48 protein-coding genes and 1 pseudogene are annotated in these 51,715 nt (G+C 47.5%); 13 read left to right on the forward strand and 36 right to left on the reverse strand.

Features of this window, described 5'->3' with window-relative positions; genetic code table 11:
* Positions 1–176 precede the first annotated feature (176 nt).
* From QVP35_RS05630 to QVP35_RS05670, 9 genes are all read right to left on the reverse strand, one after another.
* The gene (locus QVP35_RS05630) at positions 177–1,025 is read right to left on the reverse strand and encodes a MurR/RpiR family transcriptional regulator (RefSeq protein ID WP_006568990.1); all 849 of its coding nucleotides are present in this window, start codon (positions 1,023–1,025) and stop codon (positions 177–179) included.
* 13 nt (positions 1,026–1,038) lie between these two features.
* Positions 1,039–2,301, reverse strand: a complete 1,263-nt coding sequence (locus QVP35_RS05635) for a zinc-binding dehydrogenase (RefSeq protein ID WP_009290420.1) — start codon at positions 2,299–2,301, stop codon at positions 1,039–1,041.
* 23 nt (positions 2,302–2,324) lie between these two features.
* Complete coding sequence (locus QVP35_RS05640; RefSeq protein WP_006568992.1) at positions 2,325–3,167, reverse strand: PTS system mannose/fructose/sorbose family transporter subunit IID; 843 nt, start codon at positions 3,165–3,167, stop codon at positions 2,325–2,327.
* A gap of 20 nt (positions 3,168–3,187) precedes the next feature.
* Complete coding sequence (locus QVP35_RS05645) at positions 3,188–4,018, reverse strand: PTS mannose/fructose/sorbose transporter subunit IIC (protein ID WP_006568993.1); 831 nt, start codon at positions 4,016–4,018, stop codon at positions 3,188–3,190.
* A gap of 27 nt (positions 4,019–4,045) precedes the next feature.
* On the reverse strand, positions 4,046–4,519 hold the full coding sequence (locus tag QVP35_RS05650) for a mannose/fructose/sorbose PTS transporter subunit IIB (RefSeq protein ID WP_006568994.1): 474 nt from the start codon (positions 4,517–4,519) through the stop codon (positions 4,046–4,048).
* Complete coding sequence (locus QVP35_RS05655; protein WP_006568995.1) at positions 4,519–4,941, reverse strand: PTS sugar transporter subunit IIA; 423 nt, start codon at positions 4,939–4,941, stop codon at positions 4,519–4,521. The genes QVP35_RS05650 and QVP35_RS05655 overlap by 1 nt, the downstream gene beginning before the upstream one ends.
* A gap of 218 nt (positions 4,942–5,159) precedes the next feature.
* Positions 5,160–5,816 (reverse strand): CDC27 family protein, encoded by a 657-nt coding sequence (locus tag QVP35_RS05660; RefSeq protein ID WP_006568996.1) that lies wholly within the window; start codon positions 5,814–5,816, stop codon positions 5,160–5,162.
* 58 nt (positions 5,817–5,874) lie between these two features.
* Positions 5,875–7,212 (reverse strand): MATE family efflux transporter, encoded by a 1,338-nt coding sequence (locus QVP35_RS05665; RefSeq protein ID WP_009290419.1) that lies wholly within the window; start codon positions 7,210–7,212, stop codon positions 5,875–5,877.
* A 399-nt stretch (positions 7,213–7,611) separates the two neighbouring features.
* Positions 7,612–9,363, reverse strand: coding sequence for a S8 family peptidase (locus QVP35_RS05670; protein ID WP_009290418.1), 1,752 nt, complete (start codon positions 9,361–9,363; stop codon positions 7,612–7,614).
* Positions 9,364–9,518: 155 nt separating this feature from the next.
* On the opposite strand from QVP35_RS05670, the gene modA reads away from it, so the two are divergent.
* The 3 genes from modA to QVP35_RS05685 are packed head-to-tail and all read left to right on the forward strand — an operon-like array spanning position 9,519 to position 12,042.
* On the forward strand, positions 9,519–10,313 hold the full coding sequence (gene modA / locus QVP35_RS05675; protein ID WP_009290417.1) for a molybdate ABC transporter substrate-binding protein: 795 nt from the start codon (positions 9,519–9,521) through the stop codon (positions 10,311–10,313).
* Positions 10,313–10,996, forward strand: a complete 684-nt coding sequence (gene modB / locus QVP35_RS05680; protein WP_022260883.1) for a molybdate ABC transporter permease subunit — start codon at positions 10,313–10,315, stop codon at positions 10,994–10,996. The genes modA and modB overlap by 1 nt, the downstream gene beginning before the upstream one ends.
* On the forward strand, positions 10,993–12,042 hold the full coding sequence (locus QVP35_RS05685; protein WP_022260884.1) for a sulfate/molybdate ABC transporter ATP-binding protein: 1,050 nt from the start codon (positions 10,993–10,995) through the stop codon (positions 12,040–12,042). Before modB ends, QVP35_RS05685 begins: the two co-directional genes overlap by 4 nt.
* 48 nt (positions 12,043–12,090) lie before the next feature.
* On the opposite strand, the gene QVP35_RS05690 is transcribed toward QVP35_RS05685, so the two are convergent.
* From QVP35_RS05690 to QVP35_RS05715, 6 genes are all read right to left on the reverse strand, one after another.
* Positions 12,091–12,672: a nucleotidyltransferase family protein gene (locus QVP35_RS05690; RefSeq protein ID WP_022260885.1), complete on the reverse strand. Its 582-nt coding sequence runs from the start codon at positions 12,670–12,672 to the stop codon at positions 12,091–12,093.
* Between the two features lie 2 nt (positions 12,673–12,674).
* Entirely contained in the window at positions 12,675–13,661 is a 987-nt protein-coding gene (locus QVP35_RS05695) for an XdhC family protein (RefSeq protein ID WP_009290413.1), read from the reverse strand.
* Positions 13,662–13,672: 11 nt separating this feature from the next.
* Positions 13,673–14,548 (reverse strand): methionyl aminopeptidase, encoded by an 876-nt coding sequence (locus tag QVP35_RS05700; protein WP_009290412.1) that lies wholly within the window; start codon positions 14,546–14,548, stop codon positions 13,673–13,675.
* An 81-nt stretch (positions 14,549–14,629) separates the two neighbouring features.
* Positions 14,630–15,439 (reverse strand): ABC transporter permease subunit, encoded by an 810-nt coding sequence (locus tag QVP35_RS05705; protein WP_009290411.1) that lies wholly within the window; start codon positions 15,437–15,439, stop codon positions 14,630–14,632.
* Positions 15,432–16,322, reverse strand: coding sequence for an ABC transporter ATP-binding protein (locus tag QVP35_RS05710; RefSeq protein WP_009290410.1), 891 nt, complete (start codon positions 16,320–16,322; stop codon positions 15,432–15,434). The genes QVP35_RS05705 and QVP35_RS05710 overlap by 8 nt, the downstream gene beginning before the upstream one ends.
* Entirely contained in the window at positions 16,319–16,936 is a 618-nt protein-coding gene (locus QVP35_RS05715; protein ID WP_009290409.1) for a TetR/AcrR family transcriptional regulator, read from the reverse strand. The genes QVP35_RS05710 and QVP35_RS05715 overlap by 4 nt, the downstream gene beginning before the upstream one ends.
* Before the next feature lie 196 nt (positions 16,937–17,132).
* Between QVP35_RS05715 and QVP35_RS05720 the strand changes: the two genes are divergently transcribed.
* Positions 17,133–18,554 (forward strand): phospholipase D family protein, encoded by a 1,422-nt coding sequence (locus QVP35_RS05720; RefSeq protein ID WP_009290408.1) that lies wholly within the window; start codon positions 17,133–17,135, stop codon positions 18,552–18,554.
* Positions 18,555–18,576: 22 nt separating this feature from the next.
* Here the strand turns inward: QVP35_RS05720 and QVP35_RS05725 are convergent, their stop codons facing one another.
* The 8 genes from QVP35_RS05725 to QVP35_RS05760 form a co-directional block, all read right to left on the reverse strand.
* The gene (locus QVP35_RS05725) at positions 18,577–19,062 is read right to left on the reverse strand and encodes a threonine/serine exporter family protein (RefSeq protein ID WP_022260886.1); all 486 of its coding nucleotides are present in this window, start codon (positions 19,060–19,062) and stop codon (positions 18,577–18,579) included.
* Positions 19,059–19,817 carry a threonine/serine exporter family protein gene (locus QVP35_RS05730; RefSeq protein WP_009290406.1) on the reverse strand — a complete coding sequence of 253 codons (759 nt, stop codon included), beginning with the start codon at positions 19,815–19,817 and terminating at the stop codon, positions 19,059–19,061. The genes QVP35_RS05725 and QVP35_RS05730 overlap by 4 nt, the downstream gene beginning before the upstream one ends.
* A 10-nt stretch (positions 19,818–19,827) precedes the next feature.
* Positions 19,828–20,523, reverse strand: a complete 696-nt coding sequence (yqeC, locus tag QVP35_RS05735; RefSeq protein WP_009290405.1) for a selenium cofactor biosynthesis protein YqeC — start codon at positions 20,521–20,523, stop codon at positions 19,828–19,830.
* Positions 20,524–20,582: 59 nt separating this feature from the next.
* Positions 20,583–21,347, reverse strand: coding sequence for an ABC transporter permease (locus tag QVP35_RS05740; protein ID WP_009290404.1), 765 nt, complete (start codon positions 21,345–21,347; stop codon positions 20,583–20,585).
* Positions 21,344–22,261, reverse strand: a complete 918-nt coding sequence (locus tag QVP35_RS05745) for an ABC transporter ATP-binding protein (protein ID WP_006569020.1) — start codon at positions 22,259–22,261, stop codon at positions 21,344–21,346. The genes QVP35_RS05740 and QVP35_RS05745 overlap by 4 nt, the downstream gene beginning before the upstream one ends.
* Positions 22,258–22,461 carry a PLDc N-terminal domain-containing protein gene (locus QVP35_RS05750; RefSeq protein WP_009290401.1) on the reverse strand — a complete coding sequence of 68 codons (204 nt, stop codon included), beginning with the start codon at positions 22,459–22,461 and terminating at the stop codon, positions 22,258–22,260. Before QVP35_RS05750 ends, QVP35_RS05745 begins: the two co-directional genes overlap by 4 nt.
* A gap of 2 nt (positions 22,462–22,463) precedes the next feature.
* Positions 22,464–23,573: a helix-turn-helix domain-containing protein gene (locus tag QVP35_RS05755; protein WP_009290400.1), complete on the reverse strand. Its 1,110-nt coding sequence runs from the start codon at positions 23,571–23,573 to the stop codon at positions 22,464–22,466.
* Between the two features lie 120 nt (positions 23,574–23,693).
* Entirely contained in the window at positions 23,694–25,649 is a 1,956-nt protein-coding gene (locus QVP35_RS05760; protein ID WP_009290399.1) for an FUSC family protein, read from the reverse strand.
* A 92-nt stretch (positions 25,650–25,741) separates the two neighbouring features.
* On the opposite strand from QVP35_RS05760, the gene QVP35_RS05765 reads away from it, so the two are divergent.
* Positions 25,742–26,689, forward strand: a complete 948-nt coding sequence (locus QVP35_RS05765) for an L-lactate dehydrogenase (protein ID WP_009290398.1) — start codon at positions 25,742–25,744, stop codon at positions 26,687–26,689.
* A 135-nt stretch (positions 26,690–26,824) separates the two neighbouring features.
* Positions 26,825–28,675 carry a putative bifunctional diguanylate cyclase/phosphodiesterase gene (locus QVP35_RS05770; RefSeq protein WP_022260887.1) on the forward strand — a complete coding sequence of 617 codons (1,851 nt, stop codon included), beginning with the start codon at positions 26,825–26,827 and terminating at the stop codon, positions 28,673–28,675.
* Between the two features lie 72 nt (positions 28,676–28,747).
* On the opposite strand, the gene QVP35_RS05775 is transcribed toward QVP35_RS05770, so the two are convergent.
* From QVP35_RS05775 to ssnA, 12 genes are all read right to left on the reverse strand, one after another.
* Entirely contained in the window at positions 28,748–29,269 is a 522-nt protein-coding gene (locus QVP35_RS05775; RefSeq protein ID WP_006569026.1) for a nitroreductase, read from the reverse strand.
* A gap of 21 nt (positions 29,270–29,290) precedes the next feature.
* Complete coding sequence (locus QVP35_RS05780; RefSeq protein WP_009290396.1) at positions 29,291–30,157, reverse strand: DegV family protein; 867 nt, start codon at positions 30,155–30,157, stop codon at positions 29,291–29,293.
* Between the two features lie 83 nt (positions 30,158–30,240).
* Complete coding sequence (locus QVP35_RS05785; RefSeq protein ID WP_009290395.1) at positions 30,241–30,756, reverse strand: MogA/MoaB family molybdenum cofactor biosynthesis protein; 516 nt, start codon at positions 30,754–30,756, stop codon at positions 30,241–30,243.
* Positions 30,753–31,181 (reverse strand): MOSC domain-containing protein, encoded by a 429-nt coding sequence (locus QVP35_RS05790; RefSeq protein WP_022260889.1) that lies wholly within the window; start codon positions 31,179–31,181, stop codon positions 30,753–30,755. The genes QVP35_RS05785 and QVP35_RS05790 overlap by 4 nt, the downstream gene beginning before the upstream one ends.
* Positions 31,168–31,686, reverse strand: coding sequence for a cyclic pyranopterin monophosphate synthase MoaC (gene moaC / locus QVP35_RS05795; protein ID WP_006569030.1), 519 nt, complete (start codon positions 31,684–31,686; stop codon positions 31,168–31,170). Before moaC ends, QVP35_RS05790 begins: the two co-directional genes overlap by 14 nt.
* A 5-nt stretch (positions 31,687–31,691) precedes the next feature.
* Positions 31,692–32,711 carry a molybdopterin-binding protein gene (locus QVP35_RS05800; RefSeq protein WP_022260890.1) on the reverse strand — a complete coding sequence of 340 codons (1,020 nt, stop codon included), beginning with the start codon at positions 32,709–32,711 and terminating at the stop codon, positions 31,692–31,694.
* Between the two features lie 4 nt (positions 32,712–32,715).
* Positions 32,716–33,534 (reverse strand): selenium-dependent molybdenum cofactor biosynthesis protein YqeB, encoded by an 819-nt coding sequence (gene yqeB / locus QVP35_RS05805; protein ID WP_009290391.1) that lies wholly within the window; start codon positions 33,532–33,534, stop codon positions 32,716–32,718.
* Complete coding sequence (hydA, locus tag QVP35_RS05810; RefSeq protein ID WP_009290390.1) at positions 33,531–34,898, reverse strand: dihydropyrimidinase; 1,368 nt, start codon at positions 34,896–34,898, stop codon at positions 33,531–33,533. The genes yqeB and hydA overlap by 4 nt, the downstream gene beginning before the upstream one ends.
* A 25-nt stretch (positions 34,899–34,923) precedes the next feature.
* Positions 34,924–37,491, reverse strand: a complete 2,568-nt coding sequence (gene xdh, locus QVP35_RS05815) for a selenium-dependent xanthine dehydrogenase (protein WP_022260891.1) — start codon at positions 37,489–37,491, stop codon at positions 34,924–34,926.
* A 26-nt stretch (positions 37,492–37,517) separates the two neighbouring features.
* Positions 37,518–38,927: a uracil-xanthine permease family protein gene (locus QVP35_RS05820; RefSeq protein ID WP_022260892.1), complete on the reverse strand. Its 1,410-nt coding sequence runs from the start codon at positions 38,925–38,927 to the stop codon at positions 37,518–37,520.
* Between the two features lie 66 nt (positions 38,928–38,993).
* On the reverse strand, positions 38,994–41,993 hold the full coding sequence (gene ygfK, locus QVP35_RS05825) for a putative selenate reductase subunit YgfK (RefSeq protein WP_009290387.1): 3,000 nt from the start codon (positions 41,991–41,993) through the stop codon (positions 38,994–38,996).
* Between the two features lie 12 nt (positions 41,994–42,005).
* Entirely contained in the window at positions 42,006–43,340 is a 1,335-nt protein-coding gene (ssnA, locus tag QVP35_RS05830) for a putative aminohydrolase SsnA (protein WP_009290386.1), read from the reverse strand.
* Positions 43,341–43,547: 207 nt separating this feature from the next.
* Here ssnA and QVP35_RS05835 point away from each other — a divergent pair, with 207 nt between their 5' ends.
* The 5 genes from QVP35_RS05835 to arcC all read left to right on the forward strand — a co-directional run bounded on the left by QVP35_RS05835 (position 43,548) and on the right by arcC (position 48,988).
* Complete coding sequence (locus tag QVP35_RS05835) at positions 43,548–44,180, forward strand: helix-turn-helix transcriptional regulator (protein ID WP_006569038.1); 633 nt, start codon at positions 43,548–43,550, stop codon at positions 44,178–44,180.
* 17 nt (positions 44,181–44,197) lie between these two features.
* Positions 44,198–45,403, forward strand: coding sequence for a diaminopropionate ammonia-lyase (gene dpaL, locus QVP35_RS05840; RefSeq protein ID WP_022260893.1), 1,206 nt, complete (start codon positions 44,198–44,200; stop codon positions 45,401–45,403).
* A gap of 38 nt (positions 45,404–45,441) precedes the next feature.
* Positions 45,442–46,707, forward strand: coding sequence for a YgeY family selenium metabolism-linked hydrolase (locus tag QVP35_RS05845; RefSeq protein WP_006569040.1), 1,266 nt, complete (start codon positions 45,442–45,444; stop codon positions 46,705–46,707).
* Between the two features lie 55 nt (positions 46,708–46,762).
* Positions 46,763–47,956 (forward strand): knotted carbamoyltransferase YgeW, encoded by a 1,194-nt coding sequence (gene ygeW, locus QVP35_RS05850; protein WP_288187777.1) that lies wholly within the window; start codon positions 46,763–46,765, stop codon positions 47,954–47,956.
* A gap of 87 nt (positions 47,957–48,043) precedes the next feature.
* Positions 48,044–48,988 (forward strand): carbamate kinase, encoded by a 945-nt coding sequence (gene arcC, locus QVP35_RS05855; protein ID WP_009290381.1) that lies wholly within the window; start codon positions 48,044–48,046, stop codon positions 48,986–48,988.
* Between the two features lie 51 nt (positions 48,989–49,039).
* On the opposite strand, the gene QVP35_RS05860 is transcribed toward arcC, so the two are convergent.
* Positions 49,040–49,864: a MerR family transcriptional regulator gene (locus QVP35_RS05860; RefSeq protein WP_009290380.1), complete on the reverse strand. Its 825-nt coding sequence runs from the start codon at positions 49,862–49,864 to the stop codon at positions 49,040–49,042.
* Positions 49,865–50,657: 793 nt separating this feature from the next.
* On the opposite strand from QVP35_RS05860, the gene QVP35_RS05865 reads away from it, so the two are divergent.
* The gene (locus tag QVP35_RS05865; RefSeq protein WP_022260896.1) at positions 50,658–51,530 is read left to right on the forward strand and encodes a MerR family transcriptional regulator; all 873 of its coding nucleotides are present in this window, start codon (positions 50,658–50,660) and stop codon (positions 51,528–51,530) included.
* 53 nt (positions 51,531–51,583) lie between these two features.
* Positions 51,584–51,715: pseudogene (locus QVP35_RS16555) on the forward strand (tRNA (N6-threonylcarbamoyladenosine(37)-N6)-methyltransferase TrmO); the annotation flags it as partial.

Genomic DNA, 51,715 nt, shown 5'->3' on the forward strand with positions numbered 1-51,715 from the left:
CTTGCCTTCAAGGCCCAACCATGATTCGTTCATAAAAAATCCTCCAATTAAATGCTTGTTTTTCATACTACACTCTGTTTGCTCTGATGCGGTAAAAATACATCTATATGAAAAAAGTTTTTTATCACCCATTGGAGGAGGGATATTAAAATGAAACGAAAACTGTGATAAAAAACTTAAATCTTATCTTCCGCCACTGACTGTTCATGTTCAGTCAAGTTTTTGAAAGAATCCCACTTTGTTGAAAACAGCAGCAGGAAAAGGCTGTCGATCACTGCCATGGCAGCCATCCTTGTAAAACTGACCTGATCGTGGAAAACCTGCTCCCTTGTTGCGGTCACCAGCGTATAGTCACTTGCCTCCGCAAGGGGTGACTTGGCCTGGTTCGTGATAGCAACTACTTTCACTCCGTTTTCCTTGGCAATGTTGGCCATATTAAGCAGATGTCTGGAAGCTCCGGAGGCGGAAACGGCGATCATGACATCACCTTTTCTCATGGTCCTCGCATAGGCTTCCTGGGTTTCCCAGATGGTAGAGCCGACTGCCGGGATTCCGAGCTGATTGAACTTATAAGATCCGTCCAGTGCGATCGGAATCGTGTTCCCCATGGCAGTAAACTCTACTACCTTGGCATTCAGGATCAGGTCTATGATCTCCCTGAGCATCTTTCCGTCGATGCTGCTCAGAGTCTCTTTCAGTTCCTCCATCTTGCTGGCCATAATATTCATCAGTGACTGTTCGATATTGTCGATACTGATCTCATTAGAAAACTCATGGTCATCCTGTTCCCGCATTTCCTTCGCCATCTTGATCTTCAGATGGTGATAGCCGTTGCACCCGATTTTCTTACAGAACCGGACGATCGTAGCCTGGCTGGCCTCACATGCCGCAGCCAGCTCAGAAACTGACATCTCGATTGCCTTTTCCTGATGATTCATCAGATAATCCGCAACCTTCTTTTCGGCATCAAACAGACTGTCATATGCAGAAAATATCTGATTCCTTACCGTTGCTTCCTTTGCCATAAAACTCTCCCTTTCAAATCTCTGGAGCGTTTTCTAAAAAGTATGCTTCTGCTTCTGCGCTCCATAAGTGACCATGTTTTTCAAGAATCGGACCGAGTCCTTCTTTTAATTTATTGTCACTTATTTCGCTGAGCTTGTCAACTTCGGTCAGCGGAAACTTCCTGTGCGTATAGACGACTTTTTTCCCTCCCCCAAGGTTCGGAAGCTGCTTCGTTGTCTCAGCCACCTGGTCGAGTCCAAGCACATGGGTTGCGATCTTTGCCACATTCACAATCTTATGTTCGATCAGCTCGATCGACTGCTTCATATCATCCGTATTCCCTCCGCTTGTACCGATGAAATGTGTGGAATTATAATGTACATTGTAAAAATTCACAGGAGCCGTAAACCCGGTGTCGGCAGGTCCTGAGAAGAAGTTCAGGCATCCGTCGAAGGCCAGAAGCTTCTCTCCCTGGGTTACCATCTGCTCATTCGGCGCAAACACAAAGACATCATCAAATCCCCGTCCGTCTTCTGTTAATTCCCGCAGAGGGCCGCTGAAGTCTTCCATCTGTCCCGTATTGACGTAGACAAGTTTGATTCCCTGTTTTTCCGCCTCTTCTTCTGTATACAGCTTCCTCGCAAGATCCAGTTTAGATTCTGTTCTGCCGGTAACCGCCAGCAGTTTTGGTCTCTTCGGGCCGTGCAGCGCAAAGTCAATAGCCAGGAATCCCATGGGACCGGTAGCCCCTAAGATCGCCATATTTCCATTTTCTTTGACTCCCATGACATGTTCATAGCTGTACATCTTCTTGTGGTGGTACTGTGCGTTAAATGCTCCGACCACACAGGACAGCGGTTCCACCAGGGAGCCTTCAAAGAAGGACTCCCCGTTGTATTTCAAAAGAGAACCGTTTTCCATGATCTGATTCATCAGCACGATCTTTGTGGCGTCTCCCCCTGCATAAGGATAGGAATACCCCGGAGCAAAACCATTTTTCGTCCCGATGTTCGGCTGGATGACAAACTTGTCACCCGCCTGAAACTGATCTTTCCATTTTTCACCTACCGAAAGGATCACTCCGCAGAATTCATGCCCCAGGATGATCGGATTTTCATTGATGTCTTCCGGCACCTTTTTATGTTTTTCACCCTGTATCGCCGCCTTATAGCTGGACATGCAAAGGCTGTCTGTCACGACCTCAGCAAGAATCTCATCCTCTTTGATCGGAGGAAGTTCAAATTCTTCCAGTCTTATATCTTCCTGTCCGTACAGTCTTACTGCTTTTGTCTTCATTCTTCACTCCTCCCAGAGAATCTCTATGCTCCTAAAATTCCTAATCCATAACCGATGATGCCGACTGCAAATAAGATAAAGATGATCAGGATCGGACTGATATTCTTCTTTAACAGGCGGCAGACAACTAAGGTCAAAACAAGTCCCAGCAGTCCCGGCATAAGCTGGTCTAAAATGTTCTGCACGGTTGTGACCGTTGTCTTTCCGTTTGCGGTAACCTTAGATACAACAAGCGGAACGTTGATGGTCGTCCACTTTGAAACCAAAGCGCCCATGACGAACAGTCCTAAGATAGAAGCACACTCTGTAACTTTCTGAAGCATGTTTCCTGCCAGATTCTTTACAAGGTCCAGTCCCTTTTTGTAACCAAACTCCAAGCCAAAGTATAATGCGGCCAGACGAACTGCGTTAAAAAGTACAAAGAATAATAACGGTCCTAAAATGTTTCCTGTCAATGCCATGGATGCACCGATTGCTGCCGTGATCGGACGAAGGGTTCCCCAGAAGATCGGATCACCGACTCCGCACAGAGGTCCCATCAGACCGATTTTGATGCTTCCGATGGTTCCCTCATCGATGTCCGCGCCGTTTGCCTTTGTTTCCTCCAAGGCTGCTGTCACACCGAGTACCGGTCCGACGCAGGCCGGAGTTACGTTAAAGAAGGTCATATGGCGCTTTAACGCTTCTGACTGTTCCTTTTTTGTGTGATAAAGTCTCTTGATGGCCGGCACCATGTCGAATGCAAATCCGAGAGCATGAATACGCTCAAAGTTAAAAGATGCCTGCTGGAAGTTGCTCCTTAAAAACATACTGACACGGTCTTTTTTTGTTAAAGTATTTTCTGTGTTTTTGATTTCTTCACTCATATCTTGTTTCCTCCCTTTTCCTAATCTAATTCATCGTCTAAGTCGTCATCTAAATCCGCATCCATGGATGCCCCTCCTGCCGGAGCAGCCGCTGCCGGAACAGCTTTCGGCATATTAAATTTTGGATTTAACTGTATGTAAATAAGTCCGAATACGATACCCATGATACCAAACGCAACTAAGTTGAAGTCTGTGAATGCGGCAATGACGAATCCGAGGAAGAAAAACGGCATAAGATATTTTGCTCCCATCATGTTCAGCACCATTGCATAACCAACAACTACGATAAATCCTCCGGCTACGGAAAGCCCTGTTGTAATCACGTCAGGGATCATGTTCAGCATACTCTGAACCCCTGTCGGACTGACAACCATAGACACTAAAAGACATGGAATAGCAACACGAAGTGCCTGAACTGCCAGAGCGGTGATATGGCAGATGTCAATCATCTTAAAGTTTGCATCCTCCGCATATTTATCTGCCGCATGCTGGAAAAAGATTGTGACAGTTCTTGCCAGCACGGTCAGCACCTGTCCTGCAACTGCAACCGGAAGTGCGATGGCGATTCCTGCGGATACAGACTGATTTCCTACGATAACGAGAATGGTAGAAATAACACTGGCAAGTGCGGAGTCCGGAGACTGTGCCGCTCCAATGTTCATCCATCCGAGGGCGATCATCTCAAGAGTACCCCCAAGCATAACTCCGGTCTTTACATCACCGAGAATGATTCCCACCAGTGTACATGCGATCAGCGGTCTGTGTGTCTGAAAAGAATCCAGCACACTTCCCATTCCTACGATACAAGATACGATAAACAGCAATACAATTTGAATTCCTGATAATCCCATAATAGTTCCTCCCTTTTCTTTCCTCTATCAGATTTTTGTCATTAAGTCGATTTTATTGTCTGTGGCTACCGGACGGATTTCCAGCTCTACGCCTCTCTCATGCATTTTGCGGAAAGCATCCTTATCGCTTTCATCCACAGACACAGCTTTTGTAATTTGTTCTTTTCCTGTTTTGAAAGCCATTCCTCCGATGTTGACACTTGTGATCGGCACACCGCCTTCGATCATTCTTAATACATCCTGCGGACATGTAAATAATAAAAACACAGTATCATTTTCATATTTAGGATTGTTGTAAACACGAATTGCTTTGGCGATATCGACAACGCTGACTTTGATTCCCGGAGGCCCCACCTGTAAAAGCAGTGTCTTTCTGATATCGTCCTTTGCCACCTCGTCACTGCACACGATGATTCTTTCCGCATTCGCCTCTTTTGCCCAGACAGTTGCTACCTGTCCGTGAATCAGTCTGTCATCGATCCTGCATAAATTGATTTTCATTATAATTCATCCTCCTCTTCTTTTTCATTCTGCCGGTTTAATAAGTTTCTGCATGATTTTATGTAGGTGTCTTTTCCAAGCTTGTCATACACTTCCCATGGACGAATCTCTTCATATGTCTCTCTGATGCCAACCACATCAAGGAGCATCGGAAGGCTCAGTCCGGAAATCACATCTGTGTTTTCAGTCTGTGCTGCGATCTGAAATGCCGCATTATAGGGGCTTCCTCCGAACAAATCCACCAAAAACAGTACATCTTCTCCCTCTGTCATACAGTTCTGGTACTTTTGTTTCAGATCGTCGGCATTTTCGCCAGGAACAAAAGTAACGGCCTCCGCATTTTCAATTCCGCCGAAAACCATATTGGCTGAATTGACCACTTCCTGTGCCATCTGCCCGTGGGCAGCGATGATCAGTTTCATACATATCCTCCTTTAGAGTAACTTAGTTTTGCTTCATCACTTTTTGTGAAACTTTATTTTATGTTTATATTTTAACGATAAAATTTTATTTTGTCAATACTTTTATTTAAGAAACAAAACTTTATTTCATACAAACTTTATCCATGGAATTTGTCGTTTTTGCACAAAAAAAGAGCTCCGTTTACGGAACTCCATTTTTACACTGCTTTGAAGATCATCTATCTGGTCTCCAGAAATGTAGCCTCTTTTTTCCCTTTTTCATCGTCCGGATAGGCTTTTACATATTCTTTTGCATAACGGTATGCTGTTTTAAAGTCAAACTTTGCTTCATAAAGACTGATCCTTGCAAACATCAGATCTTTTTTCTTTGTGGTAAGATTCTGCTTCAACGCTTCACCGACAACAGAAAGCCCTTCATCGTACTTCTCCTGCTTTGCCAGAATACTATACTTGGCATAATAACTCTCTCCTTCTGATGGCAGAGAACGAATCCCTTCACTGCAGACCTCCAGTGCCTGTTCTTCCTGCCCCAATCCCATGTAACAAAGTGCTTTCCATTCATAGGCCCTTCCCTGCGGCTTTTTCTCTATGATCCGGTCATAGATACGGATGGCATCTTTATAACGCTTCAGCCGATAGAGCGATTCCGCCTGGTAAAACATCACATCATTTTTCTGGTTTGTCCACAGGATGGTCTTTTTACCTCCTGCTTTTTCAAATGCCTCATACGCTTTCTGGTATTCCCCTTTGGAGAGCATCTCGATTCCGTCATTCGCCGTAAGCTTCTGAGTCACATACTCATATCCGAGAAATCCCGCACCGCCGAGAACAATAACCAGGACCGCGATCAGGACTGCTTTTAATTTCTTATCCATGTCATATTCTCCTTTTCACTTCAAGTCATTTAGATTTTAACACAACACGTCCGAAAATTCACCTTTTATTACTGTATTTCCGGTATAAAAGGACTGCTGCCAGAGCCGCTGCCGCCTCTGCTGCCGGAAAAGAAACCCAAATTCCATTGACTCCCATCCGTGAAACCAGGAATAAAGAAAGAACCGGAATGATAAAAAACTGTCTCAGTGTAGACACGGCAAGAGACGCGCTCCCTTTTCCCAGCGCCTCAAAGACACCGGAAAATACGACTCCCACAGCAGAGAACAGGAAGCCAATACTGATGATCCTAAATGCCATGATTCCCATTTTAAGAAGCGTTCCTCCAGCGTGGAACAATCCCATAATCTGCACAGGAAAAACAACAAATAATATGGTTCCTGCGGCCATAATCCCACCGGTGACAAGAAGGCTGTCCCGAATCGTCTCTTTCACTCTGTCGTCTCTTCCTGCCCCGTAGTTAAAACTGATGATAGGCCTCATTCCCTGGATCAGACCGTTGGACGGCATATAGATAAATGTCTGTACTTTAAAATAAATGCCGAGTACTGCAATCCCCACTTCTGAAATTCCGGCCAGTATCCCATTCAGGATCGAGATCAATATAGACGGCAGAGACATGGTGATGGCGGACGGAACTGCTACCATATAAATCTTTTTGAGCAGTTCCCGGTCAAATGCAAAGCCGCGAAACCGGATGTGGACGGTATGTTCCTTCCGAAACAGGAGGAAAACAGCGAGGAGGCAGGCGCTCCACTGTCCGATCACTGTGGCGATTGCTGCTCCTGCTACTCCCATTTTAGGAAAGATACCAACCCCAAAAATAAAAAGAGGATCTAATATAATATTGATCAAGGCGCCCATCCCTTGCAGGATCATCGGCACTTTCATATTACCCATCGCCTGAAAAATCTTTTCTATTGCTACATGAACAAGTGAACCGGCAGACAACAGCACGACAATATATGTATACTGGCTGCTCAGGGAAAGGACTTCCGGGTCCTTTGTAAACATTCCAAGATACGCACGGATTCCCAGGAGGCCGGCAGCGATAAAAACCAGTGCATGAAGACCGGCCAGCACCAGTCCGTGGGCAGCTGCCTGATCTGCTTTTTTGGTATCCCCTGTTCCGTGACTCATGGCAATACAGGCATTTATGCCCACTCCCAGTCCTACACCGACGGATAAGATGAGGTTTTGCAGAGGATAAGCCAGTGAAATTGCAGTGATAGCGTTCACACCAAGCCTGGCTGCAAACATACTGTCTACGATATTGTAAAGCGACTGGATCATCATTGAGATCATAGGAGGCACGGCCATAGAAATCAGCAGAGGAAATACCTTTTTCGTACCCATTGGGTTTGCAATAGTATCCATAATTTCTCCTTTCCATGTAAAAAAGCTATATATTTTTCTGTTTGTGATCAGAAACAGAAAAATATATAGCTTTTTTACAGCAGGGACAGAATAGCATATAGTAAAAGAAGCTGTCAAGCATGAAACAACAAAACAGCTGAAAATTTTTCTCCGACTTTTTATCTGTGCCTGTGCATTCATGGGAAATTATACCCGGAACAGCTTTATCTTTTGTATGTGCTGCTATTTTAATTTTACTGCTCCGGGTATAATGCTCCACTTAGGAAGTATATTACATTTGGATTGATTTAACAAGAATCCGGCGAAATAAATTTTATGTTTGGTATAGACCCCCTGCATATATAAATTCCTTTTTTTCTTTTTTTAGTGTATCCTACATTTTTTTAAAATAAAAACATTTTATATCGGCAGACTGTCCCTCACACACAGCTTCCCATACCCCACCTGCGAATTTGAATACTCACTAAATCCCGGAAGTTCCCTTGCTCCCTTCTGCAGGTATGCCTTAATCTTCTCTCCGTATAAAAATGGATCATTCCCTCTCACAATCCCCCACTCCATTAAAAGTGCCGCGCTGCCCGTCACAAACGGCGTTGCCATGGAAGTTCCGCTCATTCTTGTATTTCCCCCGCCAGGACTTGCCCCCAGAATTCCCACGCCAGGAGCCACAATATCCGGTTTTTCCATACAGATATTCAAATCTCCCCTTCCGGAAAAAGATGCATAAGAATTATAAAATACATCGTAGGCTCCCACCGATATCACACTTCTTGCTGTAGAAGGAATCGTCAGTGTCAGATCCAGGCTGGGTTCTAAAAATCTGGTTCCCTCATTGGTTCCGGCGGATACAGGCAGCCACATGTAATAGTCCCCTCTGACAATCCTTCCCGGTTCCATCACAATGGTCCACTGACCGCTTTCGATCTCACTGCCCTGCGGCACAAAGGCAAAATAGATTTCCTGAAGCCTGTTATAAGGAGTCGGAGAACCATAATAGACATAAACCGTTGTCGTCCCAAACCGGTAGTCAGTCCTGCCCTCCTGGTCCTGGATCTCCCTTCGCTCTCCGGAGGGACTTTGAAGCCACAGTCTGAATTCATCCACATAATTTTTCCACAGCTGCAAATTCAGGCTCTGTTCATACGGCGCCACTGCAAAGATCACATCTTCCGGCTGCCTTAAACATCCCTGCCTGTGCCTGCCTGATGCTCCCTCGTTTCCTGTTCCAATGCAGACAGCGGTCTGCCACTGACCTGCCATCTGGCTGATATATGTTTCAAGCAGGGAATTTCCTCTGTGGTCTCCATAATTATTCCCATAACTTAAATTTACGCTGACCGGCTTTCCCTTTGCCTCAGCGTAACGGATCACGTACTCCAGAGCCGTCATCAGCTGTGTCGTTCTGGGAAACCCCTGTTCCGTCGCATTTCCAAGCTTCACCACAATCAGAGAGGATTTGTCTGCAACGCCCTGCCTTCCCGCACAGATGGAAGCCACATGGGTCCCGTGCCCGTTCGTATCTCTGCTTGGCACAATCTCCCTGCCCTCTGCCGCCGGTGCCTTCAGCGCACGGTTTATCTCTTCCTTTGTATATACACTCCCCTCATAAAAACCTTCCGGCGGATGCCCCGGAATCGTCTGATCCCATAAAGTTTCAATCACCGTATTCCCCTGGTCGTCAATGAAATCCGGATGAAAAATATCGATGCCCGTATCGATCACAGCCACATAGGTTCCATCGCCGTGGAGCCCCTTTTGTCCATCCCTTACCGACAGAATACAGGAGGCGGCAATCCCCGCCTGATCACTCAGCAGAAGATTTTTAGGCTTTTCCATATAAATAACCTGAGGAAGGTTTGAAAAAGCATCGATGGATTCCTCGGGCAGATAAGCTATGGCATATTCATTGCTCAAGGCTTCCAGCCTTCCTCCTTCCGGAACCGGAATCTGACTGATCTCACCGATATACCTGATAATCAATTCCCACAGATTCTGCTGCCTGTCATACCCCACATCCAAGTCTCTGCTCTTCTCCCGTTCTTCAGGAGTCAGACTCAGAGAAAGGTTCAGCTGATTTTCTATTTTTTCGTCCATATCAATCCCCGCAATTTCCCTGTTATTTGAATCTATGAACCCGGTCTCCTCACTCATTTATAGTTTTTACCTATGAATAGCCGAAAATTCACCGCAGCCTCTTCTTCCCAAAAGAAGTTTCAGTCTTTTATTTGCTTTTCAAATAAAACGGTTTTCCTTTTTCAGGTAAAGTAGAGATATAAAAATGAAATACAGGAGGATACACGATAATAATGAAAAAACAAATATTTGTCATGCTTACTGCCACAGTACTGGGCGCTGCTGTTCTGTCCGGATGCAGTTCCAAAGGCAAAAATGCAGCCGAAAAAAAAACTGTCACACTGACCATTTCCGCGGCCGCCAGTCTTACGGATGTGACAAAGGACATCGCCGAAAAATATAAAGAAAAGGAACCCAATGTGGAACTTCGCTTTTCCTACGGAAGTTCCGGAGCACTTCAGTCACAGATTGAAGAGGGGGCGGACGCAGACGTTTTCATGTCGGCTGCCCAAAAACAGATGGATGCTCTCTCAAAAAAGAATCTGATCAGTAAAAAATCCCGGACGGATCTGCTGGAAAACAAGCTTGTACTGATCGTACCAAAAGGCAGCCAGACATCTATTAAAACTTTTGAAGATCTGGCAGATTCAAGCGTAAAAAAAGTGGCGCTGGGTGAGCCAAAAGCAGTCCCTGTCGGACAATATTCAGAAGGAGTCTTTCAAAAACTCGGAATTTTGGATAAAATAAAGAAGAAAGCAAACTACGGGAGTGATGTACGTCAGGTCCTCACCTGGATAGAAAGCGGCGAAGTGGACTGCGGAGTCGTCTATATGACGGATGCGAAACTATCGAAAAAGGTCAAAGTAGTCTGTGGGGCTCCAAAGGAAGCTGCCTACCCTGTGATCTATCCGGTGGCCGTGTTAAAAGACAGCAGACATCAGAAAGAAGCCCAGAAGTTTGCAGATTACTTAAAAACTGATGAAATACTGAAGCTGTTTGAGTCTTACGGCTTCCAAAGGATAAAATAATGCTGGATCTCTCCCCACTGTGGATTTCTTTAAAAGTAGCCTTGCCGGCTACCATCTTTACCTTCGTTCTGGGAATCTGTGCTGCCCGGACTGTTGTAAAACTGAAGCACGGACAGGCTGTCCTCGACGGCCTGTTCACTCTGCCTTTAGTTCTGCCCCCAACCGTCGTAGGTTTTTTCCTGCTGCTGGCTTTCGGGAAAAACAGCCTGGTGGGACAGTTCTTTTCCCAGTTTGGGTTTTCCTTTATATTTTCCTGGCAGGGGGCGGTCATCGCCTCCACTGTCGTCTCATTTCCGCTGATGTACCGCACGGTCCGCGGCGCCTTTGAACAGATCAATCCGGAATATCTGTATGCCGCCAGGACTCTTGGAATGACAGAGAGAAAAATATTCCGAAAGATCATGCTTCCCCTGGCATGGCCGGGCATCCTTGCAGGGACAATTCTTTCCTTTGCGCGGGCTCTCGGCGAATTCGGGGCCACCATCATGATCGCAGGCAATATCCCCGGAAAAACCCAGACCATGTCCGTGGCTGTTTACACGGCTGTGCAGGCAGGTGACCGTGAGAGTGCCTTTCTATGGGTCATAATCATCGTCTGTTTCTCCTTTGTGATGATGCTCGCCTTGAATTTCTGGACATCTTTTCAAGTGCGCCTTATACGGCAGAAAGGAGCGGCAAAATGAGTCTTTATGTAGACATTGAAAAACATCTGCCTGAGTTTCATCTTAAGACTTCTTTTGAGGCAGGCAATGAAATGCTTTCCATCTTGGGAGCTTCGGGCTGCGGAAAAAGCCTGACCCTGAAATGCATTGCCGGAATCGAGACACCGGACCGGGGACGGATTGTTCTTAACGGCAGAGTTTTATTTGACTCCCAAAAACGGATCAATCTGCCCGCAAGGGACCGGAAGGTAGGATATCTGTTTCAAAATTATGCCTTATTCCCTCACATGACGGTGCGTGAAAATATAGCCTGCGGGCTTCCTTCCAGGGACAGGTCTTTTACGGACTCATGGATCGAAAAATTTTATTTGTCCGGCCTCGGAGACCATTATCCCTCCCAGCTTTCCGGCGGCCAGCAGCAGCGCACGGCCCTTGCAAGGATGCTGGCATCCGCTCCTTCCCTGATCATGCTGGATGAACCTTTTTCGGCTTTGGATGATTATCTGAAATGGCAGATGGAACAGGAACTGATGCACATCATACGGGACTTTCCCGGAACCGCCCTGTTCGTCTCCCACAACAGAGACGAAGTGTACCGGATGTCCGACCGGATCGCCGTCATGGGAAACGGACGGCTTAAGACCATACAGCGCAAAAAGGAATTGTTTCAAAATCCGGAATCTCTGGAAGCTGCACTTCTCACCGGATGCAAAAACATTTCACATGCAGAGTATATTGATGACCACACATTTTTTGCGTCCGACTGGAACATTGTCCTGACATCTTCCGTCCCTGTGCCAAAAGATATAAAATATGCCGGTTTCCGGGCCCATTACTTTTCCATCGAACCGGATGCAACTCTGCCCAACACGATGGAATGTACGGTCACGAATATCATTGAAGATACCTTCTCCATGATCCTTCTCTTTCGGGAAAAGCAGAATAAAAAGTCCGGAGACTGGACAGGACTGCGTTTTGAGCTTCCGAAAACGCTCTGGGACGGCCAGATAAAAAAAGATACAGTCTTTCTCAGGTTTCCGAAAGACAAGTTTCTTTTTATGAAATAAACAAAAGTGGATTTTACACGGCTTTCCATCCTGTGTAAAATCCACTTTTTAATTCTTCAGCTGATCCAATGTATCAATATCCCTCAGTTCCTGCCACCCGGCCTCAAATAAAAACACATCTTCCGGATGGCTCTTAACGACCTGCTTGCCTCCCCGGTCTCCCTGTATGGAGAGAAGTTCCTTCGTGTAACAGCTGTGAAACACACACGGGTTTTTCGGAACTCCATTTTCCGAAAGACAGCCGATTCCTTTTCCCGTCCGCAAAAAAGCAGACAAAAATCTCCTGACCGTCTCCTTCTTCAATTCCGGCTGATCGGCCGTAAAGAAAAGATAGTATGCATCCTTTCCGGGGTGAAGATTAGCTTCCAGCCCGATCTGAACCGAGGATGATATCCCCTGTTCGCTGTGCCGGTTCATCAGGCAGAGCGCACCGGTTTCTTTTGCATCCCGGTAAATTTCTTCATAGCGGGTCACCACTGTCACGTCCGCATCTTTCATTTCCCGGGCCAGCGAAAGCATCACATCCAGTGTGTGCCTGTACATAGGTTTACCGCCCATCTCATATAAAAGCTTGTTGGACCCAAAACGGCTGCCGAACCCCGCAGCCAGCAGGATCATGTGAATCTTCATCTCTATATCCTTTCAAACAAGATCCGGACATGCCCGCCGCAGATCATTCCAAGGTCAGAGGCATCTTTTGCTGAGAGGTCGTATTCCTTTACCTGCACGCCAGATACGTGCCCGACCTCCCTGCATGCGGTAAACTCTATACTGCCTCCCCCGATGCTTCCATAAGATGTCCCTCCTTCTCCAAGGAACATCTTGCTGCCTGTTCCTCTCGGGGAAGATCCGCTCTTTGAAAGTATCGTCAGCATGACTCCATGTTCTCCCCCAAGGACCGCATTTGCCACATCCATATCCGCAAAGCCGGTATAGCGGCGGTTCTTTTCTTTCACGATCTCTGCCATGATGCTCACGGCGATCTCCTCCGGAAGCTGTCCTCCAAGGGGCAGACCGATCGGCGAGTGCATAGACTCTACCTTCTCGGCAGAAAACCCTTCTTCCAGCAGGGCATCTTTTGTAATCTTTACTTTCGTGCGGCTGCCGATCATGCCGAAATACGCATGGGGATGGGATAAGACTCTTCTCGCACAGGCCCGGTCTCCCTGGTGTCCCCTGGTTACCGCCACATAAAATGTATTTTCATATCCGAATATTTCCTCCGGCAGGCAGTCAAAATCACAGCAGAGCAGACGGTCCGCCCACGGAAACCGGTCTCTCGTAACAAACTCTTCTCTGTCATCCACTACCGTTATGTCGAATCCAAGGATCTTTCCGATCTGGCAGACCGGCTGTGACACATGCCCTGCTCCTAAAATAACGAGCCTGGGGGCTTCCTGAAAGAGCTCTACAAAAATCTCACGTTTCCCGATCGAAACAACCTCTGTCTGCTCCACCCTCCTGAGTTCAGGAAGAATTTCCTTCCACAAAGGCTTTCCATGCATTTCATCCTGAGTGTAAATGCATTTCTCTCCTGCCGCAGACCCGGAGAGGATCGTAGCACAAAACACCTTCCCCCGTTCCTTCAGCATCTTAAACAACCATTCATATGCAGACAAACAGACACCTCCTAATAAGCCAGCACTTCATATCCCGTCTCTGTCACGAGTACCTGAATCTCCCACTGGGCGGACGGAAGGCCGTCTGCCGTGTAGACGCTCCAGTTATCTCCTCCGTCAGTGTAGACTTCATCGGTTCCCATATTAACCATAGGCTCAATGGTAAATACCATGCCCGGGACCAAAAGCATCTCCGTGCCCTTTTTCGTGACGTAGCTGACAAACGGCTCCTCGTGAAACTCCAGCCCGACACCGTGTCCTCCGATTTCCCGCACGACCGAATATCCATTCTTTACTGCGTGATCGTGGACCGCCTGGCCCATATCTCCCATGAAGCCCCACGGCTTCACCTGCGCAAGTCCTAGTTCCACACACTCCTTCGTCACATCCACAAGCTTCTTCTTTTCATCACTTACATTTCCGATGCAGAACATCCTCGATGAATCCGAGAAATATCCATTATAGATCGTTGACACATCCACATTGATAATATCTCCGTCTTTCAGCACAATATCCTCAGAGGGGATGCCATGGCAAACCTGCTCATTGATGGACGTACATACGCTTTTCGGAAAGCCTTCATATCCCAAAGGAGCAGGGATGCCTCCAAGTTCCTCCGTCTTTTCATGGACCAGACGGTCAATCTCCTCCGTGGTCATCCCTTCCCTGATATGTTCTGCCACATAGTCGAGGACTGCGGTATTGATCTTTCCGCTCTCCCGGATTCCTTCGATCTGTTCCCCGTTTTTGAGAATAAATCTCGGCGGCACAATATGTCCCTGCCGCGCGAATGTCTCTATTTTTTCGTCCGAAGCCATGTGGCAGGCTTTATATTTCTTATTGCTTCCGCACCAGCAGGCATCGTTTCTTCCCAGTTTTCCTAACATGTCAGTTCCTCTTTTCTAAAATTTGTTTTCTGTCCCCTATTATATCACTGGAATCCTTAAGTGTTAAGGAAATCTCTTTTATCAAAGGGGAAGATCTCTTTTTTGAAACCGGTATTTCCCCAGTTCAAAGAGCAGAATTCCGATCAAAAGCAGAATCCCCGACATGGCAACTGCCCTGCTCTCTCCCTTTAGAAGGGCATCCCCGTCAAATAAAGTAAAGACCGTGGCATATTTCAGATTTTCCAGCTTATCCCCCATATTTGAAAGCATCTGTATCAGATAAAAACCAAGAAAGACACCGACCCCGATGCCTGTGGACCTGCGGGTGTCATTGCAGATACAGGACATAAAGAAGAAAAATCCGCTGATGCATACATGGAGGCAGAGCAGTCCCGCATTTAATCTGAGGAATTCCGCGATTTCCAAGTCTCCCGGAAACATCATCTCAGAGCAGACAATGCCCAGCGCCGTGATATAGAAGATCATCAGGCATACGCTGGCTGTCAGGAAAAATCCCTGTGTGCGGATGACTTTTCTTCTGGAATGTGGCGAGGAGAGAATGGATGCCATAGAACCCCTGTCCACATATCCGGCCACCAGCTTATTGGCCGTAAACAGTTCATATATCATAGGCAGCACGAACATAAAAAAACCGTATAAATAGGTTTTTAAAAAACTCTGGAGGGTCGTCCCAGGATTTGTCATCCCTGCGGCGGACATGAGCCCCGGCATCGCCTTCTCAAACTCTGCCAGCATCTCCCCCAGACCGGGTTCAAACATGGAAACCATGACGCTGATATACATGGAGGCCACGGCTGCGATAATCAGGAACACTTTGCAGTTGGATTTTATTTCCCGTTTCAGGAGCGGCATGACAAATATATTATTCATGAGAATCACCTCCGTAAAAATGCAGGAACAAGTCTTCCAGGCTCTGCTTCTGTTCTGTCAGATTTAAGACCCGGTATTTCCCTAAACATCGGATAAACTCTGAGAGTTCTCCCCTGATGCCGACCGTGACCCGGTTTCCCTTGATCTGCCTTACCCCGTCTGTCTCCCTGGAAACTGCCTCTGCTTCCGCCTTTGAACCCAAAGTAACCGTAAAGATTTTCTGCTTGCTCTTTCCGAGTGTCCCCATGTCTTCCACGGCAACAATCTTTCCTTCTCTGATGATCGCCGTGCGGTCACAGGTCCTCTCCACTTCCTCAAACATATGGGAGGACATAAGGATCGTCGCTCCCCTCTTTTTTTCCTCCAGGATCAGTTCCACAAACTGGTTCTGCATCAGAGGGTCCAGCCCGCTCGTTGGTTCATCCAATATGTAGAGATCCGGAGAATCCATGAATGCACATACGATGCCGATCTTTTGTTTCATTCCCTTGGACATTTTTTTGATCCGGCCTCGCGGGTCCAGAGAAAACATATCCATGAGTTCCTGCATCCTGCCCTGATTCTTCATGCCTTTCAGGTCTGCGGCGAATTTAAGAAACTGCTTTCCCGTCATATCATCCATAAATGCGATCTCTCCCGGCAGATAGCCAAGAGATCTGTGAATATCCTTTGCTTTATGAAAACAGTCCATTCCATTGATCATACAGGTTCCGTGATCCGGAGTGGAAAATCCAAGAAGGTGACGGATCGCCGTAGTCTTTCCAGCACCGTTGGGGCCGAGGAATCCCATCACTTCTCCCTTTTTTACAGAAAATGAGACGTCAAAAATCCCCCTCTGGTTTCCATAATCCTTTGTCAGGTGTTTCATTTCAATCGTATTCATAGATACTCCTTTCGGTAGACGCTTCCCTTTATCCAGTCCATCCAGCGCTCATAATCTTCACAGATCCGGTCCAGTTCAAAATCATTTCTGCCCACCGCCTCCCTTAAATATCCGTCTCCCAGATAGTAAAGCAGCATAAATACGTCCTGCGGATCCACATTTTCTTTAAATTTTGAAAAGTCCACCTCTGGAAACCACCGCGGGAACATCTCCTCTAAAAAGGTCTTGTTTCTCTCTGAAAGCTCCTGCTTCACCGCCTCATTTTCTTCATATCTGGCCTTCAGAAGGAATCCGTGGATATACGGGTTATCCTTCATCAGTGCGGATTTTACACGTATTGACAGTTCAAACAGTTTAAAAAAGTCATGTTCTTCTTTAAAATTCATCTCCTCCATCTGCCGCACGATCAGGCCGATCAGGTGATCATACACATAAAGGTATAATGTTTTTTTATTCTTGAAATAGAAAAACAGCAGTCCTTTTGATATTCCGGCCAGTTCTGCCATCCTGTCCGTGGAGGCATACCTATATTCCTTCTCCGCAAATACCCGGACCGCCGAATAAATGATCTTTCTTTGTTTTTCTTCGGGCAGTTTCAAAAACTTTTCGTTCAAAACAGCCTCCTTCCATTGACTGTTCCGGTTCATGAGTTAGTTTGATTATATGACATTGACTCAAAAAAACAACCCCTGTATGTTCCAAAAATCAAGATCAGACTTCGGCTGTAAAGCTCAACTTTTTGAAATATTGTAAAACCATATCCGGTGCGTTACAATAGATGAAGAATATGCGAAAGAAAAAGGTGAACCTATGGCGAAGACAAAAAGAAAAACAGGCAGACGGATTCTGCTATTCATACTGATGATCCTTCTTTATGAGGCGGCTGGGGCATGCCTGCCCTTTGCATTCCAAAAGACAGTCAGCGATTCCTATAAAAAAACAGTCGATGTACCGGCGTTTTACGGTTCGGGCCCCGGCAGGGAGCGGGCCGGCATCGTCGAGACAAACAAAGGCGCTCTGGACACAAGACTTGCCATGTTCCGGGATGCAAAAAAGAGCATCATCATCTCTACCTTTGATATACGGGAAGGAAAGAGCACTGACGATATATTTGCGGCTCTCATCGATGCCGCCGACCGCGGAGTCAAAGTACAGATTTTAGTAGACGGACTCTACGGAATGCTGCACATGAACGGAAAAACAATATTTCAGGCCGCCGGAAGCCATCCAAACATAGAAATCCGTTTTTACAATGAGCCAAATTTTTTAAAGCCGTGGACAATCAACGGCCGGCTCCATGACAAGTATGTGATTGCGGACGGTTCCCTCCTCCTCATGGGCGGCCGGAACATGTTTGACTATTTTATTGGAGACGACAGCCGGGGAAGCATCGGCTATGACCGGGAAGTCCTTCTTTATTCCAAAAAACCGGAGCAAAAGAACGGAGCGATTCCCCAGGTCCTTTCTTATTTCAAAAAAGTATGGGATTCCTCAGACTGTAAAACAGTTTTAGAAGGAAATCCCCGGAAAGAAAAGACAAAGAGTGAGATCAAATATCTCTCCCGCCGCTATCAGTCCATCAAAAAGAAACTTCCTTTGAAGACGGACTGGATGAAACAGACCGTTCCGGTAAAAAAGGCTTCTTTTGTGACAAACCCGATCCACATCGGCAATAAGGAGCCTTATGTGTGGTATACGATGCAGCAGCTCATGCTGACTGCCAAAAAAGACGTCACGATCCAGACACCATATGCGGTTTTCTCTAAGGATATGTATCAGGGAATGGAGGAACTGACCGGGAAAGTCCCCAACGTAGAAATGCTGATCAACTCCACGGCCGTTGGCGATAACTTCATTGCCTCCTCCGACTATACAAGAAACCGGCCGAAAATCCTGAAAACAGGCCCCAGGGTCTTCGAGTTTTTCGGAGACCACTCCTGCCATGGAAAATCCATCGCCATCGACGACCGGCTGTCAGTGATCGGCTCCTATAATTTTGACATGAGAAGCACCTATCTGGACACTGAGACAATGCTCGTGCTGGACAGCCCCGAATTAAACAGAGAACTCAGAACACACATGGTCAAGTTAAAAGAACAGTCCCTAGAAATAAACAAAAAAGAACAGTATATCCCGAAACAGGGAGTGACCCAAAAAGAACCGGAAGGTTCAAAGAAACTCCTGTTTAAATTCAGTTCCCTGTTCATTCAGCTTTTCAGATACCTGGCATAACGAAAAACGGAAACAATCCTTCTCATTCAGGATTGTTTCCGTTTTTGTTTGTCTGTTTCTCCTTTTTGACCCGGCCCAATACAAGGCCATTGTACAATCGGTATACGGATGATACCATCATAATCCCGCCGGACACTGCCATGGCGATGATCAGAGTCCTCTGCCCATACATGGCAAACAGCCCCCAGTTTTTTGCAACCGCATAATTCATCGTATAGTAAAGCTGGCCTCCCGGCACGAGGGGAATGATTGCCCCGATCAAGAATATAGTAGCCGGACTCTTGGAAAGCCTGGCAAGTACCTCGGCATAAATGGTTGCCGCCATGGATGCGGCCAAATTCGGCAGAAATGTACTCGTAGTCATGGAAGCTAAGACCAAGTAAACCGTCCATGAGACGAAGCCTCCCAGTCCTGCAAAAAATAACTTTTTTCCTCTCATATTAAATAAAATAGAAAATCCGAGAGCTCCAATAAATGAAGAAAGTATTTGGACCGCCTGTGCAATCATAAGACACCTCCCCACAGAACAAGCGCAGTGAAGGAACCTGCCGCAAGAAATACCGCTGTCACCACCACTTCACAAAGCCGTATCATACCGGCCATCACATCTCCCCCTATAATATCCCGGATAGAATTGACAAAAGCCACCCCGGGCACAAGAAGCATTATATTTCCTATGATGATCGTGCCGTAATCTCTGGTAGCCCCCAGATGCGCCAGTATATACGCTATAGTGGCCACCATGAAAGCTGCAGCAAAATCAGAAAACATAATATTGGAATCCAGCTTCTGAAGAAAAGCCATCAGCCGCCAGACCGCCGCTCCGCAGACTGCCCCTATGATCCCTTCCACAAATCCGCCTCCGAAAAAGACTGCAAACGTCCCGGCAATCAGTGATGCGATCAGGCACTGCACCGGCAGGGTGTAAATGTGCTCCTGACGAATGTCTGAAAGCTTTTCCTCCAGATAAGCAATATCCGGCTTCTCCCTGCACACATATCTGGAAAGATCATTTAACCGGTCTAATTTATGAAAATCCGTCTTGTAATATTTAATTCTTTTCGTCTGGGTAAACACATCTCCGTCTTCCGTAGTCACAGTGACCACTATACTGGATGTGATCGTAAACGCCTCAACTTCCCTCGCCCCGTATGCAAGACAGATGCGCTCGATGGTATCTTCCACTCTGGAAACACCGGCTCCGCTTATCAGCATCATTTTTCCGAGATCCATTGCCTGGATCAATACCTGCTTTAAAAACATGTGAACTCCTCTAACGTAAAATGACCGAATATTGGCTGTCAAAACAAATACCTATACGGGCAGCCTGATCCATCCGCTCTTTTGTGTCACATTGGTTCAGCAGGATAAGAAGTTCCGCATCCGGGTATTGTTTTCTGAGCATTATAACATATTCCATACGGATCAGCTTCATAATATCCTCATAATTAAGAAAATCTTCACTAGATTTTTCGAGAATTTTACACGCACGCTCCGGCCGGTGGCACACATCCTTTATGGGGCGGCCGAGAGCACTCATCCCTGCCACGATCAGGATCTGGTCCGTTCCCTCCGGTATGACCGGTTCTGTTTCATTTCTGGCCTTTACCGGCATTTTTTTTGATCCGTCCGCCTCCACTATAGTCACGTCAGCAAAAGAGGAGGCTGCCTGAAAGACTTCTTTTGGCAGCCCCTTCATTTTTTCTCCGTCACGGAGTCCTGCTGTAACGGTCCGGCCCGGCTTCAGTTTCTGTATGATATCATCCGCATCTCCGGAAAGCACAGTCTCCTTTCCCGGCAATTCCATGTGAGTGGTCGTCGTCACCAGCACCTTTTTTCCCATCGCTTCCTGCTCTCTTGCGATCTTGAACACCGACGTCGTCTTTCCCCCTGCTCCCACTATGGAAAGGATGCCGCCCCGGATACCAAAGGCTTCAGACAGCGGCTCCTCTTTTCCTATCCTCTTCATCCTTAGTTTCTCCTAAGTTTTATTTTCTAACCTTCATTCTACAATATGATACCAAATTCTTAAAGCTGTTTTTTTCCAAAGGCAGCGCCCGATAAAACTAAGAGGATCAGCAGCAGCACTCCCGCCGCCAGAAAGTTCCCGGAAAAATCCGAAAGTCTGAGGGTCCCCGTAATCAATCCGTACGGCTCGGATACGAGACGTATCGGATTGAATTCCTGGATTTTCGGTACGATATTCAGCAGAAACATCACAGCGACCATTATTCCGGTAAATAAAAGACTCGAATAACTGCTCTTTGAAATCACACTTCCCAAAAGGTCAGAGGCCAGCAGCAGTACCCCGAACAGCCATACCCCCAGAAGCGCAGCCACCAGATGGTCTATGCCTTCCATTTTCCAGAAATAAACCGTATAGCCATAGGTTACTCCCGTACACACCGCATAGGACGCCGTCCACAAAAGGACTGCCACTGTAAACTTTGAGCAGAGCACCGCAGTCCGGGAAAGCCCCTTGGTGACCATCAAGACTAAAGTTCCTTTTTGAATCTCGCCTGCCATCATTCCGGAAAAGAGAATGGCTAAAACAGCAAGCCCCATCTGAGGCACATTTTTAAAAAACTGCATCCAGGAATCCGCAGCTGAGGGAGACGGAAGATCGATGCTGATGCCTCCGGGCATAAAACTTTTCACGAGCTCCGGGGTAATCTTTGCTATGACAGGGTTCAAAAAGCCAAACATCAGAAATATACATCCGAGGATCAGCAGTTTATAAGTGCAGATACTTTCCAGCAGCTCTTTTTTTGTAAACGCCCAGTACGCCCTCATGATATCACCTCCATAAATAAGTTTTCCAGGGTCGGCTTCTGCACTTCCATCTTCATTGGACATATATTGTGCTCTGTCATGCAGATCATAAGCTCTGTCTCCAAACGGGCCATATCTGATGTGTGAAAAATTAAAACTCCATTCTTTTTCTCAACCTCAAAAACATATCCCTTCTTCTGAAATTCAGATTCCAGCAGATTTTGTCCTTCCGGCGTGCCCGTCTCCAGACAGAGGCTGTCTTTCCTGCGCTGTGCCTTCAGTTCTTCAAGGCTTCCCGAAAGGACCAGTCTGCCGTCTTTGAGCACTGCCGCCCGGTCACAGATTCTCTCCACATCGGACAGCACATGGGTTGAAAATAACACTGTTGTTTTTTCCCTGACTTTTGAAAGGATATCAAGGATCTCCTTTCGTCCCAGAGGGTCCAGGGCAGAAGTCGGCTCATCGCAGATCAGAAGCCTGGGCTCGTTGAGCAGTGCCTGCGCAATGCCCAGACGCTGTTTCATGCCTCTGGAATATCCGCGGATTTTTTTCTTTTCCTCCGAAAGCCCTACCAGCCTGAGAAGCTCTTCGCTTCTTAAACTTATCTCTTTTGAAGTGAGACCTGTGATCTCCCCGCACAGACGCAGATACTGCTCTGCATTCATATAGCCGTAAAATTCAGGCACATCCGGCAGATATCCCACTCTGCGGTTTGTCTTTGTACAGCCGTAGCGCACCGGTTCTCCCAGCACCTTCACTTCCCCTTTGTCAGCCTTTAAAAGTCCAAGGATGATCTTCATCGTCGTCGTCTTTCCGGCTCCGTTCTGGCCTAAAAATCCATATACAGAGTGCTCCGGAACCTGAAAATTTAAGTCTCTTAATACTTGATGGCTCCCAAACTGTTTTGAAAGATGTTGAATCTCCAATACGTTCATGATTCATCCCCTCTTCCAAATACAAAATACACAACCGGCCCTAAAAATTGTATAAACATGACAATTAATATCCAAAATATGCGGTTTCCAAACCGGTAATCCGGATGTCTCAGCACATGTACCAGGGCGGTCACCATCAGCACCAGTTCCAATATGATCACGGGGATCAAAAAAGGCATATATTCCATTAACTCATTCATCGTCATAACCTCCATTCTTTCTGTATGCGTTTTATTATCTCTTCAAACCTGGGATTTCCTGTGAGCGGCTCGAATGCCGGGTGTTTGAACCCGTCTGTCACTGACTGTTTGATCAGTTTTTCTTCCCGCGGCGCCTGGACTCCCAGGCACATTTCATTCAGCCATGGATCGACAAGATCAAAGAAATCATCCCCATGCAGTGTGTACGGCAGCAGATTATTCAGGCAGACTCTCTCATAGTTCTCAAGCATGGCAAGTGCTTTTTCTTCCTTTTTCTGTCCCATATACCCTACTGCTGCCGCAAAATATAACTGTGCCATTGCATTTACATGCAGAAGATCCATTTCAAATACCTCTGCGATCTGACAGCCTCTTTGGACAAGCATTTCAAACTTTTCTTCATCTTTTTCATACAGAGTCAGCTCCTGTATCATAAATGACATCACGCCCACCAGATTCTGATACAGACTGATCTGGACTGTCTCTTTGGCCTTTACCTCATTTCCCAGCATGCGGTACGCTTCCGACAAGATACCCTCATCAAAATAATTTGCCCTGACTTCCTCGTCCAGTAGTTCCAGCGCCTTTTCAGGATGTCCCTCCAGCAGTTCCATTCTGGCTTCCAGAGAGTTTGCCTGAGAGGAGAGAAGGACATCACCGCTTTCTTCCTTCACTCTCCGGCAGAGATCCGCCGCTGTTTTCATTACGTCTTTCTGTTCTTCCGGCTTCTTCAGCAGGACAAAATGGTTCATGTACAGAATGATCATCTGCATAATAAGAGGGAAACAGGAATAATACTTCTTCAAGATCCCGTCGCATTCTTCAAATACTTCTTTTGCCGGCTTTTGACTGAAATCCTTTGCCAGCCTTAAATAAAGCTTCCTTATGTCTTCCTTTGTCATCTGCGGCTTATATCCTATGAGTTCATCGACACTCATATTGAAATAGGCCGCCAGCTGGGGCAGAAATGTAATATCCGGGTAGCTCTGCCCGGTCTCCCACTTAGATACCGAAGCTTTAGAGACACCGATATAGGCTGCCAGCTGATCCTGGGTTATTCCCTTTTCTTTTCTCTTTTTCACCAAAATATTTGACAGATTTAACTCCTTCATATTCATCACCTCAAATTCATTATAACCGTATACAGAAATACTACAATGGATTAGAAGTTGATTTTAGTTGATAAAATCAACCAAAAAGAAACAAGGCTGCGGTACAGCATTCCGCAGCCTTTATTTACACCGGAAAATCTCGTTCAGTTCCCTGACGGTCCCCAGGCAGTTCATGGCAAGAGTATTAAAATACAGTTCTTCGTCCAGACATCCATATACCCTGTCCTCTTCCAGGATCATGGAACCTGTCAGTTCATTTTTTGTGTAACTTTTTCTAATTCTTTTCAGTGCCCGTTCAATGTTTCCAAGCAGTTCTTCCAACATCATGTTATTCTTCGGAGTCATCTGTCTTCTGCGCATATAGGAACCGATCTGTTCCATCTCCGAAACCAGCTGGGCATTGACCGGCAGGAGCTGGCGGAAAAATTTCTTCTCTTCCGGATTTAAATGCTTTTCTGTGTAATCCTCAATCTCCTTTGAAGCCATCTGAAACTGCACAAGCAGCTCCCTCATCATGTTCAGGTCACTGTCTTTTCCCTTTCGTACTTCTCCCATTATTTTTTCATCGATATCCAGCAGGCTGTTTACACTTTTTAAAAATTCAGACTCAGCGGTGATCGGAAGGAGAAATTTATTTGCAAGAAGTACGGTCACAGCCGCAGCCCCCACATACAGAATCCTGAGTTCCATGGCTTCTCCCCTGGGCATGCTCAGTGTAGTAAGCGCCATTCCGTAGCAGGTGCTGTACATAGGCATCGTCCATGAGGTGACCGGTACATAATACATAAGGCAGGTCATGACGGCAATGACAGCGATATGTCCGCCGAGGCTTTTAAATAGTTCGGTCAGCACAAAGGTCACACCCAGCCCCGCGATGGTCCCGAGAATACGGTTGTTGATCTTCATCATGCTTTCCTCCGAATACGGCATCAGCATGAGAAAAGAACTCATCGGATACCAGTAGCCATGTTCCAGATTCGTCAGTCTGCAGACTGTAAAAGAGATGCAAAGGACGATAGAGAGTCTAAGCGCAAATCTCATATGAAACTGATCCAGCCTGAGATGGGACCTCATGCTTTTTACTCTATGAGAAACGTCCGGAATCTTCCACTCTTTCTCCTTCCGATTCATTTTTATCTCGGTGATTTTTGAGAGCGCAAAACACAACAGTTCCAAGATCCCGTTCATTCCCTCTCCGGCCCTTCTGGATGTCAGATTTTCCGTCCTGCTGAAGCTTTTGATTTTTTCTATGAGCTCACCGTTATCTGACTGGTTCATCTTCTGCTCCACGCTGAAAAATATACCGGAAAGCTTTCTGAAATATTCCCGGTTTTCTGAATCTCTGATGTCATCCTCTCCGATTATTTCATCCAGAAGGTACTGGAAACGCTGGAAAATAAGCATAAAATAATAATTCACCGTGCCGTATCCGTTGGACAGATATGTATAATTGCGGCTGGAGTAAATCACCTGATTCATATGATACATCATCCGGATCAGCTCCTCTTTATCTCTCGAATCCTTCTCCCCATCTGAAAGCCTGGCAAGCTGCACCGCCAGATTATTCATTCCTTTTCTCACAGTTCCATAATGCCTTTTCTTCTTGATGATTCTGGAATGCAGATACAAAAAGGCTGTGAGAACGGCAAAGGCATAAAAAAAAGCACATAAGCGCGCAGGCATTGCCTGTGCCGGGATCGGGCGCAGCTGAAGAAACACAAATTCCATTCCGTACAAAAAATACGCTTTGGGATTAAATTTATCTGTCAGAAGAAATACTAGAAAGAACGGTACCAGCAGATTCAGGAAAAAGCATAGGATCAGATTTAGGGATGCCGCGTACGATGCCCCGCACACGATGAGCATGATCCCGTAGCAGTGCAGCAGGTCCTGTAAGGAAAAATCTTTCTGGCTCTTTGTCCGAAATAAAAGGGTCAGAAAGGATACCATGATTACCTGGCCGATTCCAAACAGAAGAAATATCGAAAAAAACATAAATAAGGACACAAAAATAACAGGGAATGCCGCCGCCCATTTTCTCCTGGCCGTGTGCATCCTGTTCTGCCAATGTTTCATATGATCATCTCCCCTGTCCCCTGCGTTGACTTTTAAAATTGAAAGTGCTACGATTTTATCACATGAAAGCAATACTGTAAAGGAGACAGACTATGGGATTGAAACTTAGAAAGATCGTTATCATCGGAGCGGGGCACGTGGGAACTATGTGCGGGCTCAGCCTCATGTACCGGGGTGAAGTGGATGACCTGGTTTACATAGATATTGACAGAGAAAAGGCTTACAGCCAGGCGCTGGACCTTGACGATGCGGTTTCTTTGCTCCCGCATCAGATCACCGTCCGGACAGGAGACTATGGGGATGTGGAGGATGCGGATGTCATCGTTATGGCCGCCGGTGTTTCAAGGCTCCCGGGCCAGACCCGTCTGGATATGCTGGATGACTCTATCCGCATCATGAAAGAGGTCGCCTCTCATATGCAGGGCCTGCATATACCGGGAATCCTGATCAGCATTTCCAATCCGGCCGACATCGTGGCGGATTATCTGAGAAAACAGCTGGACCTTCCGAAAAACCGCTGTTTCAGCACCGGAACTTCTCTGGATTCGTGCAGGTTAAGAAGAATTCTTTCCCAGAAGATGCACCTGGACCGCAGTTCTATCCAGGCCTTTGTCATGGGCGAACACGGTGATTCACAGATGATACCTTTTTCTGCGGTCCATATTTCCGGCAAACCGCTGCTTCAGTGGATGAAAGATGATACGGTACGGTATGGAAAACTGGATCTTGTACAGATCGAAGAGGAGACTGCCAATGCGGGACATGAGGTGATCGAGGGAAAAGGCAGCACAGAATTCGGTATCGGCATCGCTCTGTCAGAGATTGTCCGCTCTATCTTCCATGATTCAAAAAAAGTCCTTCCGGTCTCTCCTCTCCTTGAAGGAGAATATGGACAATACGGCATTCATGCGGGAGTTCCATGTATTATCGGAAAAGACGGAATTGAACAGGTTATAGAGATATCCCTGACTGATAAGGAGAAAGAAAAATTTGAGAATTCCTGCGGTGTGATTCGGGAGTATATCAGCCATATATCGTAGTATACCGATCTTCCTGTTTCTTTTAATAATCATAGACAACAGAAGGACTTTTCCGGTATAATGATAAGAAGATAAAAAGGGATGTCCTGGGAAATATCACAGACAAAGCATTGGCTAATGAAGAGGGGAGACTTCATGAAACGTTGGAATAGAGTGTTAATACCAGTCTTTTTCTTGCTGATGATTTTTGCAAGTCTTTTTTCTGTGCGCTCTATTGTAAATATGCAGGGCTACGGCAAACTGATCAACTATCTCGGAATCGTGCGCGGATGCGGACAGAGGATCGTCAAACTGGAGTCCAACCGGCAGTCTAAAGATTACCTGATCGATTATGTGGACGACATCTTAACGGAGCTTTCCACCGGTGAAGGAAAATACGGCCTGACACCTCTCGAAGATCCTACATATAAGAAAAGTCTGAAAAAGCTCTCCAAAGAATGGGACGAGATAAAAAAAGAAATAGACATGGTCCGGGACGGAGCCGATTCGAAAAGACTGCTCGCTCTGAGTGAAAATTTTTTTGCAACCGCCAACGACACTGTATTTATTGCGGATAACTATTCAAATGGACAAATTAAAAATTTTACGCGGCTGAGTATCGCCCTCTCTGCCGTGGCGATTTTTACATGGGTCTGCATCCTTCTCATCTATTTCAGAAGACTGCTTCATCTGGAGCGCAGGAACACAAACCTGGAATCTATCGCCTATCAGGATACGCTTACGAAAGCCTCAAATCTTGAAAAGTTCCGGCTGGATTCCAAGCATCTCCTGGCTTCCAACCCTCTGTGTGATTATGCATTTTTCCATCTGGATTTTCAGAATTTCAAATACTGCAATGATATTTTTGGTTATGATTTCGGCGACCTTCTATTAAAACAGTATGCCGTATTCCTGTCGGAAGATATGACAGAAGGTGAGACATTCGCCCGCATCTCCGGAGATAAATTCGTCGTTTTAAGGAAGTATGAATACCGGGAAGAGCTCATCGCACGCCAAAAAGCCGTGGACAGCCGTATCCGTGCTTTCGCCATGGACTCCAAAGAACATTACAGCCTTACCATCTACGGCGGTATATGCTGTGTCAAAGATGTGCCTTCTGCCATAGAGATCGATTCCATCCTGGACCGTGCCAATTTTGCCCAGAAGACGGTAAAAGGCCAGGAAGAACGCCATTACGCCTTTTACACCGACAGCATCCGGGAACAGATGGTGGCGGAGATCAACATTCAGAGCCGGTTCAGCGATGCGTTAAAAAACAAGGAGTTTATCGTTTACTATCAGCCGAAAGTAAACCTTTCAGCTGACTCTTTTGATTCAGCTGAAGCCCTGGTGCGCTGGCAGGATAAGAGCGGACGGGTGATTTCTCCTGCCTCCTTTATTCCGGTGCTTGAAAAGAATTTTCTGATCAGCACACTGGACCAGTATGTGTTCCGGGAAGTATGTATTCTGATGCAAAACCGGCTGAAATCCGGCCTCCCCGTCATCCCGGTCTCTGTGAATGTTTCTAAGATCCAGTTTTATAATCCGGATTTTGTACGAATTTATTCTTCCATTAAAGAAGAATATCAGATCCCTGACGGTCTGCTGGAGATCGAGTTCACGGAATCAGCGTGTTTCGAGAACACAGAATATTTCCTGGAGATCATCGCGAAGCTTCACGAACACGGATTTCTCTGTGCCATGGATGACTTCGGAAAAGGCTACTCTTCTCTCAGCATGCTGAAGGACATCCCGATCGATGTATTGAAACTGGACTCCCTGTTTTTTGTCAGCAGCCCGGATTCCAAAAAAGATTTAACCGTCATCCGGGGAATTATTTCGATGGTAAAGGAATTACAAATAAGGACCGTAGCAGAGGGAATCGAACATAAAGAGCAGGTAGATTTTCTAAAAAATATCGGCTGCGACACGATTCAGGGTTACTATTTCTATAAGCCTATGCCGGAAGATGATTTTACCGCCCTCTTAAACGGGATAGGAAAATAATAGAACAAAAAAGACGCTTTCTGATGCCTACTATAAAACGGGCCGTCAAAAAGCGTCTTTTTTGTTTTATGTTCAAACTCTGTAAATGTAATGTTCCTTCCGGGGTTTTGCCTTCGGTGTCTCTCCGTCCTGGTATCCCAGAATGCAGTGGCCGATGCCGGCATAATCTCCTTCAATTCCCCATTGTCTCAGGAGTTCCCTGCCTTCTTCGCTCTCAAACTCCTGCTTCGCCCGGTGAATCCAGCAGGAACCGATTCCCAGCGCGTGTGCAGCGTTCATCAGATTTCCCATCACGAGACTGCCGTCTTCCACATATGTGGGCCGGTTTTTGTCTGCCAAAACAACGATCACCGTCGGAGCTCCGTAAAAAGGATCGATTGATTCATTTCCCAGGAATTTCGCATTCATCTTCGACAATTTTGAAATCGTTTCTTTGTCCTGTATGACCGCCATGACCGGTGACTGCATTCCCATGCCGGTGGGTGCGTTCATCCCAGCCCTCAGAATCTCCTGAAGGTCCTCCTCCTCGATTTGTCTGTCCTGATACTTTTTTATGCTTCTTCTTTCCTTTAAATCTTTGACTGTATCTTTCATTTCATACCTCCTGTTTCATATTTATACAAGAGTTTTTGTCCATGCGATTGCCAATGCTCCGTAGCCTATGTGACAGGCGATGCTCAGAGAGAGCGGGTCCATCTCAAAGTGATGTCCCGGAAAACGTCCTTTGATCTCTTCTGCCCAGAGAGCGGCTTCTTCCCTGCTTCCCGTATAGGCGGCCTGAATATTGACATCTTCTTTTTCCACAGACGGGCCAAACATTTCGTTCAGTTCCTTATCTACAGCCTCCAGCATTTTTTTCTTGGCAAGCTTCATCCCTCTTGCCTTCGTAAATGCATCCAGCTTTTCTCCCTTAATCTGAAGCACCGGCTTGATATTCAAAACAGAGCCGATGGCTGCAGCTGCGGGGGTAATCCTTCCCCCCTGCTTTAAATATTTTAATGTATCTACGGTTATAAAAATAGATGACTCCATCTTATGTTCTTCCAGTATGCTCTTTATCTCGGCCGCACCCATGCCCTGCTCTGCCATCTTTTTGGCTTCCAGCACGGACTGCTTCTGGGTGACAGAAATCCTCTGGTTATTCACTACCTGGACTTTGCCGTCAAAGTCCTCTGCCAGCATGTGAGCCGTCTCACAGGAACTGCTCAGGCCGCTGGACATAGGGATATGGACGATCTCATCATATTCTTTCAGCACCTTGTTCCACAAATCCATCACATCTCCCGGAGCAGGCTGAGATGTCTTGATATCCACGCCCTCCCCAAGTCTCTTATAAAATTCTTCCTGAGTCAGGGTAATATCCTCAAAATACAGCTTCTCATCAATATAGAACGGCATAGGCAGCACGTAGATCCCATACTCCCCTGCCTGATTCTGTGTGATTCCGCTGTTGCTATCTGTAATTACTGCAACTTTTCCCATAACGAATCCTTTCATGATTTTTAGGAACTATTGATAATCCCGTCCTTTTATCATAACAAATGTTAGGGTATACAGTCAAATATCTATTTCCCCGGATGTCCGCATTCCGATTCTTTTCCGCACAGGATACCCAGTCCGTGGGAAAGTGTGGGAAGGATACATTCCAGATTTTCTTTGACTGCTTTTGGGCTGCCCGGAAGATTTATGATCAGCGTGCGCTTCCTTATGACAGAAACTCCCCGGCTTAACATTGCCCTCTTTGTAATCTTTAACGATTCCAGGCGCATGGCTTCGCTGATCCCCGGAGCAAGACGCTCCGCCGCCTCAAGTGTGGCTTCCGGCGTCAGGTCCCGCTCTGAAAATCCGGTGCCTCCCGTGGTCAGGATCAGATCCGCCGTGTACTGGTCACAAATCTCTATGAGTCTTCCTTTCAGCGGTTCTATCCCATCCGGAAGGATTTCAGCCGAAACCACTTCATAGCCCTGCTCCTCTGTGATCCTTCGAATCAGCGGACCGCTTTCATCCCGGCGCTCACCTGCTGCTCCTTTATCACTCAGCGTGATGACTGCGATTCTGTATGCCATATTTCTTCTCCTCATGCTCTTATGATCTCATCATTTGCCCGGAGGGTCCCTCCGCGGACCACTCTCAGAAAGATGCCCTCTGTGGGCATAATGCATTTTCCGACCCTTTTGTAAATCTCGCAGTGGCTGTGGCACTCCTTTCCCCTCTGGGTCACTTCCAGAATCACCTCACCTGCCAGGAGACGATCGCCCACAGCAAGACCGTCCACATCGATTCCGGATACGATAAGGTTTTCCCCAAAGTCTCCGTCCTCCACCTTTCCTCCCTGCTCGTTGAACTCTTTTATTTTCTCATATCCGAGAATACTGACCTGCCGGTGCCATTTTCCGGCGTGGGCATCCCCCCGGATTCCAAACTCCTCAACGAGAAGTGCTTCTTCTACCGGACGTTTTACAGTCCCCTTTTTTTCACTGATACAGATTGCCTCAATCTTTCCCACTGCTGTCCTCCGTTTCTGGCATATTATCCGAAACATAGCGGAACGGTCCGCTTTTTCCTCCGGACTTCTCAAGAAGGTGAATGTCTCCCATAGACATGGACTTGCTGACTGCCTTACACATGTCATATATGGTCAGAAGTGCGATCTGCACCCCTGTGAGCGCTTCCATCTCCACTCCGGTCTTTCCCGTTGTCTTCACCGTACAGACGGCCCTGATCGAATAATCTTCTTCCCGCATCTCAAAGTTCACGCTGCATTTATGGATCAGCAGTACATGACACATAGGAATCAGACTGCTGGTCTGTTTTGCCCCCATAATGCCTGCGATCCTGGCCACCGAAAGTACATCGCCTTTTTCTACCTGCTTCGTCTTGATCTTTTGATAGACCTCTTTTCCGACAAAGATTCTGCCCTGTGCAGCCGCTTCTCTTTTTGTATTTTCTTTGTCTGACACGTCCACCATGACGGCGTTGCCGTTCGTGTCAAAATGTGAAAAATCGTTCATCTCTCCTACCTTCCAAATCCGCAGTCCGGATAAGTGCACGGATCACACTGCATGCAAAATCCTCCATGCGCCATTTTTATAAAATCTTCTCTTGTAAGCTTTTCCCCGGCCAAAAGTCTCGGCACCGCCAGATCAAACACCGTGCGCTTCGAGTACATGACACAGCCCGGCAGTCCAACAACCGGAATTCCTTTTACATAGGAAAGCATAAACATAGCTCCCGGAAGCACAGGGCTTCCGTAAGTGACCGCCTCGCCGCCGCAGTCTCTGATAGCAGAGGGCGTCACGTCGTCCGGGTCCACACTCATGCCGCCGGAAACCTGGACCATATCCGCACCCTGTCCGATAAAATCAAGGATTGCATTTGTGATTTCTTCTTTCTCATCTCCCGGAAACACCTGACCGATGATCTCTCCGTCCAGTTCTTCTGCTTTTCTTTTAAGCACCGGACCAAACTTATCCTCAATACGCCCGTCAGCGATCTCTGAACCGGTGGTCACGATTCCGATTTTTGTATGACGAAACGGCAGGACTTCGATCAGCGGGCCTTTCTCTTCACAGAGTTTCTCAAACTGTAAAAGCATGTCTTCCTCTGTCACGAGAGGAATCACTCTTGTGCCTGCCAGAACCTTTCCCTCTTCCACTGTCTTTCCGGAGTGGATGGTGGAAAAGCACACATCTTTTAAGCCGTTTAACTCGTACAGAAGATCGATATTGATTCTTAAGACACCCCGGCAGGATGCCCTGAGCTCAATTTTCCCTTCTTTCGGTTCTCCGTAAGAGATATTTGCTCCGGCGGCGGCTTTTACCATCCGCTGCGCCGCATCATCCTCGTGGACATATCCTTTTTCCAGGTCCCAGACATAGAGATAACGCTTGCCGATATCCAGCAGCTTTTCGATATCCTCTTCCTTCACTACATGCCCCTTCTTAAACGCCCGTCCTTTAAACTTGCCCGGCACGATTTCTGTCATATCATGACAGAGCACCATGCCCACAGCATCCTGAACCCGTACTTTCTTCATCGTCTCACCTTCTTCGCTGTCCTTTCTCACCGGCACATATAAGCTGAAGCACACTGCCGGCGATGCACCTTGCCTTATCTGAAATCGTAAAACAGTTATCTCTTTCTCCGATCCTGGGATCAATATCCGCGATCTTAAATCCTTTTTTCACCGGGTAGCCGTCCCGGATGATTCCCCGGACGATCCCGTCAAGAGATGCGAATACAGACACCTCTGTGCCGCCGTCTTCTCTGATCACGGCAATGACATCGTCCTTTTTTACCTGTGCGGCAATCCCGGTCCGCCCGTACAGGATTCCTTCTGCCGGAGCGTGAATAACTCTTTCTTTCCCGTATCCCATAATCCTGCCGGGAACGCCTGTGTCAGCCATGGCAGGACCTTCTTCGATGACCCTTCCGAGGTTATGGCCCCGCATCGTCTCGATCACATAATCCACATCTTTGCCTGCGCTAAATCCCGGTCCCAATCCAATGGTCAGCTTTGCCATATCCCTTCTGGTCCCAAGGTTTCTTTTTGCAAGAATAGCATCCACCACCACATCGGGTTTTATCTCTCTGATAGAATCCCCCTCCGAATCAACAAGCACCACAGGTCTTGACGGATTAACCATGTCCATGGCTTCCTCCAGAGAATCTGCATGCACAGCGGTCAGGCCCTCCACAGATGCAGTTTTTTCATATACGGCTTCACAGAATGCCACCTGCCTGCGGATAGCAGACGGATGTTCTGTCTCTAAGACAAGGACCGGATATCCTGCCCTGCTCAGCTGATAAATGGTCCCGGTGGCAATGTCCCCGCCGCCTCTTACAACGATTGGCTTCATAACATATGAGGTCCTCTCTTTATAAATTTTCCTTGTTTTTCTTTCACAACTTTTCCTCCATCGGTCACAAGGCAGCCTCGCAGGAAAACTTTATCGATGGTTCCCTTTATTTTTATCCCCTCAAACGGGGCATAATCCACATTCTGTTCCTGTGTCCGGGCAGTGATGATATCTTCACCCTCTGGATCAAGCACAGCGATATCCGCATCGCTTCCTTCGATGATACAGCCTTTCTCTGGATAAAGTCCGTAAAGCTTCGCAGGGTTCTCTGACAGCACCCGGCACATCTGCTGGGGTGTCAGCCTGCCTGAGCCCACTCCATAAGTATAAAGTAAAACGGCTCTGGTTTCCACCCCCGGCATCCCATTTGGAATTCTGGTAAAATCATCCTTTCCCATATTCTTCTGTTCCACCGTAAAACTGCAGTGATCCGTGGACACTGTCTGAATTTTTCCCGTCCTCAGTCCTTCCCAGAGTACTTCCTGGTGTTCCTTCTTCCTTAAAGGCGGGGAACAGACATAATTTCTTCCATCTTCTCTGCGCTCATAAAAAGACTCATCCAGCAGCAGATACTGGGGGCAGGTCTCCGCAAACACCGTCTGTCCGCTGTTTCTCGCCCTCTCGATGACATCGAGCGCCTCCCTGCATGTGAGATGGACGACGATCACCGGAATATCCACCTCTTTTGCGATTGCCAGCAGCCGGTTGACTGCCTCCGCTTCCGCCCCGTCAGGCCTTACCCTCGGATGGGCATCGGCTCCCAAATCCCCTCTCTTTTTCGCCTCTTCTGTCAGCGCATCGATCATTCCTGCGTTTTCACAGTGGACGCCTGTAATGCCGCCGATCTCTTTCATTTTCCTGAGCGCCATAAAAATATCATGGTCATTTAGGATCATGTCCTGGTACGTCATATAAAGTTTAAACGATGTGATCCCTTCTTCCATCATATGCTCCATAGACTCAGCCGTCTGCTCATTCCAGTCGGAAATTGCCATGTGGAAGGAATAATCACAGGAACTTCTGCCGTCCGCCCGCATATGCCAGTTTTCGAGTGCCTTCTCCAGCGTTTCGCCTTTATACTGGGTGGCAAAATCAATGACCGTCGTAGTGCCTCCCTTTATGGCCGCCCTGGTCCCTGTGTCAAAATTATCTGCCGTCACTGTCCCTGCGACTTCCAGCTGAAAATGGGTGTGAGCGTCAATGAAACCGGGAAACAAAAGTTTCCCGGTCACATCGATAACAACGGCCTCCGGATCATTAAGATCCGGTCCTGTCTTTGCTATTTTCTCATTTTCAATCAGAACGTCGGCTTTCTTCATCTGGTCTCCGGACACAAATGTCCCGTTTTTCAATAAGTATTTCATCGAAAACCGCCTCCTTTTTATATGATCATGATTTCTTTTTTCTTGCATATGGTGTGTTCTTAAGCGGAAGTTTCTGCTCAAATATACCATTCTTTTTATAATACGCAGAGGCCACAGCCGGTGCCGTTGGGATGGACGTGATCTCTCCGACTCCGATGGCTCCGCATGCAACCGGAAGGCCTGCTTTCTCTACGATCCGGCTCTCCACCTCCGGCACTTTATCTGCCCTGAAAAGTCCCAGGGTTCCGTATTTTGCCGTCGGCTTCAGCTTTTCATCGATCGGATACTGTTCGGTCAGCGCAAATCCAAGGGACATCACCACACCGCCTTCGATCTGCCCTTCCACCGAGAGAGGGTTGATGGCTTTCCCCACATCATGGGCCGCCACCATCTTTTTGATCGTTCCGTCCTCATTCAGCACACAGACCTGAGTGGCATATCCGTAAGCCACGTGGGACACCGGATTTTTCTTATCGCTTCCCATCGGATCGGTCTCTGCCAGATATTCCCCATAGAATTCCTGTCCCTCCAGATCCGTGATGTTCTTTCCCCTGACCGCTTCGTTGTAGAGAGCGCATGCCCTCCTTACCGCCTCACCGGTGACCAGCGTCTGCCTGGAACCGGAAGTCGTCCCGGAATCGGGAGCCAAGATGGAGTTGGAAGCCTCATAGACGATATCATCTCCGGACAGTCCGGTCTCTTCTCCGACTACCTGGACCAAAACAGTCCCAAGTCCCTGTCCGATACAGGATGCACCGCTTCTTATATGAAGTTTCCCACTAATCACCTTCAAAATACATCGTCCGGTGTCCGGGATGCCCACGCCGACTCCGGCGTTCTTCATGGCACAGGCGATGCCTGCGTCCGGATACTCGTCGATAACGTCTTTTACTGCCTCCAATGTCTCTGCCAGTCCTGTGGAGTCATCCACAATCTGTCCGTTGGGAAGTTCCTGTCCCGGCCGTATGGCGTTGCGGTAGCGGATCTCCCACGGGGAAATTCCCACTTTCTCCGCCATCAGTGTCAGAACCATCTCCAGCCCGAAACAGCTCTGGGTCACGCCAAACCCCCGGAACGCGCCTGCCGGTGGATTGTTTGTATAGTACGCCCGGCCTTCGATCTCAAAATTCTGGTAATTGTACGGACCTGCCGCATGGGTACAGGCCCTCTGAAGCACGGGTCCCCCGAGGGACGCATAGGCTCCGGTGTCAGAGATGATACTTGCCTTCACTCCCTGAATGATTCCATTATCGTCACATCCCATGGTAAATTCCATATCCATAGGGTGACGCTTCGGATGGATCAGAATGCTCTCGTCTCTGGTTAGTTTCACCTTCACGGGTCTTTTTAAAAGGTAGGCAGCCAATGCCGCATGGTGCTGGACCGTCATATCTTCTTTTCCTCCAAAACCGCCGCCCACCAGCTTATTTTCCACATACACCTTTTCCGGCGAAATGCCGAGCATTTCATAGCATTCTCTCTGGGTATCATACACCCCCTGATCCGAGGAGTAAACTTTCACTCCATCTTCTTTATATGGAAAAGCCACTGCGCACTCCGGTTCCAGAAATGCATGTTCTGTCCACGGAGTATGAAACTTTTTGCTGATCACATGTCTGGAATTTTTAATGGCTTCCTCTGCATTCCCCCGGCATACGTATTCTCTTGCCAGGAGGTTGCCGTCACTGTGCACGAGGGGCGCATCGTCTCTCATGGCTTCGTAAGGGTTCTTCACCGGAGTGAGTTCTTCATATTCGACCCTCACCAGTTTTTTCCCCTCAGCTAACGCCTCCTCGCTCTCAGCCACCACGAGGGCAATGGAATCTCCCAGATATTTTGTCGTTGTACCTTCCGGAATCAGTACATACCAGTCCCGTTTCAGATGTCCGGTCCGGACATTCCCCGGGATATCCTTTGCCGTGATCACGGCCTTCACACCGGGAACGGCAAGGGCCTTTGAGCCATCGACAGACAGTACCTTTGCCCTGGCATATTCCGAGCGGACGGCGCTTGCAAAAAGCATGCCTTCCATCTCGATGTCATCCGTATACTCCCCGGTACCCAGTACCTTTTCTCTCACATCCAGCCGATGGACTCTCTCTCCCACCTTCCACTGTCCGTTCTCCTTCGGAATCTTCTTTCTCTCCCGGAAAAGTCTGGCCGCAAGTTCCACCGCATCCATGATCTTTTTATATCCGGTGCAGCGGCAGATGTTATTCCTGAGTGCGAAAGCAATCTCCTTCCTCGTCGGATTCAAATTTACATCCAGGAGACCCTTGGCGCAGATGACCATTCCCGGAATACAAAAACCGCACTGGACGGCCCCCGCCTCCCCGAATGCATAGACGAAAACCTCTTTTTCCTCCTCGGGAATACCTTCCACCGTGAGGATCTCTTTGCCGTCCATCTTTGACATCATCGGGATGCAGGCTTTCACAGCCTTCCCGTCCACCAGCACCGTACAGGTGCCGCAGGCTCCCTGGCTGCACCCGTCTTTGACAGATTTAAGCTTCAGTTCGTCTCTCAAAAAACGGATCAGTTTCTGGTCCTTTTCCACAACATATTCTTTTTTATTGACCATACATCGGAACATACCTATCCCTCCATTCCCGTCACATCTTACAGCGACTTAAGGTTCTTGAAATTCTTTTCTTTGACCGTAAATTTCAGAGGAATCCTCCTGCGGACCCTCACTTTTTCTTCCTCCTGCGGAATGATCAGGTTCAGTACAACTGTGATCAGGGTCGCCAGTACAACCGCTGATTTTCCGAAAACCATCATGACCCATGACGGAAACAGTGAAAGAGAATCCGGAGCCAGTGTAATGCCCATTCCGACAGCCACTCCAAGACCGACGATCGCCGTATTCCGGTTGTTGAGCCCGGCTTTTGCTATCAGTTTCACTCCTGTCATGGCAATAGAGGCAAATACAGATATGGTCGCCCCTCCCAATACACACTGAGGGATCGTGGTCAGCAGAGACGCGATCTTCGGAAGCAGTCCTGCTGCCAGAATGATCCCTGACGCCAGATAAAATACTCTCTTCGTCACAACCTTCGTGGTTCCCACGATTCCTACATTCTGGCTGAAGGTAGCTGTGGGAAGGCCGCCGAACAGCGCACCGAACAGGCTGCCCAGTCCGTTTCCGATGATGCCTCCGGAGAGTTCCCGGTCCGAAGGTTCTCTGCCCAGGCCTCCCTGTGTTGTGGCCGTCAGATCCCCGATGGCCTGCACCGAGTTCACGACAAACAGGATCGACATGGTAATCATGGAAGAGGGCTCAAACTTGATCCCGAAATGAAGGGGCCTCGGAAGCTGCACCCAGGACGCCGAGAGGACCGGACTGAAGTCCACCATTCCGAGAATGACGGCGATCACATATCCGACACAGATACCGATCAGGATCGCGGAAAGTTTCAAAAATCCTTTCGTAAAATGGCTCAGTCCCACGACTACCGCCAGCGTGATCAGGGCTACCGCCCAGTTCTTAACACTGCCGTAATCCTTTGATCCGGTGCCTCCTGCCATATATCCCACCGCTACCGGATATAGGGAAAGCCCGATAGTAAATACTACCGTTCCCGTCACGATCGGCGGAAATAAAGAACGGATTCTTTTGATAAAAATACCTACGATGACTGCAACGATTCCGCCGGTCAGCTGTGCGCCGAACAGTGTAGCCAGATCAAATTCCTGGACTACCGCCTGCATGGTTGCCAGATATGCAAAACTGACACCCATGATGACAGGCAGGCCGGACCCTACTTTGTTTTTTAACGAAATAAGCTGCAAAAGCGTCGCCACCGCAGCGACGATCAGCGCGCCCTGTACAAGGACGATCTTATCCTCAGGTGAGATCTCACCTCTTGATAATGCGATCCCGGCTACGATGATGGCCGGTGTGACACATCCCACGATCATCGCCACTACATGCTGCAGAGCCAGAGGGAGCGCCTGTTTGTACGGCGGCTTCCCATCGGTCAAAAACAGCTCTTTTACTCCTGTCTTACTCTTAAAACTATCAAACATATCTACTATCTCCCTGCTGTCCGCTCAACAGCCCGCTTTGCCGGACTCCCCGTTCCGGACCGCAGACTAAAGCAGATAAAATGCGTAGTCTTCACAGATGACGGTCATCAGCCTTCTCAAACCTTCTGTCACTGCAGAACTCTCATCCTCCAAGTTCACTGTCATTGTTTCTCCCAGATACCTTACCAGACATTTCTTTTCTTCACGGTCCAGTACAAAAAATCCGTCATTTTTACTGTTTTCCATATCCTTTTCATTGGCAAACAGAGTAAATTTATCCAGATAAGGCGCACTGTCGTACGGGCAGAAGCTCCTGCAATTCCCGCACTCATTGCACATATAGTCGATATGAACGACCTGGTCTTTTTCGAATCCCGGCACATGGATGGATACATTGGCCCGGTTCGGACAGACATCCACGCAGTTTTCACATACAACATCGCAGCCGAGACATCTTTTGCTCTGGTTTTCTTCTTCCTTTGAATCCTTCAGTATTCCTTTCTTCTCACAGCAGTCTGACTTTTGCGCAGGATTGTCGTTTCCTCTGGAAACTGAAGATCCGAGAATGTCAGAAGCCGCAAGCATGGCATCTCTCATGCCTTCGACTACCGTAGCCGGGCCGCAGAGTCCGTCTCCGATCACGTAAATGCCTTCCTGGCTGGTCATCAGCGTTTCCGGGTCGGTCTTTGCCCTTCCCCTGCTGTCCACCTGAATTCCGTTTTCCTGATAAAAATCTGAAGGCACCTGTTCTCCCACCGCGGCGATCACCGTATCCGCCGGTATTCCTGTGCGCTTACCGATACTCTTCACACTTCTCCGTCCTGTCTTATCCGGGTCGGAAAGTTCCATAACCTTACAGACCAGTTCTCCGTCTTCCAGGAGTACCGGTGACAAAAGTTCCTTAAATTCCACACCGTCTTCCACAGCCATCAAGAGTTCTTCTTCATCGGCAGGCATATACCGTTTCGTCCTTCTATAGACCAGATAGACGTGCTCCACGCCCTTTGTCCGCTTCGCCGCCCGTGCCGTGTCCATAGCAGTATTTCCGCCGCCGATCACTGCAACGTTCTTTCCGATCATCACATCCCCGTCTTTTTCTTTAAACTCTTTCAGGAATTCCAGCGCATTGATCACGCCGCCTTTTTCCAGTGAGAGTTCTCCCGGTTTGGATGCCCCCACAGCCAGAATTACCGCGTCATATCCCTGCTTCCTCAATGCCTGTGCATTTTCAATCTCTACGTTCAGCTGTATGTCAACGCCGAGTTTTCGAAGGAAGGAAGCGTCTTTCTCCACAGATGCAGCCGGAATCCGGAACTCCGGAATCACATGGCGCACCACGCCGCCCAAAGAATCTGTCTTCTCGTACAAGGTTACTTCCGTTCCTGCCTTCGCAAGGTAATACGCACACGCCATGCCGGCCGGTCCGCCTCCGATAACAGCGGCTTTTTTGCCGTTCTTTTCTGCCGGATTCAAAGAGTTCAGGACATCTTCATAACCTCCCATGGCTGCCTTCAGTTTATTGTCTCTGATATGTACAGGTTCCTCATAAAAATTTCTCGTACATTTGCTCATGCAGTTATGGGCACAGATGGTTCCTGTGATAAACGGAAGAGGGTTTCTCTCCATGATGACTTCCAGCGCCTCTTTGTATTTTCCTTCGTCGGTCAGCGGCATGTATGCCGTAATATCCTGATGAATCGGGCATCCCTCCTTACAAGGCGCCACATAACAGTCCAAGAGCGGAACCGGCTGTTTCATTTTCCTGGAAGGAAGCGGCTTTGCGGCTTTTACATGGTGCTTATCTGTCCTGGCCTTCACGGCAAGCTCTGAAACCGCATTCACGTCAACGCCTTTGAACGGAAGCATGACTCCGCGTTCCTGAAGCTTCTCCGCCATCTGAGAAAGCCGCTGGTAACCGCCCGGCTTCAGCAGAGTAGTGGCCACCGTGACCGGCCATATTCCTGCCCCCACGATTTCTGCAATATTATAGGCATCCGCGCCTCCGGAATAAGAAATCCTTAATTTTCCTCTAAACTCTTCAGACAGCTTTGCTGCCAGGGAAATAGACAGTGGAAATAATGCCTTTCCTGACATATACATCTCCCCGCTCGGAAGCTGGTTTTCTTTCACATCCACCGGGAAAGTGTTGGTAATCTTCACCCCAAATTCCAGGTTCTTTTCATCCGCCAGCTTCATAAGCCTTGTGAGCATCGGCACCGCATCCTCATACTGTAAATCGTCCTTAAAATGAAAGTCCCCGAACACCATGTAGTCATAGCCCATGCCGTCCATGGTCTTTCTGGCAAATTCATACCCGAGCAGTGTCGGGTTGCATTTGATAAAGGTATGCAGGCCTTTTTCTTTTAATAGGTAGTCGGCGATGCTTTCAATCTCCTGGGGAGGACATCCGTGAAGAGTCGAAATCGTCGCAGAATTGCATATATCGGACGGAATAGCTTCAATATCTTCCTCAGTGACATTGTGAAGCCGTTTTGCCATAAGCTTGGCTTCCCTCATACATTCTTTGAAAATACTGCTGTCTTTTGCCTCCGTCATCGTGTCGATAAAGGTGTTGATCTTTTCAGACTTGATGCCTGCCAGGTCATAGCCCACACTGATGTTAAACTGGAATCCGTCCGCAGCACCGAGACCGTATTCTTTTGAAATAATATGCAGCAAAAACCACGCCTTTATGTATTCTTCCATCGCCTGGGGCACATAGAGCTCTGTGGACCATTCACAGTTATATCCCTCATCCTCTGCAAGTATACACGGTTTATTGACACAGGCAGACAGTTCTTCTCCGTCCATGATCTGTACGGTTTTAAGTTCAAAAAATCTGCTGCCCGCCACGTAAGCTGCCGCGATGTTCTGGGCAAGCTGTGTGTGGGGTCCCGCCGCCGGTCCGATCTGTGTCTCCAGTTTCCGTCCGAAAATTTGTACGGTCTCAGACGGATCAGCCTCGTAAGGCCTGCGGACACCAAAGATTGTTCCCTTCTCTTCCTTTTCTCTCAGCACCCAGTCAAGGAGCTTTCGAAAGGGAACTGACGTCATAATATCACTCATAAATTCATCCTCCTATCGGTTATTGATCGTATCGGCCAGTTTCTTTGCCTCTTCTCTGCATTTTGCCATGGCCTGGGCTTCATCGGCCACCAGGAGCCTGCGGTCTTTCATCAGAACCTTTCCGTTTCCGATGGTAGTCACTACATTTCTTCCGGTCATACCAAACAGGATATGCCCGTTTACATTGCTTTCATTCATCGGTGTCAGCGGATCGTAGTCAGCGATGATGACATCTGCGGCCGCACCTTTTTTAAGAACTCCAAGCGGGGACTTAAAATACCTGCCCGCGATCTTTGCATTGTTTTCAAAAAGCATCTGCGGCACTTCCGCCCATGCGGTATTCGGATCGCACAGAGAATGTTTATGCAGTAAATTTGCCACCTTATAAGATTCTGTCATATCATGGGTATAGCCGTCGGTTCCAAGTCCGGCAAGGATTCCCTTCTGTACCATCCTCATCGTCGGAGGGCAGCCGCAGGCATTTCCCATGTTGGATTCCGGATTGTGGACGACCATCGTGTCCGTATCCCTGATCAGATCCATCTCATGCTCATTTACATAAATACAGTGTCCGAGCAGAGTCTTCTCTCCCAGTACTCCGCAGTCCATCAGCCGGTCGATGATCCTTTTTCCGTAGTGCTTCAAACAGTGATGAAGGTCCTCGATGCCCTCTGCCACATGGATATGGTATCCCACTTCCTCCGGCTTGTTGGCCGCCGCCAGTTCCATCGTCTCATCGGAGATGGTAAAAGACGCATGCATTCCCATCATGCCGGCAATCATGTCTGTATCATCCTTCAGAGTATGCTGAATGAACCTTGCATTTTCCATAACCGCTTCCTTTGCTTTGTCCATTCCGTCCCTGTCGGAAACTTCATAGCACAGACAGCTTCTCACTCCCAGTTCTTTTGCCGCTTCTTCTATAATAAAGAGACTGTCCGTAATGCTGCCGAAGCTGGCATGGTGGTCGAATACCGTCGTCACACCGTTTTTAATGCTGTCAATGTAGGTAGCCCTGGCGCTCTGTAAGATCTGTTCCTCCGATAGATTCCGGTCTATAGTCCACCACATGCCGTCTAAGATGTCTAAAAAGCCTTTCGGATCGTATCCGTCAATGGAAAGTCCTCTGGCCATGGCGCTGTATATGTGCTCATGGGTATTAATGAAGGCGGGCATAATGACGCCTTTCTTCGCATCAATATACTCCGCCTCTTTATATGCCTTTCTTATGTCCTCTGTTTGGCCGACTTCTATGATCTTATTTTTGTCCATCACAACAGCGCCGTCCTCTAAAAATGGGCAGCTGACATCTCTTGTGATCATTCTTCCGTTCCCGACAATTAACATAAATTGACCTCCTATTCTTTGTGCAGGTACTCTTTCGATAATCTAAATATAGCATCCTAAAATTTAAAAAACAACCGTTCCGGAGCATGTATACAAAATATTTTTGTGACATCTAAAAATTTTTGTATTTTTTTATTGCAATCCTAAAAAAACGTGCTATGATTAACTTATCAGGCAACCAAAACACTCAGAAAAGGAGTGATCAATATGAATCCGGAGCTGGAACTATTAAAGCAAATGGCGCATACGATCGCCATGCAGTTCGGCAGGGACTGCGAAGTCATTATTCATGACCTTACAAGTAAGGATATGGAACATACCATCGTACACATCGAAAACGGACACGTCACAAACCGGAAATTAGGAGACGGCCCTTCCGCGGTCGTTTTAGAGACACTTCACAAACATCCGGAAGACATCAAGGACCACTACGCATATCAGATTAAGACATCCGACGGCAAAATATTAAAATCCACAACAACCTTTGTAAAAGGGGATGACGGAAAAGTACACTATATCGTGGCCATCAATTACGATATCAGCGCTCTTTTAATGATCGACGCTTCCCTTCAGTCTCTGATGCATGTGGAGGAACAGAAAAAGGATGAGCCTACCGCTATCGTGGGAAATGTACACGACCTGCTGGACAGTCTGATCGAACAGTCTGTCACTCTGGTTGGAAAACCCGCTGCCCTTATGAACAAGGAAGAGAAAGTAAAGGCCATTCAGTTTTTAAATGATGCCGGAGCCTTTCTGATTACAAAATCCGGTGATAAAGTCGCCAAGTACTTTGGCATCTCAAAGTTTACTTTATACAGCTACATCGACGTCAACAAATAAAGGAGGATTAGATCTATATGGAAACAATCAAATGGGCAGTCAATGAAATGCCTGAAACCGATGACCGGCATTTAAGCATCATGGCACTGGATGAGATAAAGAAAGCCAGAACGTTCCATGAAAGCTTCCCTCAGTACAGCAAAACACCGCTGGCCAGTCTGGACCAAATGGCGGGTTATCTGGGACTTGACAGTATTTATGTTAAGGATGAGTCCTACCGTTTTGGGCTGAATGCATTCAAAGTCCTCGGAGGGTCCTTTTCCATGGCCCGCTACATAGCAAAAGAAACAGGAAAAAAGGTAGAAGACCTTCCTTATAATGTTCTCACTTCCGAAGCGCTGAAAAAAGAATTCGGTCAGGCAACCTTCTTTACCGCAACAGACGGAAACCACGGAAGAGGCGTCGCATGGGCTGCAAATAAACTGGGACAGAAAGCCGTTGTCTTTATGCCGAAAGGCTCCACAAAGACCCGTCTTCAGAACATTTTAGACGAGAATGCCCAGGCTACCATAGAGGAAGTCAACTACGATGAATGTGTCCGCATGGCTGCCGCCGCCGCAAAAGAGACACCTCACGGCGTAGTCGTACAGGACACAGCATGGGATGGATACGAGGAGATCCCTTCATGGATCATGCAGGGCTACGGAACCATGGCAATGGAAGCCGACGAACAGCTTTCTGAAGACGGCTGCGGACGGCCTACCCATGTGTTCATCCAGGCCGGCGTCGGATCTCTGGCCGGAGCAGTCCAGGGCTACTTTGCCAACCGTTATCCGGAAAACCCGCCGAAAGTCATCGTAGTGGAAGCCGAATCAGCTGCCTGCCTCTACAAAGGTGCCGCAAAAAAAGACGGAAGCATCCAGATCGTGGACGGTGATATGCCGACCATCATGGCCGGGCTTGCCTGCGGGGAACCGAATACCCTCTCCTGGGATATTTTAAAAAACCATGTGGATACTTTCACTGCCTGTCCCGACTGGGTAGCCCGAAAAGGAATGCGGATGCTCTCCGCTCCGCTGAAGGGAGACCCGCAGGTTATCTCCGGGGAATCCGGCGCAGCTCCTTTCGGACTCCTTGCAAGCCTCATGACCATGGAGGAATATAAAGATCTCCGTGAGCATTTAGAACTAGACCGTGACTCAAAAGTTCTCCTCTTCTCAACCGAAGGAGACACAGACCCGGACCGCTACAAACAGATCGTCTGGGAAGGAAAAGATCAATAAGAACCTGAAATCTCAAAGCATTTAGGAGGATATTTAGAATGGATTTTAATAAGATCAAAGAAGCCGCACAAAACTACGAAGCAGATATGACAAAATTCCTGAGGGATATCGTAAAATTCCCAGGGGAAAGCTGCGATGAGGAAGCTCATGTCAACAGGATCGCCGAAGAAATGAAAAAACTTGGATTTGACAAGGTGGAGATCGATCCGATGGGCAATGTCCTCGGATATATGGGAACCGGTGAAACACTCATCGGATATGACGCCCACATAGACACTGTAGGTGTGGGAAATCTTGATAACTGGGAGTTCGATCCCTATGAGGGCTTTGAGTCCGAGACAGAGATCGGCGGACGAGGTACTTCCGATCAGCTGGGCGGCATCGTCTCCGCTGTTTACGGCGCAAAGATCATGAAAGATTTAGGCATGCTCAGCGACAAGTATACGGTCCTTGTAACCGGAACCGTCCAGGAAGAAGACTGCGACGGCCTCTGCTGGCAGTACATCGTCAATGAAGACAAAGTCCGTCCGGAATTCGTCGTCTCCACAGAGCCGACTGACGGCGGCATTTACCGCGGCCAGAGAGGGCGTATGGAGATCCGCATCGATGTGGACGGAGTCTCCTGTCACGGTTCTGCCCCGGAACGCGGCGACAACGCGATCTACAAAATGGCGGATATCCTTCAGGATGTGCGTGCCCTCAATGAAAATGACGCTGAGGACGGAACCGAGATCAAAGGTCTCGTAAAAATGCTGGATGAGAAGTTCAATGATCAGTGGAAAGAAGCACGCTTCTTAGGACGCGGCACCGTGACCACCTCAGAGATCTTCTTCTCCTCTCCGAGCCGTTGTGCCGTTGCAGACTCCTGTTCCGTATCTCTGGACCGCCGCATGACAGCCGGCGAGACATGGGAGAGCTGTCTGGATGAGATCCGCGCTCTGCCGAATGTGAAAAAGTACGGCGCCAAAGTTTCAATGTATGAGTATGCAAGGCCGTCATGGAAGGGACTTACCTATCCTACTGAGTGCTACTTCCCTACCTGGGTGATCCCGGAAGACCACGACGTGACCAATGCGATGGCAGAAGCTTACGAAGGATTATACGGAGAACCGCGCATCGACAAATGGACCTTCTCCACCAACGGTGTCTCCATCATGGGACGGTTCGGAATCCCTTGTATCGGTTTCGGTCCGGGACACGAGGATCAGGCTCACGCGCCGAACGAAAAAACCTGGAAGGCAGAGCTTGTGACCTGCGCCGCTGTATACGCAGCACTTCCGTCCATTTACTGTGAAAAGAAATAAACCATTTTACTGTCATTGATCAGATTTGATTTTTTAGGAGGAATCTACTATGAAAATGAATACATTACAGGACTATATCGACCGCTTAAACCAGCTGAATTTTAAAGAAATGTACCAGAATGACTTTTTCCTGACCTGGGAAAAAACTGACGACGAACTGGAGGCTGTATGGCTGGTAGCCGATGCCCTCCGCTTCATGCGTGAGAACAACATTTCCACCAAGGTATTTGAAAGCGGTCTCGGGATCTCTCTGTTCCGCGACAATTCTACCAGAACACGTTTCTCCTTTGCCTCTGCCTGCAACTTACTCGGACTTGAAGTTCAGGATCTGGATGAAGGAAAATCCCAGATCGCTCACGGTGAAACTGTGCGGGAGACAGCCAACATGATCTCCTTCATGGCAGACGTGATCGGAATCCGGGACGATATGTACATCGGAAAAGGAAATGCTTATATGCACGAAGTGGCTGATTCCGTAGAACAGGGAAATAAAGACGGAATCCTGGAACAGCGCCCTACTCTCGTGAATCTCCAGTGCGATATTGACCATCCGACCCAGTGCATGGCAGATATGCTCCATATCATCCACGAATTCGGCGGTGTGGAAAACTTAAAAGGAAAGAAATTAGCCATGTCCTGGGCCTACTCTCCTTCTTACGGAAAGCCCCTCTCCGTTCCTCAGGGTGTCATCGGCCTGATGACCAGAATGGGCATGGATGTAGTGCTTGCGCATCCGGAAGGATACGATGTAATGCCGGAAGTTGAGGAAGTCGCAAGAAAGAACGCAGAAAAATCCGGCGGAACTTTCACAAAGACCAACAGCATGGAAGAGGCATTTAAAGATGCCGACATTGTCTATCCAAAGAGCTGGGCTCCTTTCGCAGCTATGGAAGAACGCACCGAACTTTACGGAAACGGTGATTTTGACGGTATTGACCGCCTGGAAAAAGAACTTCTTGCCCAGAACGCAAAGCATAAAGACTGGGCATGTACAGAGGAACTGATGAAAACAACTAAGGACGGAAAAGTCCTTTACCTGCACTGCCTGCCTGCCGATATCACCGGTTTAAGCTGTAAGGAAGGCGAAGTGGATGAGAGCGTCTTTGACCGTTACCGCAATCCGCTCTACAAAGAAGCAAGCTACAAACCATATGTGATCGCAGCTATGATCTTCCTGAGCAAATTTGAAGATCCTCAGGCTATCCTCAACAAGCTTGAAGAAAATAAAAAGCCAAGAATCTTTGAATAATCTGAACTGCTAATTTCTAGTTTACCGCCACTTACATTCCGACAATGACGTTTGTTCGTGGCGGTTTCTATTTTCAGGAGGTATCCCATGTATACTAGAAAAAGAATCGTCATCGCTTTAGGCGGCAACGCTCTGGGAGATTCACTGCCGGAGCAGATGACTGCCGTTAAATCCACATCCAAAGCTATCTGTGACCTGATTGAAGACGGCCATGAGGTTGTCATTGTCCACGGAAACGGTCCCCAGGTCGGCATGATCAACAACGCCATGAGTGCATTAAGCCGGGAAGATGAGAACCAGCCAAACACTCCTCTGTCCGTCTGTGTGGCCATGAGTCAGGGCTATATCGGATATGATCTCCAGAATGCCATCCGGGAGGAATTGAGGAAGCGAGGGTTCCTCCGGACACCGGTAGTAACGATCATCACACAAGTCCGGGTAGATGAAAAAGATCCGGCCTTCGATAACCCATCTAAACCGATTGGCCGCTTCCTCTCCAAAGAAGACGCGGATTTTCAGGCCAAAGAATACGGCCATATCATGAAAGAGGACGCAGGCCGGGGCTACCGCCGGGTCGTGGCTTCCCCAAAACCGAAAGAAATCGTAGAGCTTGGGGCTATCCGCAATCTGGTGGACTCCGGACGTGTCGTGATAACCTGCGGCGGCGGCGGAATTCCTGTGACTTTAAAAGGCGACCATTTATCCGGCGCCAGCGCGGTCATCGACAAAGACTTTGCCAGCGCTCTGCTGGCGAAAGAACTGGACGCGGATGTGCTGATCATCCTGACAGCCGTGGAGAAAGTAGCCATCAATTTCGGCAAAGAAAATGAACAATGGCTGTCCGATCTGACCATTGAGGAGACAGAGCGCTACATCGGGGAAGGACATTTTGCTCCCGGTTCTATGCTTCCGAAAGTACAGGCCGCTATCGACTTTGCAGGTTCTAAGGCAGGACGTACTGCCATGATCACTCTTTTGGAAAAAGCAAAGGACGGAATCATGGGAAAAACTGGCACACAGATTCACAAATAACCAGAGACATAAAGGGCACCCCTTTCCGGGAGTGCCCTTTTCCATGCCTGTTTATACTTCTTTTTTCTTGACCGGAAAACATACTTCTGTTACCAGATCCTCCGGTGTCCTGGCATCATGCGGACTCACATGGTAAATGCAGACCGACGGCCCGTCAAAGTCATACCCGTTTTCACAGATCCATTCCGCTACCGCCTTATTTACTCTCGTAATCTGGTCATAGCTTCCTTTGTATGTCACAGATGCTATCTGCATTTCGTCCACATACTTGAATTTTACATGCTCCGTGTCTTGATAGGTTCCATCGACAGACACCTGGATTTCCACATCCACATCACTTTCCTTAAACCCTTTGTCATGGAACACAGCAAGTCCATAGCCTGGATTTTCCGGTTTCACGTTCTGCCCCGCAATCTCCTTATTTAGTGTCTCCCACAGCATTCCTTCACAGTCGTAGGCAGGAATCACCTGTCTCACACTGGCTACATACCTCTTCGGCAGTGTTTTTAACGTCACATTATAATCCATAAAGTTTCCATCCTTTCTCAGCCACTGAATCGTATTGTCAAGAAGTCTGAGTTTTTGTTCCGTTTCCTGAGCCTGACAAAGAAGTTCTTCCCTCTTGATCATCAGGAATTGTTCCATCTCTTCCTCATTTTCGTATTTATTCAGGATTTCACCTATAACAGACAGTCCAAATCCCATAGTCCTTAATGCCTGTATAGTATCTGCCTCCGGAAGCTGGGATTCGCTGTAATATCTGTATCCAGTACTTTCATCTACCGACTCCGGTATCAATAGTCCGATCTTGTCATAATGGCGCAGCATACGGATGCTGACTCTTGACAGTTTTGAAAAATCTCCGATTCTTAACATCATTTACACCTCTCACATATGTGGTTGTTCCTGAGCTCATCTTCAATATAGACTATATCACTGTGTCAGAGTCAAGGGACGATTGAAAAAAATTTTTATTTGCTTACTGTCCGGACTGTGTTTCCTCTTTTCAGAAGCGATATCTCTGTGGAGCTGTTTTAAATTTTGGGAGATAGAAAATCAGCTGTAATTTATAGAGATAAGTTTTTGATATTTTCCACATAATTTCCGTTTGGCTCTTAGAATGCCTCTCTCCAATCATGTGGAAAATGGACGTAATATCTGTTGGAGAAGGACCTCTGTCAAAAAAAGGTTCCGCCTGCGATACTTTTTCTCCATTGTCGGAAGGAGGCCTTTCCAGAGCCGACTGGAGATAATGGAGAAAAACTCGTAACTTTCTTCAAACCGCTGTTTTCCTTCGTCTGTGACACCCGTCTGCTGCCGCAGATTTACCACCGGGACTTTGGCTGCCCCTGTCATGACTCTTGTAATCTTCAGGGTTTGCCCATTTGCCAGCTTAGAGTGGAAAGCTGCCCCTTTATCCGTTAAAACAGTATCTTCTCAACGATTCATAATTTTCCCTCCTGATATTACATCATAGTTTACAGAATTCATTTACTACTTTGCCGGATCATGATCTCTGTAAAAAATATATCATGGTAAATAAGGGCATAGTAGGCATTTTCCATAAAATATTCCGTCCGTTCTTTGAACCCATTGCTAAAATAAAATCTCTCTGTTGATACAATAAAACGCATCCAATATAATCAAAGGGAAAGGAGATGCGTATATAATGTTCAAAATCGGAGAATTTTCCAAGCTCACGCAGGTTACAGTCCGAATGCTCAGACACTATGACCAGACAGGCCTTTTAAAACCTGCACAGATCGATCCAATGACCGGATACAGAATGTATTCCGTGGAACAGATTCCTGTATTAAATAAGATCATCTATTTGCGGGACAGTGGGTTCCAGGTCTCTGAAATCAAAGAAGCCCTTCATGCCGAAAATCCTACCTCTTTGACAGAGCTTCTTGATAAAAAATATACGGCAATACTGAATACTATAGAAATTGAGAAAATACGGCTGAAAAAAATAGAGCTCGCGAAACATGAACTCTTGGACAGTCAAAACGAACTGCATTATCAAGTTTCAATAAAATCTATCCCCAGCTGCCGGGTGCTCTCTATAAGAAAAATAATCCCCGACTACTATGCGGAAGGGGACCTGTGGAAAAACTTGTCCGAATTTGTCTGCAGTCATCATATAGCAATAACAGATGATGCGGCATTCTCTATCTATCATGATACAGAATATAAAGAACAGAATGTCGACGTTGAATTGTGTGTTCCTGTCCAGAGCTTCAGCGAGAACAAAGGCGGCTTTATATTTCGGGATACAGAACCTGTCCCGTTCATGGCCTGTACAATGGTATATGGACCTTTTTCAAATATTGCAGGGGCATATCAATCTTTTGCAGGCTGGCTCCAAAAAAATGAACAGTTTCAAATGTCGGGCCAGAATCGCCAAATTGTACACCGCGGCCCCTGGAATGAACATAATCCTGAAAACTTTCTCGTCGAAATTCAGATTCCTCTAAAACCGCCGCTTTCTGCTTTCCATTTATCCAATGCTCCATTTTCCCTTGACCCTCACATCGTGTGAGGGTCTATATTTATTTTGTTATCAAATCAAACAGTAAAACAGGAGGTACTTTTATGACATCATTTAACATTCGGTCCATAGGAAAAATTTATACTGACGAGAAGGGAACATTCATTAAGATCGATCCGCCGTTTATCCCCGCTCTTGAGGCTTTGGACGGCTTCAGCCATATCAATGTCATATGG

The sequence above is a fragment of the Anaerostipes sp. CAG:276 genome (assembly GCF_000432215.1).
GTDB lineage: Bacteria > Bacillota > Clostridia > Lachnospirales > Lachnospiraceae > Anaerostipes > Anaerostipes caccae.

Excerpts from the sequence above, each read along its gene's own strand:
- QVP35_RS05720 (WP_009290408.1), top strand. The coding sequence starts at position 17,133 with ATGGCGAAGACAAAAAGAAAAACAGGCAGACGGATTCTGCTATTCATA.
- QVP35_RS05655 (WP_006568995.1), bottom strand. The coding sequence starts at position 4,941 with ATGAAACTGATCATCGCTGCCCACGGGCAGATGGCACAGGAAGTGGTC.
- moaC (WP_006569030.1), bottom strand. The coding sequence starts at position 31,686 with ATGAACGATTTTTCACATTTTGACACGAACGGCAACGCCGTCATGGTG.
- QVP35_RS05700 (WP_009290412.1), bottom strand. The coding sequence starts at position 14,548 with ATGTTAGGAAAACTGGGAAGAAACGATGCCTGCTGGTGCGGAAGCAAT.
- QVP35_RS05630 (WP_006568990.1), bottom strand. The coding sequence starts at position 1,025 with ATGGCAAAGGAAGCAACGGTAAGGAATCAGATATTTTCTGCATATGAC.
- QVP35_RS05745 (WP_006569020.1), bottom strand. The coding sequence starts at position 22,261 with ATGAACGTATTGGAGATTCAACATCTTTCAAAACAGTTTGGGAGCCAT.
- QVP35_RS05640 (WP_006568992.1), bottom strand. The coding sequence starts at position 3,167 with ATGAGTGAAGAAATCAAAAACACAGAAAATACTTTAACAAAAAAAGAC.
- QVP35_RS05860 (WP_009290380.1), bottom strand. The coding sequence starts at position 49,864 with ATGTTAAGAATCGGAGATTTTTCAAAACTGTCAAGAGTCAGCATCCGT.
- QVP35_RS05775 (WP_006569026.1), bottom strand. The coding sequence starts at position 29,269 with ATGAAAGATACAGTCAAAGATTTAAAGGAAAGAAGAAGCATAAAAAAG.
- ssnA (WP_009290386.1), bottom strand. The coding sequence starts at position 43,340 with ATGTTAATTGTCGGGAACGGAAGAATGATCACAAGAGATGTCAGCTGC.
- hydA (WP_009290390.1), bottom strand. The coding sequence starts at position 34,898 with ATGAAATACTTATTGAAAAACGGGACATTTGTGTCCGGAGACCAGATG.
- QVP35_RS05725 (WP_022260886.1), bottom strand. The coding sequence starts at position 19,062 with ATGATTGCACAGGCGGTCCAAATACTTTCTTCATTTATTGGAGCTCTC.
- QVP35_RS05765 (WP_009290398.1), top strand. The coding sequence starts at position 25,742 with ATGGGATTGAAACTTAGAAAGATCGTTATCATCGGAGCGGGGCACGTG.
- QVP35_RS05705 (WP_009290411.1), bottom strand. The coding sequence starts at position 15,439 with ATGAATAATATATTTGTCATGCCGCTCCTGAAACGGGAAATAAAATCC.
- QVP35_RS05665 (WP_009290419.1), bottom strand. The coding sequence starts at position 7,212 with ATGGATACTATTGCAAACCCAATGGGTACGAAAAAGGTATTTCCTCTG.
- dpaL (WP_022260893.1), top strand. The coding sequence starts at position 44,198 with ATGGAAACAATCAAATGGGCAGTCAATGAAATGCCTGAAACCGATGAC.
- QVP35_RS05780 (WP_009290396.1), bottom strand. The coding sequence starts at position 30,157 with ATGGGAAAAGTTGCAGTAATTACAGATAGCAACAGCGGAATCACACAG.
- QVP35_RS05760 (WP_009290399.1), bottom strand. The coding sequence starts at position 25,649 with ATGAAACATTGGCAGAACAGGATGCACACGGCCAGGAGAAAATGGGCG.
- QVP35_RS05800 (WP_022260890.1), bottom strand. The coding sequence starts at position 32,711 with ATGAAGAAAGTACGGGTTCAGGATGCTGTGGGCATGGTGCTCTGTCAT.
- yqeB (WP_009290391.1), bottom strand. The coding sequence starts at position 33,534 with ATGAAGCCAATCGTTGTAAGAGGCGGCGGGGACATTGCCACCGGGACC.
- QVP35_RS05755 (WP_009290400.1), bottom strand. The coding sequence starts at position 23,573 with ATGAAGGAGTTAAATCTGTCAAATATTTTGGTGAAAAAGAGAAAAGAA.
- modB (WP_022260883.1), top strand. The coding sequence starts at position 10,313 with ATGCTGGATCTCTCCCCACTGTGGATTTCTTTAAAAGTAGCCTTGCCG.
- QVP35_RS05730 (WP_009290406.1), bottom strand. The coding sequence starts at position 19,817 with ATGTTTTTAAAGCAGGTATTGATCCAGGCAATGGATCTCGGAAAAATG.
- QVP35_RS05835 (WP_006569038.1), top strand. The coding sequence starts at position 43,548 with ATGAATCCGGAGCTGGAACTATTAAAGCAAATGGCGCATACGATCGCC.
- QVP35_RS05740 (WP_009290404.1), bottom strand. The coding sequence starts at position 21,347 with ATGAGGGCGTACTGGGCGTTTACAAAAAAAGAGCTGCTGGAAAGTATC.
- ygeW (WP_288187777.1), top strand. The coding sequence starts at position 46,763 with ATGAATACATTACAGGACTATATCGACCGCTTAAACCAGCTGAATTTT.
- QVP35_RS05685 (WP_022260884.1), top strand. The coding sequence starts at position 10,993 with ATGAGTCTTTATGTAGACATTGAAAAACATCTGCCTGAGTTTCATCTT.
- QVP35_RS05710 (WP_009290410.1), bottom strand. The coding sequence starts at position 16,322 with ATGAATACGATTGAAATGAAACACCTGACAAAGGATTATGGAAACCAG.
- QVP35_RS05845 (WP_006569040.1), top strand. The coding sequence starts at position 45,442 with ATGGATTTTAATAAGATCAAAGAAGCCGCACAAAACTACGAAGCAGAT.
- QVP35_RS05690 (WP_022260885.1), bottom strand. The coding sequence starts at position 12,672 with ATGAAGATTCACATGATCCTGCTGGCTGCGGGGTTCGGCAGCCGTTTT.
- xdh (WP_022260891.1), bottom strand. The coding sequence starts at position 37,491 with ATGTTCCGATGTATGGTCAATAAAAAAGAATATGTTGTGGAAAAGGAC.
- QVP35_RS05660 (WP_006568996.1), bottom strand. The coding sequence starts at position 5,816 with ATGGATAAGAAATTAAAAGCAGTCCTGATCGCGGTCCTGGTTATTGTT.
- modA (WP_009290417.1), top strand. The coding sequence starts at position 9,519 with ATGAAAAAACAAATATTTGTCATGCTTACTGCCACAGTACTGGGCGCT.
- QVP35_RS05645 (WP_006568993.1), bottom strand. The coding sequence starts at position 4,018 with ATGGGATTATCAGGAATTCAAATTGTATTGCTGTTTATCGTATCTTGT.
- ygfK (WP_009290387.1), bottom strand. The coding sequence starts at position 41,993 with ATGAGTGATATTATGACGTCAGTTCCCTTTCGAAAGCTCCTTGACTGG.
- QVP35_RS05635 (WP_009290420.1), bottom strand. The coding sequence starts at position 2,301 with ATGAAGACAAAAGCAGTAAGACTGTACGGACAGGAAGATATAAGACTG.
- QVP35_RS05670 (WP_009290418.1), bottom strand. The coding sequence starts at position 9,363 with ATGAGTGAGGAGACCGGGTTCATAGATTCAAATAACAGGGAAATTGCG.
- QVP35_RS05865 (WP_022260896.1), top strand. The coding sequence starts at position 50,658 with ATGTTCAAAATCGGAGAATTTTCCAAGCTCACGCAGGTTACAGTCCGA.
- QVP35_RS05750 (WP_009290401.1), bottom strand. The coding sequence starts at position 22,461 with ATGAATGAGTTAATGGAATATATGCCTTTTTTGATCCCCGTGATCATA.
- arcC (WP_009290381.1), top strand. The coding sequence starts at position 48,044 with ATGTATACTAGAAAAAGAATCGTCATCGCTTTAGGCGGCAACGCTCTG.
- QVP35_RS05770 (WP_022260887.1), top strand. The coding sequence starts at position 26,825 with ATGAAACGTTGGAATAGAGTGTTAATACCAGTCTTTTTCTTGCTGATG.
- QVP35_RS05785 (WP_009290395.1), bottom strand. The coding sequence starts at position 30,756 with ATGAGGAGAAGAAATATGGCATACAGAATCGCAGTCATCACGCTGAGT.
- yqeC (WP_009290405.1), bottom strand. The coding sequence starts at position 20,523 with ATGAAGAGGATAGGAAAAGAGGAGCCGCTGTCTGAAGCCTTTGGTATC.
- QVP35_RS05650 (WP_006568994.1), bottom strand. The coding sequence starts at position 4,519 with ATGAAAATCAATTTATGCAGGATCGATGACAGACTGATTCACGGACAG.
- QVP35_RS05820 (WP_022260892.1), bottom strand. The coding sequence starts at position 38,927 with ATGTTTGATAGTTTTAAGAGTAAGACAGGAGTAAAAGAGCTGTTTTTG.